47 protein-coding genes (1 of these 47 running past the window's edge) are annotated in these 57,671 nt (G+C 46.2%); 17 read left to right on the top strand and 30 right to left on the bottom strand.

Going from position 1 to position 57,671, the window contains the following annotated elements:
- The 3 genes from ACFS25_RS27090 to ACFS25_RS27080 all read left to right on the top strand — a co-directional run.
- On the top strand, positions 1-788 hold the 3' end of the coding sequence (locus ACFS25_RS27090; RefSeq protein ID WP_381507564.1) for a GMC oxidoreductase. Its footprint begins 922 nt before the window's first position; the window shows 788 of its 1,710 coding nt (coding positions 923-1,710); its start codon lies beyond the left edge, outside the window; it ends in the stop codon at positions 786-788.
- A 2-nt stretch (positions 789-790) separates the two neighbouring features.
- The gene (locus tag ACFS25_RS27085; protein WP_381507561.1) at positions 791-1,651 is read left to right on the top strand and encodes a sugar phosphate isomerase/epimerase family protein; all 861 of its coding nucleotides are present in this window, start codon (positions 791-793) and stop codon (positions 1,649-1,651) included.
- 459 nt (positions 1,652-2,110) lie between these two features.
- Positions 2,111-3,259, top strand: a complete 1,149-nt coding sequence (locus ACFS25_RS27080; RefSeq protein ID WP_381507559.1) for an esterase — start codon at positions 2,111-2,113, stop codon at positions 3,257-3,259.
- 16 nt (positions 3,260-3,275) lie between these two features.
- Here the strand turns inward: ACFS25_RS27080 and ACFS25_RS27075 are convergent, their stop codons facing one another.
- Complete coding sequence (locus ACFS25_RS27075; protein WP_381507557.1) at positions 3,276-3,413, bottom strand: hypothetical protein; 138 nt, start codon at positions 3,411-3,413, stop codon at positions 3,276-3,278.
- 166 nt (positions 3,414-3,579) lie between these two features.
- Between ACFS25_RS27075 and ACFS25_RS27070 the strand changes: the two genes are divergently transcribed.
- The 5 genes from ACFS25_RS27070 (at position 3,580) to ACFS25_RS27050 (ending at position 11,655) form a co-directional block, all read left to right on the top strand.
- On the top strand, positions 3,580-5,766 hold the full coding sequence (locus ACFS25_RS27070) for an alpha-galactosidase (RefSeq protein WP_381507555.1): 2,187 nt from the start codon (positions 3,580-3,582) through the stop codon (positions 5,764-5,766).
- Positions 5,767-5,964: 198 nt separating this feature from the next.
- The gene (locus tag ACFS25_RS27065) at positions 5,965-6,876 is read left to right on the top strand and encodes a 3-keto-disaccharide hydrolase (protein ID WP_381507554.1); all 912 of its coding nucleotides are present in this window, start codon (positions 5,965-5,967) and stop codon (positions 6,874-6,876) included.
- 373 nt (positions 6,877-7,249) lie between these two features.
- Positions 7,250-8,170: an alpha/beta fold hydrolase gene (locus ACFS25_RS27060; RefSeq protein WP_381507552.1), complete on the top strand. Its 921-nt coding sequence runs from the start codon at positions 7,250-7,252 to the stop codon at positions 8,168-8,170.
- An 85-nt stretch (positions 8,171-8,255) separates the two neighbouring features.
- Positions 8,256-9,332, top strand: a complete 1,077-nt coding sequence (locus ACFS25_RS27055) for an alpha/beta hydrolase-fold protein (RefSeq protein ID WP_381507550.1) — start codon at positions 8,256-8,258, stop codon at positions 9,330-9,332.
- Between the two features lie 100 nt (positions 9,333-9,432).
- On the top strand, positions 9,433-11,655 hold the full coding sequence (locus tag ACFS25_RS27050; RefSeq protein ID WP_381507548.1) for a GDSL-type esterase/lipase family protein: 2,223 nt from the start codon (positions 9,433-9,435) through the stop codon (positions 11,653-11,655).
- Between the two features lie 207 nt (positions 11,656-11,862).
- Here the strand turns inward: ACFS25_RS27050 and ACFS25_RS27045 are convergent, their stop codons facing one another.
- The gene (locus tag ACFS25_RS27045) at positions 11,863-12,012 is read right to left on the bottom strand and encodes a hypothetical protein (protein WP_381507546.1); all 150 of its coding nucleotides are present in this window, start codon (positions 12,010-12,012) and stop codon (positions 11,863-11,865) included.
- 184 nt (positions 12,013-12,196) lie between these two features.
- Here ACFS25_RS27045 and ACFS25_RS27040 point away from each other — a divergent pair, with 184 nt between their 5' ends.
- The 3 genes from ACFS25_RS27040 (at position 12,197) to ACFS25_RS27030 (ending at position 14,397) form a co-directional block, all read left to right on the top strand.
- Entirely contained in the window at positions 12,197-12,763 is a 567-nt protein-coding gene (locus ACFS25_RS27040) for a Crp/Fnr family transcriptional regulator (RefSeq protein WP_381507544.1), read from the top strand.
- 220 nt (positions 12,764-12,983) lie between these two features.
- Positions 12,984-13,370, top strand: coding sequence for a nuclear transport factor 2 family protein (locus ACFS25_RS27035; protein WP_381507542.1), 387 nt, complete (start codon positions 12,984-12,986; stop codon positions 13,368-13,370).
- Positions 13,371-13,461: 91 nt separating this feature from the next.
- A complete protein-coding gene (locus ACFS25_RS27030) occupies positions 13,462-14,397 on the top strand; it encodes an alkene reductase (RefSeq protein WP_381507540.1) in 936 nt (311 codons plus the stop codon).
- 706 nt (positions 14,398-15,103) lie between these two features.
- Here ACFS25_RS27030 and uxuA read toward each other — a convergent pair.
- The 20 genes from uxuA to ACFS25_RS26930 all read right to left on the bottom strand — a co-directional run bounded on the left by uxuA (position 15,104) and on the right by ACFS25_RS26930 (position 45,141).
- Positions 15,104-16,315, bottom strand: a complete 1,212-nt coding sequence (uxuA, locus tag ACFS25_RS27025; protein WP_381507539.1) for a mannonate dehydratase — start codon at positions 16,313-16,315, stop codon at positions 15,104-15,106.
- Positions 16,316-16,360: 45 nt separating this feature from the next.
- Positions 16,361-17,389 (bottom strand): FAD:protein FMN transferase, encoded by a 1,029-nt coding sequence (locus tag ACFS25_RS27020; RefSeq protein WP_381507537.1) that lies wholly within the window; start codon positions 17,387-17,389, stop codon positions 16,361-16,363.
- Between the two features lie 145 nt (positions 17,390-17,534).
- Positions 17,535-18,620, bottom strand: coding sequence for a dihydrodipicolinate synthase family protein (locus tag ACFS25_RS27015; protein ID WP_381507535.1), 1,086 nt, complete (start codon positions 18,618-18,620; stop codon positions 17,535-17,537).
- A 3-nt stretch (positions 18,621-18,623) separates the two neighbouring features.
- Complete coding sequence (locus tag ACFS25_RS27010; protein WP_381507533.1) at positions 18,624-19,640, bottom strand: NAD-dependent epimerase/dehydratase family protein; 1,017 nt, start codon at positions 19,638-19,640, stop codon at positions 18,624-18,626.
- A 22-nt stretch (positions 19,641-19,662) separates the two neighbouring features.
- The gene (locus tag ACFS25_RS27005) at positions 19,663-20,925 is read right to left on the bottom strand and encodes an Nramp family divalent metal transporter (RefSeq protein WP_381507532.1); all 1,263 of its coding nucleotides are present in this window, start codon (positions 20,923-20,925) and stop codon (positions 19,663-19,665) included.
- 21 nt (positions 20,926-20,946) lie between these two features.
- Complete coding sequence (locus ACFS25_RS27000) at positions 20,947-22,161, bottom strand: Gfo/Idh/MocA family protein (protein ID WP_381507530.1); 1,215 nt, start codon at positions 22,159-22,161, stop codon at positions 20,947-20,949.
- On the bottom strand, positions 22,151-23,740 hold the full coding sequence (locus ACFS25_RS26995) for a beta-N-acetylhexosaminidase (protein WP_381507527.1): 1,590 nt from the start codon (positions 23,738-23,740) through the stop codon (positions 22,151-22,153). Before ACFS25_RS26995 ends, ACFS25_RS27000 begins: the two co-directional genes overlap by 11 nt.
- A 19-nt stretch (positions 23,741-23,759) precedes the next feature.
- Complete coding sequence (locus tag ACFS25_RS26990) at positions 23,760-25,076, bottom strand: sugar MFS transporter (protein ID WP_381507524.1); 1,317 nt, start codon at positions 25,074-25,076, stop codon at positions 23,760-23,762.
- A 132-nt stretch (positions 25,077-25,208) separates the two neighbouring features.
- Complete coding sequence (locus tag ACFS25_RS26985; RefSeq protein ID WP_381507522.1) at positions 25,209-25,976, bottom strand: glucosamine-6-phosphate deaminase; 768 nt, start codon at positions 25,974-25,976, stop codon at positions 25,209-25,211.
- A gap of 43 nt (positions 25,977-26,019) precedes the next feature.
- Positions 26,020-27,438: a RagB/SusD family nutrient uptake outer membrane protein gene (locus tag ACFS25_RS26980; RefSeq protein WP_381507521.1), complete on the bottom strand. Its 1,419-nt coding sequence runs from the start codon at positions 27,436-27,438 to the stop codon at positions 26,020-26,022.
- Positions 27,439-27,461: 23 nt separating this feature from the next.
- Positions 27,462-30,533, bottom strand: coding sequence for a SusC/RagA family TonB-linked outer membrane protein (locus tag ACFS25_RS26975; protein ID WP_381507519.1), 3,072 nt, complete (start codon positions 30,531-30,533; stop codon positions 27,462-27,464).
- Between the two features lie 488 nt (positions 30,534-31,021).
- Entirely contained in the window at positions 31,022-32,203 is a 1,182-nt protein-coding gene (locus ACFS25_RS26970; protein WP_381507518.1) for an acyltransferase family protein, read from the bottom strand.
- A gap of 48 nt (positions 32,204-32,251) precedes the next feature.
- Positions 32,252-33,460, bottom strand: coding sequence for an N-acetylglucosamine-6-phosphate deacetylase (nagA, locus tag ACFS25_RS26965; protein ID WP_381507514.1), 1,209 nt, complete (start codon positions 33,458-33,460; stop codon positions 32,252-32,254).
- A 36-nt stretch (positions 33,461-33,496) separates the two neighbouring features.
- Positions 33,497-34,864 carry a Gfo/Idh/MocA family protein gene (locus tag ACFS25_RS26960; protein ID WP_381507511.1) on the bottom strand — a complete coding sequence of 456 codons (1,368 nt, stop codon included), beginning with the start codon at positions 34,862-34,864 and terminating at the stop codon, positions 33,497-33,499.
- Positions 34,865-34,911: 47 nt separating this feature from the next.
- Positions 34,912-36,222 (bottom strand): NHL repeat-containing protein, encoded by a 1,311-nt coding sequence (locus ACFS25_RS26955; RefSeq protein WP_381507509.1) that lies wholly within the window; start codon positions 36,220-36,222, stop codon positions 34,912-34,914.
- Between the two features lie 18 nt (positions 36,223-36,240).
- Positions 36,241-37,266: a Gfo/Idh/MocA family protein gene (locus ACFS25_RS26950; protein WP_381507506.1), complete on the bottom strand. Its 1,026-nt coding sequence runs from the start codon at positions 37,264-37,266 to the stop codon at positions 36,241-36,243.
- A gap of 322 nt (positions 37,267-37,588) precedes the next feature.
- Complete coding sequence (locus tag ACFS25_RS26945; RefSeq protein ID WP_381507504.1) at positions 37,589-38,647, bottom strand: LacI family DNA-binding transcriptional regulator; 1,059 nt, start codon at positions 38,645-38,647, stop codon at positions 37,589-37,591.
- Positions 38,648-39,396: 749 nt separating this feature from the next.
- Positions 39,397-40,562 (bottom strand): IS3 family transposase gene (locus ACFS25_RS26940; protein ID WP_381507502.1). Its coding sequence is split into 2 segments (ribosomal slippage): positions 39,397-40,268 and positions 40,268-40,562, totalling 1,167 coding nucleotides; the frame shifts between segments, so codons are not numbered across the junction.
- A 352-nt stretch (positions 40,563-40,914) separates the two neighbouring features.
- Positions 40,915-41,718: a hypothetical protein gene (locus tag ACFS25_RS26935; protein WP_381507499.1), complete on the bottom strand. Its 804-nt coding sequence runs from the start codon at positions 41,716-41,718 to the stop codon at positions 40,915-40,917.
- A 24-nt stretch (positions 41,719-41,742) separates the two neighbouring features.
- Positions 41,743-45,141 carry an RNA-binding domain-containing protein gene (locus tag ACFS25_RS26930; protein WP_381507497.1) on the bottom strand — a complete coding sequence of 1,133 codons (3,399 nt, stop codon included), beginning with the start codon at positions 45,139-45,141 and terminating at the stop codon, positions 41,743-41,745.
- Positions 45,142-46,166: 1,025 nt separating this feature from the next.
- On the opposite strand from ACFS25_RS26930, the gene ACFS25_RS26925 reads away from it, so the two are divergent.
- From ACFS25_RS26925 to ACFS25_RS26915, 3 genes are all read left to right on the top strand, one after another.
- Entirely contained in the window at positions 46,167-46,700 is a 534-nt protein-coding gene (locus ACFS25_RS26925; RefSeq protein WP_381507494.1) for a DUF998 domain-containing protein, read from the top strand.
- A 126-nt stretch (positions 46,701-46,826) separates the two neighbouring features.
- The gene (locus tag ACFS25_RS26920; protein ID WP_381507492.1) at positions 46,827-47,093 is read left to right on the top strand and encodes a GNAT family N-acetyltransferase; all 267 of its coding nucleotides are present in this window, start codon (positions 46,827-46,829) and stop codon (positions 47,091-47,093) included.
- The gene (locus ACFS25_RS26915; protein WP_381507489.1) at positions 47,050-47,358 is read left to right on the top strand and encodes a GNAT family N-acetyltransferase; all 309 of its coding nucleotides are present in this window, start codon (positions 47,050-47,052) and stop codon (positions 47,356-47,358) included. Before ACFS25_RS26920 ends, ACFS25_RS26915 begins: the two co-directional genes overlap by 44 nt.
- Positions 47,359-47,462: 104 nt before the next feature.
- On the opposite strand, the gene ACFS25_RS26910 is transcribed toward ACFS25_RS26915, so the two are convergent.
- A complete protein-coding gene (locus ACFS25_RS26910; protein WP_381507486.1) occupies positions 47,463-48,275 on the bottom strand; it encodes a DUF5694 domain-containing protein in 813 nt (270 codons plus the stop codon).
- Positions 48,276-48,513: 238 nt separating this feature from the next.
- Between ACFS25_RS26910 and ACFS25_RS26905 the strand changes: the two genes are divergently transcribed.
- A complete protein-coding gene (locus tag ACFS25_RS26905; RefSeq protein WP_381507483.1) occupies positions 48,514-49,995 on the top strand; it encodes an MBL fold metallo-hydrolase in 1,482 nt (493 codons plus the stop codon).
- A gap of 665 nt (positions 49,996-50,660) precedes the next feature.
- Positions 50,661-51,533, top strand: a complete 873-nt coding sequence (locus tag ACFS25_RS26900) for a DUF5694 domain-containing protein (protein WP_381507481.1) — start codon at positions 50,661-50,663, stop codon at positions 51,531-51,533.
- Between the two features lie 212 nt (positions 51,534-51,745).
- Here ACFS25_RS26900 and ACFS25_RS26895 read toward each other — a convergent pair whose 3' ends face one another.
- Complete coding sequence (locus tag ACFS25_RS26895) at positions 51,746-51,907, bottom strand: hypothetical protein (RefSeq protein WP_381507478.1); 162 nt, start codon at positions 51,905-51,907, stop codon at positions 51,746-51,748.
- A gap of 382 nt (positions 51,908-52,289) precedes the next feature.
- The gene (locus tag ACFS25_RS26890; protein WP_381507475.1) at positions 52,290-52,697 is read right to left on the bottom strand and encodes a fasciclin domain-containing protein; all 408 of its coding nucleotides are present in this window, start codon (positions 52,695-52,697) and stop codon (positions 52,290-52,292) included.
- A gap of 879 nt (positions 52,698-53,576) precedes the next feature.
- Here ACFS25_RS26890 and ACFS25_RS26885 point away from each other — a divergent pair.
- Positions 53,577-54,242 (top strand): ATP-binding cassette domain-containing protein, encoded by a 666-nt coding sequence (locus tag ACFS25_RS26885; RefSeq protein ID WP_381507472.1) that lies wholly within the window; start codon positions 53,577-53,579, stop codon positions 54,240-54,242.
- 134 nt (positions 54,243-54,376) lie between these two features.
- Here the strand turns inward: ACFS25_RS26885 and ACFS25_RS26880 are convergent, their stop codons facing one another.
- The 5 genes from ACFS25_RS26880 to ACFS25_RS26860 form a co-directional block, all read right to left on the bottom strand.
- Positions 54,377-54,655, bottom strand: a complete 279-nt coding sequence (locus tag ACFS25_RS26880; protein ID WP_381507469.1) for a hypothetical protein — start codon at positions 54,653-54,655, stop codon at positions 54,377-54,379.
- A gap of 115 nt (positions 54,656-54,770) precedes the next feature.
- Positions 54,771-55,202: a DUF1801 domain-containing protein gene (locus ACFS25_RS26875; RefSeq protein WP_381507466.1), complete on the bottom strand. Its 432-nt coding sequence runs from the start codon at positions 55,200-55,202 to the stop codon at positions 54,771-54,773.
- Between the two features lie 306 nt (positions 55,203-55,508).
- On the bottom strand, positions 55,509-56,015 hold the full coding sequence (locus ACFS25_RS26870; protein WP_381507463.1) for a hypothetical protein: 507 nt from the start codon (positions 56,013-56,015) through the stop codon (positions 55,509-55,511).
- 81 nt (positions 56,016-56,096) lie between these two features.
- Entirely contained in the window at positions 56,097-56,516 is a 420-nt protein-coding gene (locus ACFS25_RS26865; RefSeq protein ID WP_381507460.1) for a hypothetical protein, read from the bottom strand.
- 763 nt (positions 56,517-57,279) lie between these two features.
- Positions 57,280-57,671 (bottom strand): WG repeat-containing protein (locus tag ACFS25_RS26860; RefSeq protein WP_381507457.1); only part of this gene is annotated, 392 nt, incomplete at its 5' end.

Genomic DNA, 57,671 nt, shown 5'->3' with positions numbered 1-57,671 from the left:
GTTCGGCACTCAGTAGCAACCTCATTTTATTAAATTCTGTCTCCAGTCGTTTTCCGACTGGATTGGGTAACGATAGCGGCTTGCTGGGGAAATACATTGCCTGGCATAATTACCGGGGGCGCGTGTCAGCCCAATACGATGGTTTTCTGGATAAAACGACCGACGGACGAAATCCAAGTAATGGATACATGCCCCGTTTCCGAAATCTCCATAAGCAGGAGACCGACTTTCTACGTGGCTATGCCGCTGGTGTAGGGGGTGGTCGGGGAAGCATTCAGAATCGCGACGGCCTGGGGGCCGACTTAAAAGCAAGCCTGCTTAATCCACAGCCAGGTCCGTGGAATGTGAGTTCCTGGATGATGGGTGAAACCGTTCCGATTGAAAAGAATCACGTTCGATTGGATACATCGCAAAAAGACCCTTACGGAATTCCACTGCTGGTTACGTCGGCCGACTGGACCGAGAATGACGATAAAATGGTGAACGATTATATGGAGCAACTCTCCGAGATGTTTACCCTGGCGGGTTTTAAGAACATTAAAGCGGCTGATTCGCATTCGGCACCCGGCTCCGATATTCATGAAATGGGCGGTGTTCGAATGGGAAAAGACCCGAAAACATCGCTGCTCAATAAGTGGAATCAGCTTCACCACTGTCAAAATGTTTTCGTTACCGATGGTGCCTGCATGACCTCGACGGCTACGCAAAACCCATCGCTGACTTATATGGCTCTCACGGCCAGAGCGGCCAATTTTGCTGTAAACGAATTAAAAAAGAAAAATCTATAACCATGAAAAAAATCCTTTTCCCGTTGTGTTTAGCAACGTCATTCGTACTCGGTGGAGCCGACAGCTTTGCCCAGAAAGGCAAGCTTTATACATTCCCAATTGGCGTTGAGTCGTACACCTATCGAGCTAGCTTTCCAAAGAGCGTTATTGCTACGCTGGACACGATCAAAGCCCTGGGCATTACCGATATGGAAGGGGGAGCACCCAGAGGGATGACCGAAGCCGAATTTAAAAAATTATGCAACGAACGGAGCATTACAATTTCGGCTACTGGATCAGGGTATGAGCAGATTGTAAAAGACCCTATGGAAGCGATTAATAAAGCAAAAGCGCTAGGGGCTTCATTTGTGATGGTGGCTTGGATTCCTCATCAAAAGGCAAATTTCAACCTGGATAATGCTAAGAAAGCTGTTGCCGATTTTAATCAGGTAGGCAAGGTTTTGAAAGAGAATGGTCTCACATTCTGCTACCACAACCACGGCTACGAATTTCATCCTTACGAAGATGGCACCCTGTATGATTATATTGTCAAGAATACCAACCCTGAATACGTCTCGTTCGAAATGGATATTTTGTGGGCGCAACATGGGGGAGCTGACCCGGTAGCCTTACTAAAAAAATATGGAAGCCGTTACAAGCTAATGCACCTAAAAGACCTCAAAAAAGGCGTTAAGGGTGACTTAACGGGTGGCACCCCCCCCGAGAATGACGTGACGCTAGGGGAGGGTCAGGTGAATATTCCAGAAATTTTACGGTTGGCCAAAAAAGCGGGCGTGAAACATTATTACATTGAAGATGAGAGCAATCATGAATACGAACAAATGCCCAAAAGCATTGCGTATCTGAAAAGCCTGAAGGAGTGACCAGTAATGTCGGTTATTAATAACCGATACTACGGGTGCTACTGCTCAATCACACGTTGGCCGCTTTGTATAGAAAGTTTTGTTTAATTGCCTTAATGAAAGACGCTGGAAAGCCGCTTACCATTCCTACCGGGCCTTGTCGACCTGCGTCGATGAATCAACGAATAAACATATAGTTCATCCGACTCATAAATAAGCGAAGCAAATACCCTTAGGCTTGAGCCAATAAACCAGGCACAGGTGAGTTTCTAAAAACCGCCCAGGCAATAGTCGTCGACTAAAAGCCAGTCACTGGCCGATGGCCGTAAACTCGGTGGGCGTTTTCCCCGGGCCACTCGGTTAAAAGCGCCAACGGCTTCTTCCCGCCAGCCACATAGTAGTCAATAAAGACATTCACTTTTTCTGGTTACATGCGATCAAATTCAACTGACCTTACTCACTAACCAATTTCCGTATTACATGAAAACGTCAAGGAATATCTGCTCTTATCTACTGATAGGGGCAATGCTGATGTCAATAGGAACCGTAGCCCAACGGACGCCAACGCCCAACGATACCATCCAGTCGCCTAAGATACTCAACGACCAGCGGGTGATGATACAGATTTACGCCCCCAAAGCGGAGGAAGTAAGCGTAGGGGGTGATTTCCCCGTGGGTAACCAACCGCTTAAGCTGACGAAGAACGACCAGGGTGTCTGGTCGATACTACTCGGTCCCTTAAGACCCGATTATTACTCGTACACCTTATCCGTCGATGGCGTGCGAACCATGGACCCAAAAAATCCGATCATCAAGCAGGGTACTGGCAGTTTAGAAAACATAATGGCTTTACCGGGTCCGGAAACGGCTTTCGAGGATAATCAGGCGGTACCCCATGGCCAAGTGCGAGAAGTCTGGTACGCATCAACCACCCTGAGTATGCAGCGCCGGATGCACGTCTACACCCCTCCGGGTTACGAAAAGGGAACGGGTAACTACCCGGTCTTTTACTTGCTGCACGGTGCCGGGGATGAGGATTCAGGTTGGAACACGGTCGGTCGGGCTGGTTTTATCCTGGATAATTTACTGGCCGCCGGAAAGGCCAAACCTATGATTGTCGTCATGCCCAATGGGAGTATGCCCCGGCCTTCCCAACCGGGTATGCCTACTGCGCAACCGATGAACCGGGCGCGAGATCTGTTTGCAAGCGAACTGCTCAAAGACATCATGCCTACAGTAGAAAAAACGTACCGCACCCTGCCTACGCCCGAAAGCCGGGCCATTGCGGGTCTGTCAATGGGCGGTTTTCAAACTCTGGATGTTACGCTGAGCCATCCGGAATTATTTACCTACGTTGGCGTATTTAGCTCCGGTTTTTTTGGTGCTTCCGCCGAGGAGGCCGAAACCAAATACGCCAATGTACTGAACGATCCTTCCTTTAACAAGGGAAAAAAACTATTCTGGATTCGTATTGGTAAGGATGATTTTGTGATGGAGTCCAACAAAAAAACGCTGGCCTTACTCGATAAACACCAGATCAAGTACCAGTATAAAGAAACCACTGGAGGGCATACGTGGGTTAACTGGCGGCAATACCTCAATGAATACACCCCTCTGTTGTTCAAGTAATAACCGTTCATCACAGCTAAACGACTACGTGTACAACCTCGCCGAACCGAAGTTTATGCGTCAGGGTCAGACGTAGGGAGCTGCCACTCGCAATGGACTGCATAGGCTCGAATGGCAGGCCGAAAATGCCGGGGAAATTTGGCAGATTCGTCAAGGTTTATACCAACCTGATCAAAAGGACTCCGCCTATAGCTGATGATAGCGACCAACTAGTATTGTTACTTCGAAGTAACCATGAATTGAATAAGCACGCTTTGCCGTGTAAAGGAAGGATGCTTATTCAGTCTAACGTTAGCTCACTTAATATCACCCCTTAATTCATGAAATTGCTTTTCGTTTTTCTGCTTCTTGCATTGCCCGGCCTGCAGGCTACGGCTTTGGCCGATATCAATATTCCCATAGAAACGCAGCACACCGCTCTGGTGCTACGGGTGGATACCGCTCAAAATCTGTTGACTATCTATCTGGGGAAACGGCTCCAGAACCAGGCTGAATACGCCGGTGTACGCGGAAATCCCCGTAATGAGGAGACTTACTCCTACATGTTTCAGTCGGCTTACACACCGGCTGGTGGCCGTAACCTGCTGGAGCCAGCCATCCAGGCTTTACACGCAGATGGCAACCCGACGCTGGACTTGAAATACGTTCGGCATGAAACCAAACCGGCTGGCAGCGGCATCGAGCTAACGACGGTGTACCTGAAAGATCCGAAGTATCCGTTTGAGGTAACGCTTTTCTATAAGGCTTACGTTAATGAAGATGTGATTGAGCAGTGGTCCTCGATTCGCCATTCCGAAAAAACGGCGGTCCGCCTGCACAAGTACGCATCGGCCAACCTCTACATTCCCGCCAAAGACTACTACCTGACTCATTTCCATGGCGACTGGGCGCAGGAAATGCGCCCCGATGAAACCCCTTTAGCAGCTGGCATGACCATTCTGGATAGTAAGCTCGGTACGCGGGCTGATTTATTCCAGCCCCCTTCCTTCCTGCTGTCACTTAATAAACCGGCGGCTGAGGAAACCGGCGAAGTCATTGCTGGTACACTGGCCTGGTCGGGCAACTATCAGTTGGCCTTCGAGGTCGATCCGTTACATCATTTGCGGGTCATTGCGGGTATAAACCCGTACGCATCCGACTATTTGCTGGCACCCGGCCGTGAGTTTGTGACGCCTGCCCTATTATACACCTACTCGGGTCAGGGTAAGGGCCTGGCCAGCCGTAATATGCACAACTGGGCCAGAAAACACCGTATTCCCCAAGGCCAGGGTACGCGATTAACGTTGCTCAACAATTGGGAAGCCACGCAATTCGACTTCAATGAGGACGTTTTAACAACGTTGTTCAAAGATGCCAAGAAGCTGGGCGTTGATCTGTTTCTGCTGGATGATGGCTGGTTTGCTAACAAATACCCGCGCAATAACGACCGCGCCGGGCTGGGCGACTGGCAGGAGAACGTTAAAAAGCTGCCTCATGGCCTCGGCTACCTGGTGAAAGAAGCCGAGAAAGCGGGTGTCCGGTTTGGTATCTGGCTGGAACCGGAGATGGTGAGTCCGAAAAGTGAACTCTACGAAAAACACCCGGACTGGGTCATCAAAGCGCCTAACCGCCAGCAGTCGGTATTTCGTAATCAGCAGGTGCTCGATCTTTCCAACCCACAAGTGCAGGAGTTTGTGTATGGCGTCGTAAATGATTTGCTCACCAGGAACCCTACGCTGGCTTACATAAAATGGGACTGTAATGCAGCTATTTATAACGCCTATTCTGCCACTAGTGCCAACCAGTCCCAGTTGTACGTCGACTATGTGCAGGGTTTGTATAAAGTGCTGGCCCGGATTCGCACCAAATACCCCACTATTCCCATGATGCTTTGCTCGGGTGGGGGTGGCCGGGTTGATTACGGTGGGTTGCAGTATTTCACCGAATTCTGGCCCAGCGATAATACCGACCCGCTGGAGCGTATTTTCATGCAGTGGGATTATTCTTATTTCTACCCCGCTATCGCTACCTGCAACCACATTACCGATTGGGGTAAGCAACCGCTCAAATTCCGCACCGATGTAGCCATGATGGGTAAAATGGGCTACGATATCGTCGTGAGTAAGCTGTCCGAGAACGATTTGCAGTTTAGCCAGCAAACTCTAAAAACCTACGAACGCGTTCACGACGTCATCTGGCAGGGTGACTTGTTCCGGCTGCAATCGCCACATACGAGTGACGTAGCCTCGCTGATGTTTGTCAATCCGGCGCAGGACAAGGCCATGTGGTTTAGCTATCTGGTGGGAAATCGCTACAAAAGCGGTACGGTTGAACCCATTCGCCTGAGTGGTCTCAATCCGGCTAAACGCTACACCCTTCAGGAGGTAAACATTTATCCGGGCAGCCGCTCATTCATCAACGCCAATACAGCCACCTATTCAGGAGATTATCTGATGACTGTTGGCTTCAATCCGCAGGTTTCGGCCAACCGGGCCAGCGTTGTGCTGGAGCTGGCCGAAGCTAAATAAACGCATTCGCCGAGCTTATTAAAAAGGGAAACCAATCATAGATGCAGCCAATCATCTGATTTAACTCCTATTCCTTACTAACCAGTTTTCTTTCCTTTTTTCACCCACTACATCGTTTGATGAAGTCTATACAAGGTTAAATCCTACTAAAAAATGAAGTGCAACAGGAAGTATAACTTATCCTCATCCAGTACTGTAATGACCTATTTCCGCCACGCCCTGGTGACCTCCGCTTGTATGGTTGCAACAACTTTTTCCCTACACCTTCAGGCAGAAGTTTCCGATCCTCCCATCAGGCTGGCGACAAAAAAATGGGTAAGCTTACTGGATAAAAATTTGTCGCTATGGGATACCTATTTAAGCTTTAGCCATAAAGATAGTTATAGTGGGAAAAAACCTGTGAATGCCAAGGGAGAAGAATTGATACCCGTGGGATATAGTAAAAATGAGAAAAATGTTTTCTCCGTAGTTGAGCAGAAAGGAGAACCTGTCCTTAAAATTACGGGTGAGATTTACGGTTGTGTGTTTACCAAAAAGACCTATAAAAACTACCATCTAAAATTACAGGTAAAGTGGGGAACGCTTAAACATGAACCCAGACTCAACAAATTAAAAGATTCCGGCATACTCTACCATTCGATTGGCGAAGGCGGAGTTGACTACTGGCGGGCCTGGATGCTTTCCCAAGAGTTTCAGATCATGGAAGGCCATATTGGTGATTACTGGAATATTGGCAGTTCAGCCATCGACATTCGCGCCTACTTACCCGAAGGGAAGATGAACAGTATCGGGAGTGCAAACCAACCATTCCTGCCTTTTGGTGCCTCTCATCCAGAAGGATTTTGTCTACGAAGCGAGAATTATGAAAGCCCTGCTGATGAATGGACTTCGATCGAACTAATTTGCTTTGAGGGGAAAAGTTTACACGTCGTGAACGGGCATGTTGTGATGGTGCTGAAAGATTCACGCTACATGAAAGATGGGAAAGCAATACCCCTTACTGAAGGTAAGCTACAACTGCAAAGTGAAGGGTCTGAGGTATACTATAAAAATATACGCCTAAAAGAACTACAGGCATTGCCCCTCCAGTACGCAGCGCTTTTTAATTAATTGATTAACAGTAATAATTAAAATTAAGTAAAAAATGGCCTTTCAGTTTTTGGTCAGCTTCAGGTGGTCCCAGGGCTAGCGCTGTCTGGTTTGCCTGTGTCCATGAGTACTCCGGCGGTTTATAGTGCGCGGACCTACGGTCGTAATGGAATAGGGCAAGTGCTGGATAGCCCTACAATAAATAAATCCATGGAGGCTCTGCAAAGACGGGCGGTGTATCATTCAGCTTCTTATAACGAAAGCTGAAAGCGGTGCTGGCGATATAACTACATCAATTTGTCAATAACTTTTAATACGACTACAAATGAACTATGTAAACAAATCAATCGTGAAGACCAAAACAAAACAGTATTTATCAATCCTGATCCTTTTGATGCTTTTGCCCACACTTGTTAGCAACGCCCAGTCTGTAAAGTTTCCGGTTGGCTGGTTGGATGGTTATGCCTATGTCAATGGAATACGTTCCCATTACTATCATGCCAAGCCCGCGCCGGGTAAACCTGTAATGGTCATGGTGCATGGGTATACCGATATCGGGCTTAGCTGGACTACATTGACCTTGAAGCTACAGGACGCTTACGATATTTATATGATTGATACCCGTGGGCATGGTTTGTCCGATCCTCCTACGACATCGGATAATGGGGAAACCATGATCAAAGATGTAGTGGATTTTGTCAAATTCATGAAGTTTGAAAAACCGATCCTGATGGGGCATTCGATGGGAGCAGCCACCGTCATGCGCGTAGGGGCACAGTATCCCGACCTGGCAAAGGCGATTATCATGCTTGATCCCTCCGTAGCTAACAGAGCGCCCAGTCCGACACCACAGGCAGCTGATGCTGCACGTAAAGATCAATCAACTGCACAATCCGCTCAAACACCAGTCCGCAGACCCAATATGTTCAAAAGTCCGGATACCCTTGTTGCCCAGAATAACACGCCATTTGATGAGGTTGTAGCGAGAGGGAAGCGTCAGAATCCGCTGTGGGACGATGTGGATATATATTATTGGGCAATCTCAAAAAAGCAATACCATGGTCCTTACACGCCCGAGCAAGCTCAGGCTCTGACAGGCACGATGAGTACTGCGGATGCCCTGGCAAAAATCAAGGTGCCGTCATTGATTCTGAAAGCAGATGCAAAGCCCGAAGTACGCAAGGCCAATGAAGAAGCGGCCCTTGTCATGCAAAGGGGGAAACTGATTCACATCGATGGAGCAGGGCACAATCTGCATCACGATAAGCTGGCTAAAACCGTGGACGTATTGACTGATTTTTTGAAGACTTTATAATCATTCATAAGGTACCTGTTTGACTGATTTTGTCACACAGGTACCTTATGAAGAAAACATAAACGATACAACTAATTCAGATAAAATGAAACGAATCGGCTTATTATTACTGCTTCTGAGTAGCATTGCCAGAATCTATGCTCAACCTCCGGCAACCGCTCCAAGTGTAAATTTCGTACCCTTTGAAGTAAATGGTGACAGCAGCGCGACCTTACGCATGTATGCCCCTAATGCTAAAGAAGTTACCGTCGGTGGCGATCTCAAAGCTTTAAAATCGGAGCGGGGAGCGGACGGTGTATGGACTATTACTACTGCTCCCGGTCTAAACCCAAGTGTGTACCGCTATTTTTTTCTGGTGGATGGTAATAAAGTGAATGATCCCAAAAATCCAATGGTCGCTGATTTTCGCCCAATGGTTGACATAGTGCCCAAAAATCAAACGCTTTTCTGGCAACAGAAAGATGTGCCGCACGGTTTGCTCTCGATTGTTTACTATCAGTCCAAAACTACAAATACGACCCGTCGTATGTTTGTTTGGACACCTCCCGGATATTTTGCGGGCAATAAAAAACTTCCTGTTCTCTACTTAATGCATGGTGGTGGCGATAACGATACCAACTGGCCTGGGCAAGGTAAAGCAGGCTCGATTCTGGACAACCTATTTGCCGATGGCAAGATAGTTCCAATGATTGTGGTAATGCCTGATGGAAGTATTCCTGTCGATAAACTGGCAGACGATCTTGGCAATACCATTATTCCTTATGTGGAGGCTAATTTTAGAGCTTGGAACGATACCAAGCACCGTGCTATTGCCGGACTTTCAATGGGTGGGCTGCAAACATTGGAGACGCTGTTGAAATTTCCAGACAAGTTTACCTACGTAAATGTCATGAGTTCAGGATGGTTTGCTAACAGGCCAGAGATTTATGAAAAGTATGATGAGTTAGTCAAAGCCGCAGCTCCTCGTTTGAAGCAAACGGTAAAGTATTTTATCTTCACAACGGGTGGCCAATCCGATATTGCAGATAAAAATAATGATCTGACCAGAGCTGTGTTCGACAAGTATGGCATTAAATCCGACTTGTCAAAAATGGAAGGAGGACACAGCATGTATGTATGGCGACACAATCTATACGACTTCACTCAGAAGATTTTCAAATAAAACCGGTCTGATTAGGGAGGATAAGCATGGGATATAAGGAATTTTCTCGCAACTCTACATATATTTTTGAAGCTACTTTAATTTAAATGAGTCATAAATAATGAAATTGACTATAACACTCGGTGTTTTTTTCCTGCTGGGCGTTTTAACAGCAAACGCCCAGGTCGGCGTTAAAGATAAAAAAATGGTCCGGGCGGCTTACCTATCCCTAAATGGTCAGCCCTTAGGGGAAGCAAACCACTTGGCGGCCGATGGCAACCTGCATAATGTTGTTAAACCTTTACTGTTGCTTTTGCGGGCAAAATCTGGATCTCCCAAAGGCACCATACTGTTAATACCTGGAGGAGGATATGAAACAATCAGGATGAAGAATGAAGGCCAGAAAGCCGCTGCGTTCCTCAACCAACAAAATTTTGATGTTGCCCTACTAGAGTACCATATCGGTAAAACTACCGCTGTTCGAGACTCAGCACTCGTGGACGCTTTAAAAGCATTCAAACTGCTTAAGACAGACCGAGCATATTTTGGTTTGCGTGGCGAGCGCCTGGATATAATCGGTATATCTTCAGGAGGGCACCTTGCGGCACGAATAGTACAAAAGCTTAACGATGACGAACAACCCGACGATCTGGTGCTTATTTCACCCCAATATCTGGATGAAACATCGATAGGTACTGTGTTCCCGGCGTTAATGCCCCCCGTAAAGCCCAAAGCCAGGTTATTTGTTAGTTTTTCGTCAAATGATAATAAAGCCTGGATAAAAAGCTGCGATGAATACGCCAAAACCTGGAAGGGTTATGAAGGGCAGGAAACTTTTAAGCTGTTGCCAGATAGTGCTTATGCTTCACAAAACGATAGTAATCCTTTTGCGGCTGGCCTGCAATTACCAGGTGTACTTAAAGATTTCTTGTCATCAACTCCTTTGGTTGAAAATGCCGGGCCGAATCCTGCCGCTGTTCCGGTTGAGGGCTGGTCTAAAAAACGCCACGCTGAAAAGCTGGAGGCTGTTGCCAAAGAAAAGTTCGACCTCATCATGCTGGGCAATTCCATTACCAACAATTTCGAATATCCGAATTTCCAGCCAGTCTGGAACCAGTTTTTCGCACCTCGAAAAGCAATAAACCTCGGCTTCGGCGGCTACCGCACTGAACATATTCTATGGAATATTGAGCATGGCGAACTCGATGGACAGTCGCCCAAAGTGCTGGTGCTTGAGATAGGTACAAACAATGTCGATGGGAAACATTATCGCACACGCCATACTGCCGGGCAATTAGCTGGCGGCATAGAAGGTATTGTCAATACCATCCGAAAAAAGTTGCCCGATACGAAAATCATCATACTGCGTTGTTTCCCCGGCAGCTATGATGGGCCAAATCCAACCTCGCACCGAGCCATACTAGAGCGGGCATCCGATATCGTATCGAAGCTGGCTGATGGTAAGCACATTTTCTATAGCGATGTAAACCACGTGTTTCTCAATTTTGATGGTTCTATAAATCATGACCTAATGCCGGATTACCTGCATCCTAGCCCGGCCGCAGCAAAATTATGGGCACGTGCCATGGAACCCCTGCTGTCTGAATTGATGGGCGATAAGTCGTTAGATACCGATACGGTAAGTAACACGGCTATCCTACCTGTTTCCAAATTAGAGAATGATAGTTACAACTGGTGGGATCGTCACGCGGAAGTATTGAGAGTTAAGGATTCTATTAACCCGGAGGTAGTGCTCATCGGTAATTCCATTACGCATTTTTGGGGAGGTTTGCCGCAATTAAGGTATGCGGATGGCAAGTTGCGGGAGCCGAACGGCCAAACTTCATGGGCAAGTGTATTTGGCCCCTACCGGGTACTTAACCTGGGCTTTGGCTGGGACCGCACCCAAAACGTACTGTGGCGGCTTGATCACGGTGAGCTGGATGGACTGCACCCACGTGTGGTGGTCGTTGATATAGGGACAAATAATACCACCCCAACAAAGAATGCCCGCAAAAACACAGCTGCCGAAATTGTTGAAGGTATACGTGAGATATGCTTGCGGGTAAGGTCAAAGGTGCCCAGGGCACAGATCGTCGTAATGGCCATATTCCCGAGGGGTAAGGACCCATTAAATCCGCTCCGCACACTCATCAAGGAGATCAATAGTCAGCTTGATTCATTTGCAAAAGATAATAATGTCACCCTGGTAGATATAGGCCCAAGTATGCTTGCGGCAGACGGAACCTTCCTTCCCGATATGATGCTAGATTATGTCCACCCAACTGATAAAGGCTACCAGGTTTGGGCTGATGCTATCAGGCCGTATATAACCGCGCCATGATCGTTTCAAACTTAAGATTTAAAAGGTATGTGCTTATGTCTGGAAGTTGGTACGGATGCTCTGAGTTGTTGACTAAATGGTCAACAACAGCTATAATGAGCAAATACAAGCCAGGCTGTTGACAAGGCCTTTGAAACCTCTTTACGGGAAACCCGATCCATCTTTGCCTAGGTAATCACACAGGATGACCGGAAGCTGAACGACTTACTATTTGAGGGCATACTGGGTGTAGACATTCATATGGCCCTGCGCTGGATTGCCCAGGGTTACCAGCCTATGCTGAATGAAATAACCGAAACCGCACTTCGACTGGTAGGTGTGATTTAGGTAAAGGAATAAAGATTTAGGTGTTTCCATATCACCCAGTTTAACGATGTGTTTTCTGACTGTCTTGTCCTAATTTTATTCGGACTTTTAACTGAACGTCTAAAACTAGCTTCAAATAACAAAAAATGGCAATAGCTTTACTTTTTTCGTAAGACAGCTTGAATAGATTAGCTGCAACGAATTAAAGTGCAAACCGTGCTACTTAATAGCCTGTATGGAATCTGCTCTTCACGCACACATTAATCAAGTTGTAGCCATTACAAATGAGGAGTTTACGGAAATCAGTCCTTATTTTGCCCCGCGTACTTTTAAAAAGTACCACTATTTATTACAGGCTGGCGAACCTGCTCCTATCGAGTTTTTCGTGGTGCATGGTTTGTTAAAATCATCATATGTCGACTCATCCGGGAAGGTACATATCCTTCAGTTTGCGATGGAAGGGTGGTGGATATCCGATTTTACCGCATTCAATTTACAGACGTTGGCCACACTTAGTATTGACTGTATAGAAAAAACCGAAGTACTAACCATTAGCTTCGAAAATAAAGAAAAGCTGTGTGAGGCCTCCCAAAAGATGGCCTATTTCTTTAGAAAAAAGTATGCTGTTGGCAATGCTGCGTTACAACGTCGCCTATTATCACTACTATCCGCCAGCGCCACTGAGCGCTATCATTCCCTAGTACGTCAATACCCAGAGTTAAATAGACGTGTTCCCAAGTCACTGCTAGCGGCCTATCTAGGAGTAACTCGAGAAACGCTTAGTCGCCTGTCACGATCTTGATAAGGGATAAAAAGGGGAAGCCTGACAGTTAAAGCGATTAGGTCAATTACTTACTTCTAAATTTACGAAGCTATCTTGGACCGTCAGCGAAAGATCCATTCGTGATCTAGATCACGCAAAAATAGTGCGTTATATCACGGGCGTAAGGGCTGACGAATGGGTTACTTTGTTAACTCGAATTCGAGTAGTTCCGATAGGGAAATTTTAACGATCAAGTCTCATGTCGAAGAATATCAAAACCACCCCCACGCAAGAGTACAATGAGGTAATTGCAACCGTGCAGGCCTATGTCGATGGTCTGCATGTAGGTAGCAGCCAGGGCGTTTCACAGGCCTTTCATCCTGATGCCGTAATGTACGGGTTTACTAATGGTCAGTTGCTTGGCGGGCCTATTAGTAACCTGTACGAATTTGTGAAGGAGAACGGCGACGCGCCGGCTATTCAGACCCGCATCGATGTGCTTGCCATCACCCCAACCACCGCCGTTGTCCGTGTCGATATGGAGCAGGACGCTATTGGCGCAGACTATACCGACTTTCATACCCTACTCAAGCAGGAAGGCCGCTGGCTCGTAATCGCCAAGGTCTACCACCAGTATGGAGTATAAGAGTTCTTATACCTAGTTTATTTTCTCATTATGCAGGAGACTGGCGGTACTCAAGTTCCTTTAGCACCTGCGGTGTAAGGTACAAGCGATTATGCTTCATTCATTGAACGAGACGGACCTCTTTTATCCTGTCACACTAGGCAGTTTACATCTGGCTAATCGGATTGCCATGGCTCCGCTGACTCGGAGTCGAGTGGGGGAGAATGGTGTTCCAACTGTCCTGCACGCTACCTATTATGCGCAGCGTGCCAGTGCTGGTCTTCTGATCAGTGAAGCTACTAATATCTCGCCCCAGGCTCGCGGATATGGCTTTACGCCAGGCATCTGGTCGGAGGACCAGGTAGTTGGCTGGCAACAGGTAACGGATGCCGTGCACGCAGCCGGTGGTAAAATCGTATGTCAGCTTTGGCACGTTGGGCGCTTCTCGCACGTGTCGCTACTACCGGGTGGTCAGGCTCCTGTAGCCCCTTCAGCCGTGCGAGCGCAGGGAGAGACGTTTACAGCTACCGGCTTTGAGGAGGTTTCAATGCCCAGAGCTTTACACACGGATGAAATACCCGGCCTGTTGGGTGAATACCGGCTTGCCGCGCGAGCCGCCAAACGAGCAGGGTTTGATGGGGTAGAAGTGCACTCGGCTAACAGCTATCTACTGGATCAGTTTATTCGTGATTCTGTCAATCAGCGTGTCGATCAGTACGGCGGCAGTGTTGAGAATCGTACCCGGCTTACCTTGGAGGTGGTCGCAGCAGTCGTTGAAGAGTGGCAGGATAGTGGTCGAGTGGGCATTCGTCTATCCCCTACCACGCCCGATGCCGGGAATACCCCACCCGACAGTGATGTTATGGGCACTTACGGCTACCTGATCCAAGCGCTTAATACCTTTAATCTGGCCTATCTGCACATGGTAGAAGGGAAAACTGGTGGCTCACGCGAATTACCAGCTGGAATTGATTTGGGCGTGTTACGTCGGCAGTTTGCTGGCCCCTACATTGCCAACAACGGCTACACACTTGAGATGGCACTCTAAGCCCGGTCTTCGGGCAGCGCCGATGTCATTTCCTTTGGTCGCTCGTTTATTGCCAATCCTGATTTGGTCGAGCGCTTCCGGCAGGGCATACCACTAACTGTTGCTGATCGGAATACGTACTATGGTGGCGCCGAGCGCGGTTATACTGACTGGCCCACTGCTCAGCAAGAAACAGCTGCCGTATAAGTCGACTCGGTTGCTAGAAGGGGTTGGAGGGGTATATTCGCTAGATTAGTAGACATACATCCAGTTAAGTGTCAAGAGCGTTTGAGCAATTAATTCCAAGTAATTAATAAATTATAATCAAAGACTGAATTTAACGACGTAGACTGGTGATGCCTTGACGAAAGTGGACTACGCTGAAAAGCTTGACACGATGTCTTGTCCTGAATTTATTCGGAGGTTTTATTGGACGATTTTTAACATACATTCACTATAAAGACAACTGACTGATTCATTGTCATTTAATTAGTTCATTAAATGACAATGAATGACCTTATACTGGACAAAACTGTATTGGTAAAATATCCAAAGAATTACATTATAAAAATAATATTGGCGAGGTTGTTGAAAGTTTGGCTATTCCTTTACTGAAATAATATCTATTACTTCAGAAGGCCATCATTTTACATTCTGTCCAACTCAATCTAAAGAGGCTTCATTCTCAATTCTTGGGAAAATCAGCAGGATTTGGAGATAATTTCTGTTAACATGCGGCTTTGCGACAAGAAAGCCCACTCATTAGCCCGCGAAGCTCGGCTAATCCGCGCAGTCTGCCAATGGCCGTGTAGCCTGGATTCGTATGCTTGCCTGAAGTCAGGTCATCGAGCATTCGGTGTCCATGATCTGGTCGGAATGGCATCCGGAAATCCACAAGTCCTTCTTTCTGTCGCCGTTGCTGTTCAGCTAGCAAGCCGTCCATTACGCTGACCATTGGCACGTCGCCTTCGAGGTGGTTGGCTTCCTGAAAACTTCCGTCCAAAACGCCATCAAATCGTCGGGTGCGTTCTGTACTTCGGAGATGAATAAAGTGAATTTTGGCACCTAATCGGTTAACCATACCCACCAGGTCATTATCGGGTCGGACGCCGTAAGATCCGGTACAGAAGCAGAGCCCATTCGCTGGCGAATCAATACTGGCAAGCAACGTATGCGCATCTGCTTCGGTGCTCATAATACGTGGTAGACCAAGAATCGGGTAGGGGGGATCGTCAGGATGAATGGCCAGCCGAGCTCCTACAGATTCAGCAACCGGAACAACTTCGCGTAGGAAGGCGTACAGATGTTGACGAAGTGCCTGATCATCCACAGCCTTGTATTCATCCAGCACGCTACGAAATTGCTCGACCGTATACGTTTCTTCCGAACCGGGAAGCCCGGCAATAATGGTTCGGGTCAGGCGGTTAACCTGCTCTTTGGTCATGGAGTCTAGTTTAGTTTTCGCCTGCTGCTTTTGATCGTCCGTATACAAATGGACGGCACCCGGCCGCTGGAGTATATACAGCTCGAAAGCGGCAAATTCGGTCGCATCAAATCGCAAACCAGTCGAGCCGTCGGGCATTGGGAAATCGAGGTCCGTACGTGTCCAGTCAAGAACCGGCATAAAATTATAACAGATCGTATCGATACCTGCTTGTGCCAGGTTGACTATCGACTGCTTGTAATTGTCGATATATCGTTGAAAATCAGCCGTTCGTGTTTTGATCGCTTCGTGAACGGGCAGGCTCTCTACGACCGACCAGCTTAACTGGTGGTTCTCAATTGTCGTTTTTCGTAACTGTATTTCATCGACAGGCCAAACATCGCCGTTGGGAATGTGATGGAGAGCAGTCACGATACCAGTCGCACCCGCCTGGCGTACATCGTTAAGCGATACAGGGTCATTTGGACCGAACCAGCGCCAAGTTTGTTCAAGCATAATAGAGGTCACTAAATTGATCGGGATTCGATGCCACTACGTTGGCTACCGCATGAGTTTATAAAAACCGGCTGTGGCCGTATCGGCAACGGTTCCATTCGGTTTCTGGTAGATAAAATAAGCCTCCAAGTTTTGATGATGCTTCAGGAATGATAGCGCTTGTGGTAAGCCCATCGCCAATAAAGCGTTGTCGTATCCGTCGGCGGTGATGGCATCATGCGCCACGACGGTGACGCTAACGAGTTCATTTTTACTGGTGTATCCTGTTTTAGGGTCGATTATGTGCGAAATCCTATTGGGGCCAACCTGCCGATATTTTCGGTAATTACCCGACGTAGTAACGGCCCCCTGAGCTACTTCAATCACCTTCTGAATGGATGCTGACTCGAACTCGTTTTTGGTAGGTGTCTGAATGCCAATCGACATGGGCGTGTTTTGCGGATACTTGCGTCCTTTTACGCGTATCTCGCCACCCACTTCAACCAGATAGTTTCGAATACCTCGTTTTTTAAGGTAACTCGCCACCACATCGACGCTGTAACCCTGGGCAATTCCGTTAACATCAATTCGGGTACAAGGAACTGTTTTGCTAAGCCGATTCTGGGTTAATCGGAGTTTCCCCGAGCCCACGCAGGTCAGTAACGATTTGATCGTGGCAGAATCGGGAAGCGTCGTAATTTTCTCAATGCCAAAGCCCCACGTGTTGACCAGTGGGTAAACGGTTATATCGAATACACCAGCCGTTTCGTTGAAAATCGCCAGTGATTTCTGAACTACCTGCCGAAGGTGCGTGTCCGTTTCGACTCCGGTATCTGATTGGTTAAACTGGCTAATGAGCGACGTGGGCGAATAAATGGAAAGCGATTGATCGAGCCGACTAAAAATACTATCAATCTGAGGCTTCTGGATGATTTCACGCTGGCTGTAATACGTAATGGCGTAGGTCGTTCCCTGCGCCAATCCGGTTAGCTGAAACGGTTTCAATTCGTTTGACTTTTGAAATTGAGTGAAGCCGAAGAGTACGAACAACAAGCTACCCAAGCCCAAGAGCGTTAGTTTTTTCAGCTTTTTCAATCGTATTCGATACATTTAGGAAAGGCTTGTAACTGTCTGGAAACTGTCTGGAAATTAGTTTTCTATAGCCCTACAACCCCTAAATCCCCTGAAGGGGACTTTGTCTAAATACAAGCAAAGTCCCCTTCAGGGGATTTAGGGGTTTTTAGACAACATTTAGTTCAAGCTTCTGCTGCGTATGTAAAAACTCCGCAACAAACTGATCGTCATTCAGGTACGGATACATGGCATAGACGCGGTCAATTTCTTCCAGTTGCCTCGGCGACAATTCCTCGGTTGGGTCGAGGCACCATCGCCCTTCCAGCAATCCCTGACGACGTAGCACTTCGTGAATGCCCGGAATGCATCCGTGAAAGGCATGAGCTGGGTCGAAGAAAGCCGCATTTGAATCCGTCACGTCAACGTTGCGGGTCAATAGCTGGTCCAAACCGGCATGCCCCTGACTGAGGCAGGCTTTGATTTCGGCTAGCAACTCAACCGCTTTTTGTGTCCATACCGCCCAGTGGCCGAGTAGTCCACCGACGAATTTTTTCTCGACAGCTTGTCCATTTATAGTAAAGCGATATGTAGTGAGTAGGTCGGCAATGATGTTATCGTCATTGCCCGTGTAGAGCGCAATTACCTCCCGGCGGCTGGAATGGCAAACTGCGCGCATAACATCCAGGGTTTGATAGCGGTTAAAGGCCGCCACTTTAATCGCCTGCACATTGGGTATTTCGGCAAACTGCTGCCAAAATTCGTAGCTAAAGATTTGTCCGCCCACGGATGGTTGTAAGTAAAATCCAAAAACAGGAATGACGTCGGCTACGGCCCGAACCCGGTCCAGAATGGCCGCTTCGGTCCAGCCATGCAAGCCACCCATGCTCAGTAAACCCAGATCATAGCCGTACTGAACGGCCAGATTAGCTTCATAAAGTGCCTGATCCGTTGGGCCGCAAATACCAGCTACCTTGATAAACGGGCGATTGAGCTGGGCCGAATCAACTTCTTCAGCGGCCAGCCGAAGGACGGTTTCGTAGAGATTAATCTCCGGGTCGCGGATGGCAAACTGGGTTGTATGTACACCCACCGCGACGCCACCGGCCTCGCTGGCCATGTAATAACGCGTCAGATTTCGTTGGCGAGCCTCGTCTAACTGGCGCTGTTGATTCAGTGCAAGCGGGTGAGCCGGAATAACGGTACCGGCCTGTAACAACGAATGAATGTCGGGACGTAATGCAATTGATTTCATTGGTTAAAACTTGCCGTTTCGTTCTTGAAAATGGGTTGGTTTGCTCAATAGTTTTCCTCCGCCCTGTAGCCAGGCAACCGTTAACTCCATCATCTGGCGCAACGTAACGCGGGGATAACCAAATAAACGGTGCGCTTCAGAAGCATTGCTCAGGAGAGCTGTGGGATGGGGTTCGTTAACGAATACCGGCGTTTTGTCCAGCAAACGACCGAACTGTTCAGCTACCCACTGGATTGAGACGGTTTCCGGTCCGGTGACGTTCAGGAGTTTAGCGGGTGTACTGCAATGACGTAACGACCGAATCGCAATCTCGTTGGCGTCGCCCTGCCAGATGACGTTTACGTTGCCCATTTTTAAATCAATCGGTTTACCGGCGATAACTGATTTGGCTATTTCCAGCAATACACCGTAGCGTAAATCAATGGCGTAGTTCAGCCGGTAAATCAGTGTTGGAATGCTGTACGTCTCCGAGAAGTACTGAAATACCCGCTCACGTCCCAGACATGACTGACCATATTCGCCAATGGGTTCGGGGGATGTATTTTCGGTTGCGCCACCAGACGTTACTGACGTGAATGGATACACGTTTCCCGTTGAGAAAGCGACAATGCGTGAGTTTTTGTATTTCTCCGCTACGCGACCCGGTAGGTAGGCATTCATGGCCCACGTGAAGGCTTCTTTGCCCGTCGTGCCAAACTTGGTTCCGGCCAGATATAGTACGTTCGCTACATCGGGCAGCGCGGCTAAGTCCGCTTCGTTGAGTAAATCCGCCGAAATGGTTTCGATACCGTCGGCTTCGAGTTCGCCCTGCACTTGTTTATCCGAGAAGCGCGATACGCCAATTACACGTTTCTGAATACCCGCCTGATTGATCGCGGCCTTCGCCAGTCGTGCCAAACTCGGCCCCATTTTACCACCAACACCCAGGATGATGATGTCGCCATCAATTTCGTACAAATCGGCAATTAACGTTGCCGACGGTTTGATTAATTCCTGTTCGAGTGCTTGTAAATCAGTCATAAACATGAGGGTTTAGTTTCTTTCACTTGAAAAATAATTCGTTGACGTTGCTGATGGCCAGACCGATAATCAACAATAGTCCTAATCCACCTACTATTCTAGTCAAGATGGTGTTGCGATATTGGCCCATAATGTGTGCATCATTGGCGATGACGTACATGGCCAGGCCAATGAAGGGGACAATGAGAATCGTAACACTCTGAGCTAGAATGATTAACTCAAGGGGTAGTTTGCCGAACGACAACGCAATGGCTGCGCCAATGATCATGATCAGCGAAATCAGTCCACGAACGGTTTTGGTGTTTAGCTGGCTTCCGTAACCAAGCGCATCGCCCAGCAGCGTTCCACCCAACGTAGCATTGCCAATTAGTGCCGAGAACGAAGCACCAAATAAGCCGGCCAGAAATAAGTTGGACGACATGTGCCCGAAAAGTGGTTCCAGCGCTTTGGCCATGTCGGTTGCACTAACAACCTTGATACCCTGAGGATTCAGAATCGCAGCTCCACAGATCATGACAATGGCGCTCAGAATGCCCAGAAGCACAATTCCAATGCGGCTGGCATTGCTTTTCTGTACCAGGCCCGGATTGGCCCGTCGACGCTCCTGCACCAAATAGGACTGATACAACGCGCCGACGATGGAAAATGTAGAGGCAACGAATGCGATGGTGAGCCCCCGCGAGCCTGTTGGAAGCGACGGAACAAAGCCCATAGCCACCTTGGCGAAATCGGGTTTGGCCAGAAACAGCGTAATCACGAAGGCAAACAGCATCAGGCTAATGAGCGTAATCATGAGCTTTTCCAGCACTTTATAGAAGGTCCGGAAAAAGAGCAGCCCAATGGCAATGACGTTAAACAGAATAATCCAGGGCTTTGTCGATGTTTGCGTTGCTTCGGCCAGTGCGATACCCACGCCAATGGAGTTGCCCGCCTGAAACGACGTAGTAACCAGAAATACACCAATCCCCAACCCGATAGACGCGCCATTTCCCCACCGTTCCCGAATGGTACTCAGAAATGACTGTTGGGTAGCCAGGCCAATACGGGCGGCCATCGCCGTAAAAACCGCCATAAAGAAGATAGCCACCACAACAATCCAGAGCAGTGAATACCCGTATTCCGCACCCATTTTGGATGTTATGGTAATCTTGCTGGGACCAAAAACCAGTGCCGCTGTAATGATGCCGGGACCCAGTGAGGCCAGCCATTTCAGCAGTTTGTTGCCGGACGGTCGGTCGGTAGACGGTCTGGTTTCCATTGATTCGTTTTCGGGTTGTATTGCCATGTGCTGTCGAATGAAGAGGGTTTATACAGAATATTCCGGCTTCCAGAACTGAACGGTTTCAGTATCCGCAGCGGCATTGCCCATGTGAATGGAAATGGAGCCATCCCGGCCCGTTTCGACATTGGAGATAGGCTGCTTTTTCGTTTTGATACAGCTAAAAAAGTCCTGTAACGCGTAGGTTGTAGGTTCCAGTTTTTCTTCGCCCGGCTTGCCAAATTCCAGTTCAACACCTTTCCCCTGCGTGGTTACAGCCAGCGTTGCCCCCGTTACACCATCCACGGTGCCTTTGGCATTGTTGGTCGATTCGGCGTAAATGAAGGCTTTATCGCGCAGGATTTCAACGGTGGCTTTGTCGCCCAGAATCCGAATACTATAGCCGTTGTAGGCGTTGGACAGCACCGACGTCACGCTGGCTTTTACCCCATTTGGGTAATCGTAAACTGTTCGGATGTTGTCGAACGTATCACGGCCGTCTTTCCAGTAGTTGATGCCGCCCAGCCCGATAACTTTCGTGGGATGGGCATTCAGCATAAAATTCACGACATCGATTTCGTGCGCACACAATTCCGACAAAGGACCACCACAGTACTCCCGGTGCATACGCCAGTTGATGGCCCGTTCCAGTTTGGGATCGCTTACCGGAAAACGCCAGTTGGAGTTTCGGTTATACTGGCACTCAAAATGGGTGATTTTGCCCAGCCAGTTCTGGTTGATCACTTCCTTTACCCGATGGTACAGGCCATAGTAGCGGTACTGATAACCGACCTGAAAAACAAGATTAGATTCGCGTACTTTCTTTACCAGATCAATGGCTTGCGGAATGTCGAACGTCATGGATTTTTCCAAATAAACGTGCTTTTCGGCTTGCAATGCAGCCACCGCCATTGGGTAATGCAAATAAAGTGGAGTCGCAATGATGACGGCATCAATGCTCTTGTCTTCGAGTAGCTGGCGGTAATCCGTATACGCTTTGGCTCCTTTTACGGCCAGGCTCATGCCTTTTTGCAGGTGCTCGGGAATGGTATCGCAGCAGGCCACCAGCTCGATTCCAGGCATTTTCTGGATGAGTGTTGCCAGCCCAGCCCCTCTGGCTCCGGTTCCGATCATACCCAGTCGGATGACATCGGCTTTAGAAACAGGTTTTGCCCATGCCGACGAGCCGACAACGGCTAATCCGGTTAGGGCAGTTACACTTGTTGCGACAAAGTGACGGCGGGAAGTGGTATTATTTGCCATTGTTTTGGGGAAAATCAGTTGGCGTCAGGCTCTTCGTTTTCGCCAGACGTTCGTATAAAAGGCGCGGCTTAATGGTTCGCCAGTAGGTTTCCTGATCGAGTTCTGCCGGGTGGTAATACGCCTTGTTCAGCGATGTGAATCGGCTGCTTATTTTCTCTGAATCAGCCATCAAGGTTTTTAATCGGCTTAATGTCGCCGGGATTTGTGCGGTTCTAAAACGTTCGTCATTCACCTCACTCTCAATTAATTGGTAGGTCAGATATTCCAGCCGAATGTCGGTCATGAGCCGGTATTGCTCAAACTCGTCTTTGTTTTTGGACGGCGTTAACGCATGCAGCGTTTTAGCGGCCAATCGAGTGCTGTCCATTAATGTCTGGATTGTCATTGGCTTGGGCGAGGCTACCTGGCCCTGCTTTACTTCATAGGGGGCGGTTATCAACGCTTGCCAGAACTTCGTACCCTGATCTTTCGTAAAACCGTACGTATTTCCGGTGTATGTCTGGATAAACTGCTGAATATCTAACGGTTGCGTTGTTTTTATGCTTTCTCCATAAGCCGCCAGAAGCATGTTAAAACCCGATAGGGGGTAGACGTGCCGGATGGCGTACAAGTCAACGATATCGGAACCGGATTCAAATACGGGCGAGTACAGGCCCGAGGTTGACCAGGAAGTCATCACCAATCCCTGATAACCCAATTGTTTTGTCATCGGAATAAAGTCCCGAATGTTTTTGAAGTGCTTCTCCCACTGGGTGACAAAGTAGTTGTCGGGGCCGCTACGTAGCGCAGGTGCTCCCCAGATTTCAAAGCCCGTTTCGACCAGTTTTTTTGGGTCACCGAACCGGTTTAAGGCCCAGCCGTAATTCCAGTCGACCAGAATGGTTTCCTTCGGCAGGAGCGAGAGTGCTTCGGGATGTTTGAGTGCGATGTCGGCCCAGAGAACAGGCCGTTTCCCCAGACTGGTAACAATGTCGCACAGCATCTTGATGTGATCGACAAACAGTTTAGATTTGCCTTCTTTGGCGACTTTTGCCTGGCATTTGTGGCAGTGACCAAGTAAATAAGTTTCGTCGCCACCGATGTGAAAATAGGGCGAGCTATGCGTGGATACTAAATCAGTGAACAGCTCAGTAAACAACGCTTTGTTCAACGCGCTTTCAACGGGACATACCTGCGAAAAATCCTTTTGGTCTTCCCGTAAGGCAGTATACCGAGGGTTGCGGAGAATGTATTCGACATGCCCAAAACTCTGTTGCAGCGGAATGACATTGATGCTCAGGCTGTTGCAGTATTTAATAAAAGACGTTACCTCCGACCGGCTATAGGCGTATCGGTTGGGAATCATTAGGTGCTTTTCGAAGGGATACGTGGCTTCCCATTCCATGATCAGCGTATTGATGCCTTGCTTTTGCAATTTCTGCGCCAGTTCTTTCAATGCAGGCATAGTCATCACCTGAATGCGTAAATCGAGGTGAAAGCCTTTTACGGGGGTTTTTGGGACAGGCTGACTCGTCTGTTGACTCAAGGCCGGATTAAGTGCCAGAGCCATAAACAGTAACCCCAATAAGAGATTTCTCATAATTCGTTTCGATAAAAAGTTATCGCCAGCTTTTCAGTTTGTGTCCATACACGGCATAAAACAGCAGGTAGAGATAACAGGGGAGGAGTATCCAGTAGGCTTGCCGAAGGGAAAAACTATCGGCAAAATAGCCATAGGCCAGCGGCATAATCGCGTTCCCGCAGAGGCCCATAATCATCAGTGAACCACCTGCTTTAGTGAAACGGCCCAGCCGGGCTAGTGCCAGCGGCCAGATACCCGCCCACACCAGCGAATTGGGCAAACCTAAACTCACCAGAAACCAGAATGAAACCGGCATGTGGTGGCCAAACAAGGAAAAGTTTCCCGGCGCAAACAGAATACAAAGGCTAAATAGCACACCAAGTACCGTACAGATACGTAATGCGTTGACTTGCTTTATAAAACGGGGGATGGTGATAATGCCAATGATATAGCCACAGATGGTCGCAAACAGAATGTACGACGGAAATCCTTTGGCTTCCAGCAGCGAAACACCCATGGAACTGGCATAACCAATGACGGTGTCAATTGCGATAACCTGCGACCCGACGTGAAAAAAAATCGCCAGCGCACCCAGTACCAAATGAGGGAATTGCAGCACACTCGTTTTATCCGAATTGGCGGCAAAAATTTCCTCGCTTTCGTGTTCAGTGTCAATCTCGGGCAGGGATGAAAAACGGATGAACAAACCTAGCCCAAACAACACAGCACTTACGCAGGCATATGGCACTATAACCCGCCGGATCAGCTCGTCCAGGGCCACGCTGCGGTCGCCGGGTGCCAAGAGTGGCAGTTGCTTGAATAGTTCGGCATCGGAGGCTCTCAGGATCACGGCAGCAAACAGCAGGGGGGCAACAATACCCGCCGTTTTATTACAGATGCCCATGATACTGATCCGCTGGGCCGCCCGCTCAATCGGACCCAAAATGGTCACGTAAGGATTCGATGCCGTCTGGAGAACAGCCAGCCCTGTGCCGATGGTGAACAGGCCCAGTAAAAACAGACCGTACGTTCGGGTGTAAGCCGCCGGGACAAAGAGCAGCGCGCCGAATGACATAATGAAAAAGCCGACCATCATCCCTCGTTTGAAACCCACTTTTTTCAGCAGTATAGACGCGGGCATCGACATCACCAGATAGGAAATGTAGAATGCAAAGGCGACCAGATACGACTGAAAATGAGTTAGTTCACACGCTATTTTAAAGTAGGGAATTAGGATCGAGTTGATCCAGGTAACAAAGCCAAACACAAAAAACATGACGCCAATAATAAGGATTGGGCCAATTGTGCTTTGCCTTGCGGCAGCGGTATTGTCTAGTGTGTCTGATGTAACCATAGTCGATGCGAGAAAGACAAATTTGTCTGTTCAATCCTGCGAGTTTAGTTGTATCCACGGACTCCAGCCCGTGTTTTACTTCATCTCAAACACGGGCTGAAGTCCGTGGATACAATCTAAGCTATCCAGCTTTTATTCATCCCACTGTCCGTAAGAATCAGTGTCCACGTACAAGGTACAATCTGGATGCTGACGCAGGATGGAGGCCGGACAAGCCGTTGTAATCGGCCCGTTCAGCATCGCTTGTACAGCCTGATACTTCGTCTTGCCGGGAACCACACAAAATAGATGATTACCAGAAAGCAACGTAGGAATTGTCAGCGTCAGGGCTTCTTTGGGGACGTCGTCGAACGTAGCAAAACAGCCGTCATTCACTTGTTGTTGCCGGCAAATGTCGTCAAGTTGTACGCGCTTTATGAGTTCCGGGTCATTGAAATCAGCAACGGGAGGGTCGTTGAACGCCAGGTGGCCGTTTTCACCAATGCCCAAACAAACGATGTCGATAGGTCCTTGCTCAAGCAACTGTTTGTATCGCAGGCAAGCGACATCCGCACCCTCCGAATCGTCGATTAAATTGATTGTACGGGGTGAGATTTTTGCAAATAATTTCTTGGTCAGAAAATAAGCAAACCGCTCGGTGGCATCTGCGGGTAAGCCCACGTATTCGTCCATGTGAAACACGTCGATTCGAGACCAGTCGATGCCTTCGGCGCTGGCCAGAAAATCCAGCATTTCATTCTGGGAAGGGGCTGCCGCAAATACGATCCGAAGACTCACCTTTTCGGCTAATAACTCCTTTATTTTAGCCGTTACATCCTTTCCCGCGGCAACGCCCATCGCCTGACGGGTCTCAAAAACGCACACGTGCAGGGCATCCACCTGCTCAATTGTTGACTTCATTCTAGTGTGTTCTAAGTAAAAAATGGGTCTGGTTTACTAAAGCTTAAAAGTTAGGATTTTGCACCAGATTACCATTCAGCGTTATTTCTGTTTGTGGAATCGGATAGAGCAGGAATTTATCGTCAATTGTCCGATTATACACTCGTTTCTGCACCTCTTTATACCGACCCAGTCGAATCAGGTCAAATCGCCGAAGTCCTTCCGCGCTAAATTCCCAACCCCGCTCGTTCACCAACGCGGTAATAAAATCGTCCTTGGTAACTGTCGTTGTCAGACTTAGTTTGCTAATTCCAGCGCGTGTCCGCACGGCATTGATACCGTCGAATTTAGTTATGTCGCTCGCGTTCAATTGATTCAGTGCTTCGGATTGCATCAACAGTACGTCGGCATACCGCAGAATCAGGGTATTGTTCCGCGCGCTGTTGCCCTGGCGCAACGGGTCGCGAAACTTGACGTAATAGGCATTGGCCAGTGTCTGCGTCCCTGCCTTCTTGGTCATCGTCCAGTTTTTCCGGATCGTGTCGGCGGGGGCAAAGGAGTTGTAAAACCATTCTTCCACGTAAAACGCCTGATTACCATCCAGGGACGTTGGCAAATGCATTCGTGGCGTAATATTGCCCCCATTCGGCGGCAGGTCGAACTGAACCGAAAAGATATGTTCCGCACCATTTTCGGTGGCTACATCGAACACATTGGCGTAAGGCACCAACGAGTACACCTTTGAGATGATAACCCGATTGGTGGCGTCCAGCGCTGACTTGTAATCCGTCGTTTCAACGGCCGATGACGCGGCTCGGGTTAGATATACCTTTGCCAATAGGGAAGCCGCTGCTCCGCTGGATACGCGACCTTTTTCACCCGCCGTAATCTTCGTTTCAGGAAAACAGTTGGCTTCCGCGAATGTCAAATCGTCGATGATCTGTTTGTAAACATCTTTAATGGGTGTGCGAGCCGGTTTTGTATTGCCATCGGCCCCGGTTGGTTTCGTCAATAAGGGAACGTCGCCATAACTACGAACGAGGTCGAAATAAGCCAGTGCACGCAAAAAACGGGCATTGCCTTCGATATTAGCGCGACGGGCAGCGTCCATGTTGATGGCTGGTACGTTGGCAATAACATCGTTAGCGCGGTTAATCATCAGGTACGAATAAGTCCACCAGTTGCTGATCTCCGCATTCGTCGAGGTGTAACTTATTTCATCCAGCTCTGGCCGACCAGCCTGCGGATTGCCGACCTTCATCAAATCGCCGGTTAGCTCTGATAAAATCCAGAAGGTACGGGCATAATAAAGCCCGTTTTGCATAAGACTGAAAACCCCATTCAGGGCCGTCGTTGCGTCGGCTTCGCTGCTGTAAAAGTTATCGGTGGTAACAAAATCGTAGGGTTCCTCCTTCAGAAAATCTTTGCAGGAAACTATTGCCAGGGAGATTATTCCCAGTAAGATCAGAATACCTTTTTTCATGGTTTTCTTGGTTAGTATGTGGGTTAAAGGCCAATCCGGATACCGGCCGTAAAGGTTCGTACGTTCGGATAAGCGTTTAAATCAGTGTTCAGACTTAGGTTGGACGCCCCAAACGAATTGACTTCCGGATCGTAGCCTGAGTAGTTCGTGAACGTGAACAGGTTCTGCGCCGTCACGTAAATATTGGCTGTTTTCACTACGTTGCTAATGGCCGCAATTTTCGGGACCGTGTATGAAAGGGAGACCGTTTTTACCCGTAAAAAGCTACCATCTTCGACAATATCGCTGGTTATACCTGTGCCACGTCGTAAGGTGCTGTTGGCTTTGGCAATGGTGTTGCTAGTGCCGGGACCCGTCCAGCGTTGCGTCTGGGACTGGAGCTTGTTGCCATTAATGTAGCCGCCTGTTTCGAGGTAGTAGCGGTTCATGTTCAGTACGTTATCGCCTTGAACGCCTTGGAGGAAAACGTTCAGGTTGAAGTTGCCCAGGGTGAGATTGTTGGTCAGCCCGTAGATGAATTTGGGTTGTGCCTGCCCGATTATCGTGCGGTCCTTGGCATCGATTAGCCCGTCGCCGTTCAAATCGGCATAACGTGGATCGCCCGGACGAACACCAGTACGCTTGCTGGCGCTGATTTCATCCTGTGTTTGCCAGATTCCGTCAAACACGTACCCATAAAAAGCACCGATTGGCTCACCTACGCGTAATAAACTGGTGGCGCCGTTGCTGGCGCTGGGGAAAATGCTACTGCTTGATGTACCCACAAAGCGTTCATATTCACCGTTCAAATCGGTTACTTTATTCCGGTTGGCCGAGATGTTGGCCGCCGTCGTCCACTTGAAGCGACCTGAATTGATGTTGACGCTATTGATGCCCAATTCAAACCCTTTATTCTCAACACCACCCGCATTTAACAGAACTGTGCTGTAGCCTGACGAAACAGGAACAGATACGTTGAGCAGCAGATCCTTGGTTCGTTTGTAATAGTAATCGGCGGTAAGCGTAATCCGGTTGCTCAGAGCGCTTAGGTCGATGCCAAAGTCAAGCGAAGACGTGGATTCCCAGCTAATATCCGGGTTTGGAATGTTGTTCGGCGAGAGACCAATCACCCGCGTAGCACCGCCCAGCGTATAGGCATTGCTGGTATAGCGGGCAAAGGATGAATAGGAGGCAATTTCCTGATTGCCCGTAACACCGTAGCTGGCTCTTAGTTTCAAATCCGAAATGACCGGAACCGATTTCATGAACGATTCATCAATGACGCGCCACGCGAAGGCTCCCGATGGAAAATAACCCCATTTGTTGTTAGGACCGAAGCGTGAGGAACCGTCAGCACGCATTGTGAACGTGAACAGGTATTTGTCCATGAACCGGTAGTTGGCGCGGCCAAAATACGACATCAGGTTGTTTTTGCTCCGGCTCGAACTTGGCGGCAACACATTGGCACCAATGCCGATATTATCGGATTCCAGCAGATTGGTGAAAAAGTTACTGTTCGACGTAGCGAAGTCGGTGAAATTGAATTCCTGAAAGGTAAGACCGCCTAACAGCGTCAGCGCGTGCGATTTGTTGAACTCCCGGTCGTAGGTCAGCGTATTTTCGTTCACCCAGCTATACCGACTTCCCGATGTGCGGGTTGCCGTTCCTTTGCTGTTCGAGCCACCATAAATATCGGAGGGTAGGTAATAATCCAGGCTGGAATAGTTGAAGTCTGTTCCGGCCGAGGTTCTTAGTTTTAATCCCTTCACAATCTCATACTCGCCGAAGAAATTCAGTAGACCCCGAAAATTACTGTACTGGTTTTTGACTTTGTTGGCGTAAGCCACTGGATTCCCAACCAGTTCCACATAACCTGATGGCCCATTGAGGTACGTATAGGCGCCGGTCTGGTCGTAAACGGGCAATGCCGGATTAAAGCGCATCGCGTCCAGAATGACACCACCGGCTTCGGAAGAACCCGCCGTGTTGACCAGCGCCCGATTTTCAACCGAGCGGGTCAGTTGCGACGTGAAACCAACGTTGATTTTGTTGCTTATCTTTTTGTCCAGATTCAGCCGGATCGATCCACGTTGAAAGCCGGAGTTAATAACGATACCCTGCTGGTTAAAATAATTCATGCTCAGGTTATAGCGCGTATCGGTATTACCCCCAAGAAAACTAAGCTGGTAGTTACTGATTGGAGCCGACCGAAGCACTTGCTTCTGCCAATTTGTACCTTCGCCCAGCCCGGCAATCTGATCCTGGGTGTAGGGCAATGCTTTGGACGAAGCGGGTGTTTCCCGGTTGGTAAGCGTTTGAACGTCATTCAAATACGTAGCAAACTCTTTGGCGTTCATCATCTCGTACATCTTGCTCACGGTCTGCAAACCATGATACGCTTCGAAATTGACGGACGATTGCTTGCTCGACCCTTTTTTAGTGGTCACAATCACGACGCCATTGGCACCTCTACTTCCGTAAATAGCCGTAGCTGAGGCATCTTTCAGTACTTCCATCGACTCGATATCGCTTGGGTTAATGGAGTTGAGATCGCCCGCACCCGGAAAGCCGTCAATAACAAAGAGCGGTTCGTTGCCCGAATTGATCGAGTTGGTCCCCCGAATACGGATACTGATGTTTCCACCCGGCTCGGCATTGGTCTGGGTCACCTGAACACCGCTGATACGACCCTGTAAAATCTGATCAGCCCGGGCAATAGGCAGGTTTTTTACGTCGGCCTGCGAAATGGAAGCAATCGCGCCGGTCAGGTCCCTTTTTCGTTGCGTGCCGTAGCCGATGACCACGACATCACTCAGCATCTGTGGCGACTCATCCAGCGTAATATTCAGGGATGTTGCCCGCCCAACGGACACTTCTTTTGCCAGATAGCCAGTGTACGAAACAACCAGCACAGCATTGGCCGGAGCGCTGATCGAGAACTCCCCATTGGCATCGGTGGCGGTTCCAACGGTAGTTCCTTTTACTAGAACTGACGCGCCGGGTAAGCCTGTGTTTTGTGGATCCAGCACCTTACCGGATAACTTCCTGGTTTGGGCCTCCGCCATCAGGCATGTGAGGCAGAGCAAACCCATGATGAGTAGTCTTATTCGATTCATAGATACTTTAGTTAGTGAGCCAATTGGTTAATGAGTAAGCGTACAGTAGTTGTGAATTCAGCGTCATTTTTGATTTACGGGTACGTACCCGTAAATCGGGCAAAAAAATAGAAAAATCATTATTCGATCCAATTTTCCACAAAAGTGATCTAAATAAAGTAGGCTTCTATCAAAAGAGGAGTCATTAAAAAGGGGGATCAGTTATTGACAACGGGTACGTACCCGAAAATTAGGAAAAAAATAATGATTGACAAAAAGTATGAGAAAATTATTTTGTTTTATATGACTTTTGGAGAATTAGAAGCTAAGTTTTGGTGTCTATGTCTCGGTAAAATTCTGTTTTTCGGGTCAATGGCGAATAATTTCTTTTTGTTAGAACCTGTCTGAAAACCCCTAAATCCATTGAAGGGGACTTTGCTCACACTCGAAAAAAGTCCCCCTTCAGTGGATTTAGGGGTTTTGATTGCCAAATAATTGATTTTTAGTCCTCACAATTTTAGGAATAGCTTCTGCTTATACAGGAAATACATAAATCCCCACAGCACCGCAATGGTTGCTACAACCGATCCTAGTGCCTGTATAGGTTCAGGGAAGAAACTCAGGAGACCACCGAATAAGGCATTAGTCGTGTATTGGAAATCAATGAATTTGCCAATCATGTAAATGACAATCGAATTCATGCCAATGACAATAAAAAAGAAGGTCCAGCGTCGCCAGTTGAGCACATCGATTATTGTGTAAAAGAGAGCGAGTAGTAACAGGCTAAACCCACCCGTCAGCAGTACGAATGAACTTGACCAGAGTATTTTGTTAATGGGAAAAACAAGGTTCCAGAGAAGCGCTACGCCTAAACAGACAAGGCCGCTGAGGGCAAGCCAAACCGCCTTTCTGGATTTCGGCATCGTCTGTTCATTGGCCCGAAGGAGGTTCCCAGCAAAAATACCCAGCAAGCCTGTCGAGATGGCTGGTAGTGTCGACAAAATTCCGACGGGGTCATAGACCGTGTTGTACATCCGTCCGGGCAGCAGCGTTTTATCCAGATAGGTTGCCGGGTTGCACTCTGGTGTAATCAAGCCAGCACCGCAGCCGGGTACGGGTACAAATTGGATGATCAGCCAATAACCAATGAGTAGACCGCCAAACCAGATGTACTGAGTTCTTCGGGAGAAATACAGGTAGATAATCTGCGCGAACATCCCTGCCAGTCCAATCCGACCCAACACACTTGGATAACGCATACTTGCCCATTCGGTTTTGAACAGACCGTTGTTGTATAGAATGCCCAGCAAAACGAGAATAATGCCCCGTTGGATGACTTTCCGGATTAACTGGTTTGGGTTTACGCCTTTTTCAAGTCGGCTTCCTAACGAAAAAGGTGTAGAAACACCCGCCAAGAATAGGAAAAGCGGAAATATTAGATCGTAGGCATGAAAGCCGTTCCAATAAACATGCGTAAACTGTTCAGCAAGTGCAAGCGACCAACCCCAGCCCGTTACGTCAGCCAGTACGTGCATCAATTTGTCTCCACCAGAAATCCAGAACATATCAAAACCCCGCAACGTATCAAGTGACAGCAACCGGGGAGAACTGGATATTGCCATTGACGGACTATTTCGCTCAGAGTCGTGTTGATTTTTGATTGCGTTTTCTGGTAGAGTTCGAGTTGGCATGGCCTTAATTTTCAGATTATTGACATAGAAAAAACGTTGATTCTGAGATCAAATAGCCTGTAAGGTATTTACAATCTGTTTCTTATCATAAATGATCTGGCCGTTGACAATCGTCGTCTCGATGTTAATATTTTCGTCGAAAATCACCAGATCAGCATCCTTTCCGGCAACCAACGAACCTTTCCGAGCGCCCACGCCCATGATTCGGGCGGGCGTTGTGCTGGCCATCCGCACCGCATCCAGGAGCGATACGTCGGCCAGTTGGACCATGTTTCGAATGAGCTGGTTGGTGGTGGCGACACTGCCAGCAAACGAACTGCGGTCCAGCAGTTTAGCAACGCCATCTTCGACCAGAACCGGCAAACCATTCGTCCGGGAGCCTAAAATGCTTTCCCCTTCGGGCATACCGGCTGCCCGCATCGCATCCGTAATCAGTGCTGTCCGGTCAGCGCCTTTAATTTTATAGACCAGTTTGAGCAACGGCGGGGGTAGGTGAATACCATCCGTAATCAGCTCGACATCCATATCCAGCAGTAAGGCGCTCTCAATGGCTCCGGCATACCGAAACGCATTTCGGCGGGTCACGCCTGACATGGCCGAATACAGGTGAGTGGCTAGGGTATATCCGTTCTCATAAGCTTCGAGAACGTCGGCATAGACCGCATCCGTGTGGGCAATAGCTGCCAGAATTCCTTTTTCGCGCAATCGTTGACCGAATTTTATGGCACCGGTTAGCTCCGGAGCAGCGCTCCAGCGAACAATAGACGACGAATAGGCCAGTATTTCTTCGTACTCGGCTGGGTCAGGATTGCGGATGTAGCGAGGGTCCTGTGCCCCCCGCTGGCTTAGGGCAAAGTAGGGGCCTTCCAGATGGATACCCAGAAAAGCTGCACCCCGGTTATTTTTCAGTTTGGCCCGTTCGTAGACATCCAGCGTATGAAGCAGGTCTTCTTTTTCGGCCGTTAAGGTAGTCGGGACCAGCGATGTAGTGCCATATTGGGCGTGTAATTCGGCAATTTTTAGAAATGCTTCCTCAGTGCCATCCATAAAGTCGTAGCCGCCACCGCCGTGCACGTGAATGTCAACAAATCCGGGCGCTACGAACTTGCCCTGTGCATCTAGAACAGTTGCTCCCGGAACGTCGATATCCCGTTCATGAACGCCCTGAATAATCCCATCCTGAATGACGATGGTGCCGCCCCTAATGTAGCGAAAAGGCGTAATGAGCGTTCCGTTTGTTACTTTTAAAAATCCCATTTTTATAGCTGATGATCAGGTAAAGCGTAGTTCAGATCAGACCGTCGGTTCCCAGCCCGCTTGATACGTCCGTCGCCAAAGCTTTTCCGCTTCCTTATTATTTTTGATGTGTCCGTTCGTCGGGTCGATGGTGAGCGTTGCGCCCGTACGTTGAGCAATATTTCCCAACTGACAAAGCAGTGTACTTTGGTGACCGCCAATAATATCGGAGGCAAGAGCTGTTCCTTTTTTGATGCTATCAAAAAAGTTCTGAATGTGAATCGCATCCAGCGTCTGTGATGGATTCATCCGATTGCGAGGATCAATCTGAAGATCGTTTTTCACCTCTTTCACGAGTTTATTCTCCAGATCATAGATTTTATACGAATTGCCTGATTCAATCAGCAGCGAACCGGTTTCGCCGTAAAACATAACCCCGGCACTGTTGCCTTCGATGGTACGTCCGTTGCAGCTTCTGCCTTCCCAGGTCATGGCGGTATTATTAGCAAACTCCAGGTTGATTACCTGCGTGTCGGGCGTTTCCCAATCATCTTTATACCGGTATCTTCCGCCGGAAGAAGTCACTTTCGTAGGAAATTCGACGCCCAGACCCCAACGCATCAGGTCGAGCATGTGGGTGCCGTTGTTGCAGGATTCGGCCGTGCCCCAATGCCAGAACCAGTGCCAGTTGTAGTGAATGAGGTTGTCTTTGAAGGCTCGCCGGGGAGCAGGGCCCTGCCACAACTCATAATCAAGCCAGGTGGGTACGGCTGTTTCTTTGCCGATACCGATAGACGCCCGGTTGTTGGTATACCAGCCTTTTGCGAAATAAGGTCGACCGATAACACCGGCTTTTACCTCCTGAATAGCCAGCGCTACGTTGGGCCACGATCGACGCTGGTTACCCATCTGAATCACATTTTTGTACTTTTTAACAGCCGAAACCAGTAGTTCACCTTCGTATGGATTGTGGCTGCATGGCTTTTCGAGGTAGACGTGTTTCCCAGCTTTAGAGGCCAGTAGCGCAGCGGTCGCGTGCCAATGATCGGGCGCGGCTACAACCAGCGCATCCATATCTTTATCTTCCAGCGCTTTCCGGAAATCGGGCTGATTTTTAGGCGTTGATTTTTGATTGGCTTCAACTGTAGCAATGCACTTTTCGGCGGCTCGCGTATCGACATCCGAAATGGAGATCACTTCGCAGTTCGGCTGGAGCGAGAAATTACCTGCCAGTGCCAGCCCACGACTATTGACGCCCATGATGCCGACCCGTACTTTTTCGTTGGCCCCCAGAATACGCGCGTAACTCGCGGCACTGAAACCCGGTAAAACCCCGCCTACTGATAAAGCAGTAGTGCCCGCAATGGTTTTCCGGATAAAGTCTCTTCGTGAATCGTCGGCGGAAGCATTGGTCAGTTTTTTCACCTTGATCGAGATGTTAAAGGTTGAGGACTATAAGCTGTCAGAGCGGATTATGGACTGGAAAAGATAGTAGGGATTTTTATCAAATCCTGAATCAAGTGGCCTTCGTGGTAAAATCTGGCCAACGCATAAATCGTCCCATCGGCACCGATAGCGATGGAGTTGACATGTGATGGTCGCGTGCCGTCGGCGTAATAAATAGGGCCGTGATCCTGGTATTGGCAAGTCGGTAAATGGTACGTAACCAGATGAAGATTTTCCGGTAGGCTTCCTGACTCATTTATCGTTGACTCTTCGCCTTCTTGTTGTTTCTCATCAACGGGAATGGGCCCGCCGGTCAGGTAATAAATCGTGTTATCGTCCGGTCCGAGTTGAAACCCCAGATACCCGTACCGAAATTGATCGAACATACCACTCCGCCTGGATGGCTCAGAGGTAATTCGTTCTAGTAACGTAAGTGTCGATTGGCCAGGATCGAATCGAAAGAGATAGCCCGAATTGCCGTGAACACCATACGCCACTTCTTCGGACGCTGACCAACTTATTTTCCGCCAGTTGTAGGCCATGCTTCCCGGACGTGTAGGATCATACCGACCCAAATAATCAAGGCGCAAATGCGGGCCGTCTACTTTAGTAATAGTTTTGGTGTCTGGGCAATACGTGAGAATATCGCCCTCAGCCGTTGACAGATATAGCTTTCCATCGCTGGGAGCGGCAAACATGGATCGGCATATCACCCGGTAATCGTCACCAACTGTACCCGCTTCACCCCGACCACAGGTTAATCCTATATGTTGCAGGTTGCGAGTGGCTATTGTGTACTGGAGCAAATTGCCCAGCGGCCAGGTAAGGGCATACAGATAACCCCGGACGCGGTCGATCGTCAAGGTCAGAACGCCTTCGCCATTGGGCGCAATTGCTACGTCCTGAAATTTGCCGGTAGCCAAGTCATACGACAAAATATGTCCGCCTGGATAGGTCGTGAAGCCATCTGGTACGTGTTGAGGCAAGCCCGGTATTCCATCAATTGTTTCATAGATGTTACAATGAGTAGCGAAGTAGAGCTTTCCCTCAAATTCATAGAATCGAACGTGACTTTTACCTTGTGGAATCGCTTTCTTATCCGCTTCCCCACACACTCCAGTGAGATCGGCTATAAACTGGGTTTCGTCGTTTTTTGGGTCATAGACGTACATTTGTCCGCCCTGCTCATACGATTCTGACGATAGGACGTAATATATTTTTCCATCACTGGCCGCAGCGATCGCATTATAGGCATCACTGGCTAAAGCAAAGCCAGAATAATATCGCTTTGCTGTGAGATTATGCGTTTTGGGGGAGTTACTGCTTGCGGCCTGCATAAAACGAGTTGGTCCTGATTACTTGGCAGCTCCTTTCTTTTTTGCTTTTTCCATAACACTTTGCAACGTCACGGCGGCTCCGTTCCGGCGCTTGCTTTCATCGGCGGCTTCCATAAATGCAAAAATTTCGATGGTTTCCTCCGGCGTTACTGGCGATTTTCCCGTCTCGAAATACGTAATAATCTCTTTCAACAGCGGCTCGTAGCCCCCATAGGGGCCAAGCTTCGTATTCCCGGCCTGCGTATAGACGGTTCCACCATATTCGTGTTTGCCCGTACGTGTACCCCGGAACGTACCAACCCGGCCGTCGGCCCAATTCCCAACAACAATATCGGTTCCGTCTGTATGCACCCGTACAACCTGCCGACAACCGGTTCCCATGGCCGTATACAGCGTTTCAACCCCGTGAACACCATACCAAAACAGATCAGGATGCGTTTTTTCCAGAACGGCCGGGCTAAACGTATCGGCGCCTAGAACCTGCTCTTTGTCGATCCCTTCCATGCCTTTAATGTAGCGTAGGGAGGACGCGGAGAAAATAGGAACGTTGTATTTTTGGGAAAGATCGAAAATAGCCAGTACATCGGCGAGGGACGCGGCAATTGGCTTGTCGATAAATACGCGCTTGCCCGCTTTAAGTACCTGCGATATCTGCTCAAGATGGAGCCGCCCGTCATTCGTTTCCAGCAAAACTACATCGACTTTTTTGAGTAGTTCATCGATTGTATCAACTACGTCCACATTCAGTTTTTTGACTTCGCTGGTGTAGTCCGGGATTCGTTTCGCGCTACTTTCAATGGTTTTACTACCGTAAGGATAAGCGGCCACAACCTTATATCCGGCATAGTTGGCGCTGGCATCAATAGCATTAAGCGCTTTGGTGAACGCTACGCTGTGGGACGTATCTAAACCAATCATACCCACTCGTTTTCCGGGCTCCACTGTGTTACCCAAAGGCCAGGTAAATGGTGTAATACCCAGTGCAATGCCACCCAATGTAGCCTTTTGTAGAAAAATTCGCCGGTTGTGAGTCAAGCTGGTCATAGAGAAGAGGGGGCTGAAAAATAGCAACCCGCCTAATTTACGGGTACGTACCCGTAAATATACAAACAATCTGAAGTCCGAAAGAAATTTAAGAAAAAAGTTGATTAAAATTCTGTGATCGTACGGTCTGTAGGTATGATCTATTGTCTAAAGTCAAAATGAAGCCTTTTAAAATTTCGGCTTAACGCGTTTAATCAGCCTAACCCCTAAATCCCCTGAAGGGGACTTTTTTCGAGTGTGAGCAAAGTCCCCTTCAGGGGATTTAGGGGTAAAATGGGCCAGAAAATTTAATCCTAAAAACGCATTCAACAACCTACCAGAATCAATTTCGGTAAAATGCTTGATTCTCTTGAGTGACAATGTCGATTGGCATATAATATTCTTTGGCGATAGGAGCTAATAGAACCAGATGCTGATACAATGCCATAATGCTTCGATAACCTTGGTCTTTGGGTTGGTGGCAGATCAGAAAATCGATGGTTCCATTGGCCAAATAGCGTATGTTTTCGTTTACAAAATCATAGCCAATTAGGAGAGGCTTTTGAAATGACTGTCGACTATTCAGAAAGCGAGCGACAGAGAAAACCCGGGAGTTGCTGACAAAAACCGCATCAATGTCGGTGTTCGCATCGAATAACTCTTGAAGGTAGTGCGCAATAGATGCAAAATCCGTTTGTTGAATATCGGCCCGCAGAATTGGGTACTTCAGTTTATGATCCGTAAAATAGGTTCTAAAACCTTCCTCGATCTGCTTATAGGTAAAGCTATCCAGCGACGTAGCAATATTGACAACCAGCAATTTGCTAGCTTCCCGAAGTTTGTAGGTGCTTAGCTTTCCAGCCAAATAACCACTTTGAAACAAAGGAGGCCCAATATAGGACAGGCTTTCTTGACCAGGAATATCAGCATCTATAAAAACAAATGGGATACCTTTTTGCTGACAGGTAGTGGTGAACTCCTGGGCTTCATCGACAAATGAGGGGGCCAGAACTATGCCATCGACAGTGGAATCCAGAATTTTATTAGCCTGCGTAATAAAGGAGTTAGGATTATTAAGCTCAAAAAAAAACAGGTTTATGTTGATTCCATACGATCTAATTTCGGCTTCGGCTTGCTGGATGCCCTGCAAAGGAGCCTCCCAGAAATCTGTCTCCTCCGTGACGGAAGGAATCAAAACGGCGATTGAAATAATCTTACCGGATGCTAATTGGCGGGCTAATAAGTTTGGTTGGTAGTTAAGCTCGGCAATGATTTTGTTGATTTTTTCCCGTGTTTTCGCCGAAACGCCCGTCCGGTTATGAATCACCCGGTCAACGGTGGCAATCGCTACGTTAGCACGGCGGGCAATTTCCTTTACACCCTGTAATTCCTTTTTTTTCATCAGTTGGGTAAGCAATCAGGGATAAGTGGTCAAATGGGTTCGCCATTCGTAAAGTTTTGCAATAATAAATATTGTTTTGGTCTGATAAGAATCGGACGTTTAAATGAACGCCAACAGGGTAGGAGGGAAGAGGCGTTTTTAGCCTCTTTTTGCGTTCAATAAATCCGTTCAATTTAATAGTTCAGAGATTTAAGCTCTTTTTAGGTTTTTCTGAACGATTGCTATTATTCCTAGTCATGTACAATTTGGCAAAAGAATTTCCTCGCTTTGTTTAATAAAGCGACTGCTACATACCTTGGGCTGACAACGAACAATAATTAGTGTTGTACAAGTGACATGTTTTGTACAAACTGCAAAGACACCTACTCGTCCCAACTATCAAAGAGGAAGAGCAGTGGGAAAGCTTTCTTCAAGTTTAATAAATTGAAGTAAATCTAAATAATCATTCTTTATTAAAGTTTAATGTTTGATAAATCTCTTGTATTAGCTCTTTGAAACTTTGGCTATTTCTATTTATGAATGAATGACTCATGGCTAATTTGCACTCTTTGCTACTAAATTCTAATGAAATTTCTGTTGTTTGCCCAGAAATAGATTTATACTCTGAGTACTCAAATAACCGTTGTGCAAAGTCATCTTGATAGTTATTTACATATTTCAGATTAGCCTTAATATAGTCGGTAGTTAGCATCCTGCCTTCTGAAGGTCGAGGGATTACAGTGCTCCCCAAATCTTGGACAGCTTTTGAACTAGCTTAAGATGATATCGCTTGGCGACGATGTTGTATTTTTCTTCCCTCTTATATACCATTCTGCCGGAGTTTGATAATCCAACGATTGGTGTTTACGCTGATAATTGTAAAAATGAAAGTACTCTGTCAAGCCTCGATTTAAAGCCAAACCATCGGAGTAAGAGTGTAAATATACGTGCTCGTATTTCACGGTCCGCCATAGTCGTTCAACAAAAATATTATCTAAGGCTCGCCCTTTTCCATCCATACTGATCTGTATATCAGCCTTGTCCAAGATAGTTAAAAAGCGTGGACTGGTAAACTGACTGCCTTGATCCGTATTGAAAATACGAGGCTTACCCCATCGGCCTAGTGCCTGTTGTAAAGTATCCAGGCAAAAATCAATTAGCAACGTGTTCGATACCTGCCAACTCAATACAAAGCGGCTATACCAATCCATAACGGCACACAGATAAAGAAATCCGCTCTTCATGGGAATGTACGTGATATCAGTCGACCAGACATGATCGGCACATTCGATGGTTACTCCTCGCAACAGATAGGGGTAGATTTTATGTTCGTGGTTGGGTTTGGATAAATTGGGTTTGGGATAAACAGCTTCTAATCCCATTAAGCGCATCAAGCGACGTATCCGCTTAAGATTTAAAGGACTGTCAGGAGCAGTCAACTCTTGGTGCATACGTCGAACGCCCAACTCTGGTCGAGCCGTAAAGAGCTTATCAATCTGTAACATCAAGGCCAAATTTTCAGCCGACTCACCAATGGACTGGTAATAGTAAGTTGAGCGGGATATCCCTAGCAACTCACATTGTTGAGTAAGGCTTAACTGAGGATGAGTCGGATCAATCAAATACCGCCGATCCTTGGTTAACTCGTCCGTAATTTTTTTTTGAGATAATCGTTCTCGACCTTGAGTTGTCCAATCTGCTGAAATAAAGGGGCTTCGATTTCTTCCCGATCCTGAGGGGAGAGGCTTGAGTTCGACTGGCCGCTGAACAGGGTGGGTAAGCCCTGGAGGGCTTGCTGCTTCCAACTGGTTATTTGAGTGGCATGAATGCCATAGTCGCTGCTGAGTTGTGCCAGCGTTTTGTGCCCTTTGAGAGCTTCCAAAACCACTTTGGTCTTGAATTGAGCGTCGTGGACGCGTCGGATTGATTTGGCCATAATTGGACATTTCGTAGGTCTAAGTTAGTTGATTTACACTTATCGCTACTGTCCAGTTTTGGGGGAGCACTATAGTCCTTATCAGTCATAATTAACATAAGTCAGCTCTACAGAAAAGAATGAGGAAGAGGTCAGATGCTATAATTTTTTGCCTTATTGAATGCAAATGAACTACTCTCCGAAGTAGTATTGCATTGCTATAAATTAAGCTGATAGCTACTTTTAGATTAATGCATCTACAACTTAAAACCCCAACAAGTGATCGGCTACTTAATTTCGCCGAGTCACTCAGGCACTAGCCACCCCCGTGTTAGGCATACTATAAAAGTGGAGAGTAAGGGGAATCGCCTCTTTATGGCTTCAACTCATTCGGCTGACGTTGAGCACCACTTAATATCTTCATTGTTAGACCATTAAACCTCTCAAATAGTTCATTTCTCCATTCAATGTTATTAATAAATTCATTTGCTTCTACCTCTTTCCCTAAAAAATATCTTTTATTTTCATAAATCACACCGAAATTCTTCCCATTAAACTTGTTATACAGTCCAACTAATTGGGGCGGTCCACCACATTGTAAATCTTTTATTTTTAAAAGCGTATGACAAAGACATTGAAATAGCGCTCTACTTGTTTTTCCATTTAAGCCATTATAATATTCTAAATATCTTTCATAAAACTCTTTATGACCACTACCAAGTATAATAACTTTATCTGAACTATCAGGAATTTTTTGTTCAATAATTTCCCATCCATTTTTTTTAGTCCATTTATATACGTTGCAAATGAAATTAGTCTCTTCATCTCTTGAAACGTGAATTATTTCAAGAGAATTTCTCATAATTACATTCGATGGATAATCTACAAATTTATTAATGATTTCTTTATACAATATTTTACTTCTCTCTACATTTGTAGATTGTTTAGGGAAAAGAATTTCATTTCTATCCATTTCTAAAATTTGATTTAGAATTAACGTTGGATAAGCAACATCGCCACAGTAACCTAATATATCTGGGGAGTTTTGTAAAGCGAATACTTTTCGACCGTAGTCATATTTTAGAGGGTAATCCCATGAATATCTACTATCGCTTGCTATATAAAAACTTGAAATCTTACGCGAATCTCTTCCGACCCAACTTAACAACAATGTCATTGTGAATAATACTTACAGTGAGAGTTATATAAACCAAGGCGTTTTCTCTAAGACGGGGTGTAATGTAAACTTACCTCTACGTTGAATAAATTTTTCTGTTAAGTAAGCAATATCATGAGCATACTTAATAGTAATAGGCTCACCGCATAATGCTTGTGTAGAGGCCCAATTTAGTTTAGTTAATGATAGTATTTGTTTTGCATAAAGTCGGTAATCAATTAAGCCTGATTCAGTTTTTCCGACTTCTTTTACATTAATCTCAAGCATTCTTGGTGTGCCTAATGATTTCTTATAAATATTATTGCCTGTTGTAGATAGATAGAACTGATTTCGTGAAGTAATCATATATGAACCACGGCTAAGGCTACCATTTGTTTGTGCCAATGAATCGTATAACCTAATTATATGAGAATCATTGATCCATATAAATGAAAATCGCCCTAGGGGTTTAATTTCACGCGCAGTTTCTAATATAACATTAATATCTTCTCTCGAAAATTTTGCTGAATAATGAAAATGTAGAGATGGGGTTTCATTAAGTGACAGATCACTTAATGTTTCTTGGATTAATTCTCTAAAGTATTTGTGTCTCTGATCAAAATCGAATGCTTTAGTATTACCCTTATAAAATTGCCATTTACCAAATGGATCAAACACATTAGCGAATCCCATATATTTTTCACTATTTTTTGATTGAGAGTTTGATGTGTATGAAAGTCCAATAAAGAAGTCTGCATCGGCTAATCTTTCAGGTAATACCCAAGGTTTACGACCACATTTTGCAGTAATATTTAAACACAGATTTAAATCTTTAAAATCAGGATTACTCAAAGTTGGCGCATCGATCATTTGACAGGGAATACCTTTTTCGAATAAAAATTCTTTTATTGAGTAATATGGAGAATTGATATCGTCTGTACTGAATATTTTTTCTGGTAATGAAACTAAAAATATTCTTGGTAAAGTTTCATCTATATTATGATCTCCTTGCCAACTTACATTATTATTTACAAGTCGTTTACATTCATCTAACAATTCTGAGTAATTATCAACAGTATGTACTGCTGAGTAAGTTAACTTTACGCCAAAAGTTCTTTCAATGCCAGGAAACTTATACTTACCAGAAACTAAACGTTCGATCAATTTTTGCATTAAGCTTCTTTCTGTTGTTAAACACACTGGAATTATCTCTATAATTTGCTCTTGGTGGTTGTAGGCTCCGAAGCGGGTAAGACCGTTTAGTATATCAGCATCTTTATGTTGCAAATTGAATTCAACTAGGGGCTCTATTATGTCTTGAAATACTGTTAGCGGCTTAGTTACATCATTTGCTGATCTAAGATTTGGTTGTAATAAATATGTAGGTGAGCCAATTATAGTAAACGAAAAGTTCTTGTACTTAACCGGCATTATATCCCTTAAAAGAGTCGTTGCTGCATATATTGTTTTATCTGCACGAACTTTAATAGAGTTCATTTGAGACGCTAATGCAAACTCTTTTAATCTAGTATCTAGATCATAAGTTATATTTTGATTTTTTAAAATTAAACTGATTTCAGATTTTGAAAGATTGGGAATAATTTTATCATTATTTACTTCAAATACTTGCTCATAATCATAAATATAAACATTACTTTGAGACCTATTTATAACACTAGTAACTTTTCCACCTACCCACTTGCCTTTATAGTTAACAATACTATTCCTCTCTTTTAAAGTAATAACTTTACTTACTTCTGTGAGATTTAATACATTTTTCAGCTCTGCTTTATAATCTATAACAAGGTATAAGCTATCACCATAATCTTTAAATTGTAATACAAAAGCCTGAAAAATTTTACATATTTTATCAACTTTTAGTGTTGTTTCATATGAATATCCTCTTTGATGCACGGTCATTCTGCTATGAGAAAACTTATCAATGTACCATCCTTGAGCAGATAAGGCATCTCTTAAAGTTTTTAATAATTCACTTTTTATAGCTCTGTTATTAAAACCGAGGGCGGTAATATTTTTATCAAAAGTAACCTTGAAAAAATTTCCAAATTCACTGGAAGGTTGCTCTTCTATTAATTTAAAACGCTCTTCGCGTTCAAGCGCATTATTATAAAGAATAACGTTTGTTCTACTTTCTGTTTTGTAAATAGGTGATGGTAACCCTAATTTTTGCATCTCCTCGTTCATCGTTTTCGTGCCCTCGCTCAGTGCTCTGACAAACGGAGAACCGTCATTATCTTTAAGCAGCCTTAACCATTCTACAATTTTAGGATTTCTTGGGTAATGCTCTAATTCATTTTCATTTAATGAAAATTGATTAGGCATACGATGAGCATCTTGTAAAACTCTTCCTGAATTTTGAACTACAAATGCATCTTTGTAGGCAATACATCTTATAGGGACATTTGATGCATATTCTCTATGAACAACGGCGTTTACTATAGCTTCATCTATAGTTATTGTAGGATATTCGGGCTCTTCAATAAAACCTCCATCAGGCTTTCTATAACTATATACGTTAAAAAAGGCAGACTCTTTAATAAAAGCTCTAATTTTTTTTATTAACTCTGGCAATGCACCATCAATGTCTCTATCAAACGTCGCTGTCCCAGGGTTTACGTAGTTTTCATAACTATTATTATATTTTAATAATCTTATGAATGCACTGCTTATTACTCTTCTTGGATTAGCCGCAAAAAATAAATAACCAGCATTTGTGAAATATAATGTGCCTGCTACATCCTTACTTAAAGCGCCAGCGGCTAGCAATATTTCTTTTGTTGAATAGTCACGCCTAGAATCTCTATTTTCTAGAAAAGCACGTTTAAATTCTTCAACTACATCTTGATCTAAATATTCTTCATGGAAAACCTCACATAGTTGACTCTCAAAGTTTATAATTTTTTTATCACGTTTTAGTTGATCTTTATCTGTATCAGTTAATTGAATACATTTCGGCCCTTGACGTTTATATCCTTTCGGATTTGCTTCTTCTGTTTCGCAAATTCCGGTGTAAGAATATGGTGTATAAAGTAGTAATATAGTTACTTGAGTTCCGTCTTTTTTTGTGGCACTTACTTCCCTTGATACAGTAGCGTGATGCTTTAATTTTTCCAATGCACCTAGCAGTTTAGTATTTCTCTGATCTTCTGTTAAGTGATCGATTCCCTCTATTATACCACTATCGGAAATACCGATTGCTATTAATCCACCGTCAACATTGTAGTTAGCAAAGCCAGATACACATTCTATTATTCCGTTGGCTACGTTCTTTATTGCGTTTTCTCCTTCCTTTTTTACTTCTTTCCTATCAAAGTATTGACCTTCAAAGGTTGGGCTTTTAAGAAAATCAATAAACTGTTCAGGATTATCAAAAACGGCCTTAGGGTTATGGATCATATTAGCCAATTGTATTAGTGGATTCACGAATTTAATTGTATTTTTCCTTTAAATCAATTGTATCATTACCCTTCGGGTTTAGATCACTCTGTCCTTTACCTGAATCTGGTCTCACAAGTCCCTGCTTATTTATTCAACAAAAATTTCCACTTTTTCAGATTGTACGGGGATTACACTACACGTGCAAAAACATGTCTCTGGTATTTGATTTGCAAACAGTTTGGTCATATTAGTAAACAGTAAACTTAGCGCCTTGTCAGTTTTATGACTTGTCTGGGAATCATTCAATGGTGCTTGCACAATCGGATGATTCCCGGACGGGTCAAATACCATATCGTTCATTTAAAGCTTGAGTGTAATTATTAAATGAACTTCTAAGATACTAATAATCAGAACCTTGTATATATATTCTGTGCTTAGTGAAAACGTTCACGAAAACCCTTCGATGAATGAACGGTAATTCATAGTCTCCTAACCAGCTCGCTCGATAGATTTTGAACCTAAAAGCGTTCACGAAAAGGTCGCCTTTTCTGAACGATTACTGTGAAAAGTACAATTTATTGACATGCATAATGTCTAATTTACTCAAATTTAGTTAATGCTATAATACTATTTTGGAAATTGCTCTCAGCCTCATGAAACACCCGTAACATCCCGCAACAGCGTGCCGATAGCAGTAGCTGCTACGCCATTACGGCCCCACATTGGTCATATAGAAAACAGGCACATGAGTGGTCCTGCCGATCAGACTGGGAATGCTTTTTGGGGCTCTAATTTTTAGAAAACTAAGTGAGCCTGCACGTTTCAACTTTTGATACTACGGACAGCTGGTTAGCCCTAGATGGCGAGAAACTGCCCCCAATTATCCGCCCTTTATGCCTTTTGTCCTTTTCAACAACTCCAGGCTGATCAAATGACTAGTTTTAGCCGTAAAGTAATCAAGTGCCCCAGGGGTTCTTTCTTTCCATCTGCATAGTTGATCAATCAGCTTTTCCGGATTGAGTAGCACGACTGGTGTCCTGAACCCAATTGATCGCATCGTATCTGGTTGAATGACGTTTGGTTTAGCTCTTTTTAGTGCGTTACTTCTGCTAACAGGCATTAGTTACTTTGGCTGGCGTAAGCCCGCCTACTCCCATTGGCATGATACCATTAGTGAGGTAGGCGAAGTAGGTAGTCCGCTAGCGCGCGCTGTCAGTTATGGGTTGTTTTTACCCGTTGGCTTACTGCTAGGGCTGGTCGCAGCGCTCGCTGATACAACCGCCCTAGCCGGGTTAGCCGGGTGTATCGGGACTGGCTACGTCGTAGCGGCCTTCTTCCCCTGTGATGTGGGCTCTCCCGTGTCAGGTAGCGGTCGACAACAAATTCATAACATCGGAGGAGCCGTTGAGTACATAGGTAGTGCTTATTGGCTTACTCAACTCAGTCCTCAACGCATGGTGATGGGCTACAATCTGTATTCTATTGCGGCCGGTAGCTTGATCGTTGGTAGTATTCTGTTGTCGATTCCGGGCTTGGGGATTCGAGGCCTTATTCAGCGTATAATGGAAGGGATTCTGTTCGGCTCTTTACTGCTAGCAAGCTGATGAGTATATATCTGGGTGAACAGAATACCCGACCCGATACAGCTCATTGCATTGGTTGACCCATATTAGTGTACTTTATGACAGACCTGGTTCGGTGGACACGCTGACTAAACTCGTTTCTTTTTCATGACTATTAATTGCTCAAGCTTTGCAATCCGGTCCTGGCAGGAAAGCGATGCGTTGCCCTTAGCTCATCACGCCAATGACAAAGACATCTGGTTAAACCTTCGGGATCGCTTTCCCTATCCCTATACACTCCGTGACGCCCAAGAATGGATACAGTTTGTGACCAGGCTTCAGCCCGAAACCAATTTCGCCCTCGCCGTCAATGGGCAGGCAGTCGGTGGCATTGGAATCATACTGGGGGGACGATATCGGGCGTTGCTCGGCTGAAGTAGGTTATTGGTTAATCCGAGCCTACTGGGGACAAGGTATCGTTAGTGAAGCATTGCAACACGTCACAGCCTACACACTAGTCCGTTTTGGTCTCTCCCGACTCTTTGCGGTTCCCTTTGCGCATAACCAGGCCTCCATCCGGGTATTGGAAAAGGCCGGCTACGAATGCGAAGGGATTATGCGGAAAAGCGCGATCAAGAACGGAGAACTGCTGGATCAAGCTCTGTACGCTTTTGTTCACGACTCAAACCCGTTTGGTTAACCTCCTTCAACCCTAGCAGATAGCTAGTTCGTCTCAGGAAGGAGGGTTCTATGGGACGACTACTTTAGAATAACTGTCAACTCCGGTTCATCGCATTCGATTACTTATTGCCTAAGTACGTCAGCTACGTCAACCACGTCAAACTCAGGGTTTGACTCGAAGAGGTGTTTTAGAATGGTAATATGGCCATAGCCGAACAAAACCATGATTGACTTGTCAGTAGGACGAATGGCTCGCAAGATGTTGGTGTAAATATGCAGATTGGTGCTGTACCAGTTTGCTACTAGATCAGTACCTGGATAGGCGGACCCCTGGCCAATCCGCGTGGCATACGCCGTGTATATGGCTGCGTTTTTAGTCAACTCGTCTTTCGAGTTGATAAACCGGAAGAGGTCAGTAATCGACTTTTCTTGCTGGGCTGCTACCACACCAGCTGCTGTGCTACCAGCGAATCGATCCAAGGCCGCCAGTTGGGCTGTTTGGTTATTCTCCTTGGCATATTTAGTAACCGCATCCAAGTCGAACGAACCCCGGTAGTTGACACAGGTTACAATGGGTAAATGGAGGCGTTTGGCTAATGGGTAGGCAATCTGATCGATTTCGTCCGTACCGAGCTTGTATTGACCCTTTAGGTATTGCTGGTAGGCACTATCAATGTTGCTTTGTCTTTGGGTCGGTACTTCGACGCAGATTTGATTGGGGGAGAACTGACTCAACTGGGCTACCATCTGCTCGAGTTGCGCTTGGGCTTGCCTATCGGTAAGGTTAATCTGCTTATTTTGATAGACGTCCTGTGTGGAGGGAGTGAAGTGGACACTGCCTAACAGCAATATTTTAATTTTAGGCGAAGTAGGTTGTTGGGCAACTACATGAAGGGAAACGAACAACAAAAAAACGCCAGATAGATACTTGTACATAGGGTATGAAGCGGGTAGTTGTAGGAGTAGCAAAGGTATTATTTCTCTTCTCTCTTCTGGTCTATACTATCAACTAACTCTGTTCGACTCCTCTCAATAAGATCCACATTTGAGACGAAGCCAATTAATAGTCCGATTATTTTGACAAGACAGCGAGTTGCTCCGTCAAACTCAGGTTAAGCTTGATACTTGGATACGGTAGAATACGTAGATTTGGCAGCTAATGACCCGTCTACCTATGCCATTGCTTTTGTATCTACTTCTACTGAATCTACTTACCTCCAGGCTGACCAGTGCTTCCTGGCCATCAGGGCCGATGAGCCAAAAGGTCATGGCTCGCTGCTGGGCCAAGCAAGTTGAGCCCCTCGGTCCGCAGTATCTACAAGTCAGCTATCAGGAACAGCGGTCGGAGTTGGAGCATAACGCCGAACCCTGGCAACAAACGCCTTATCAGGCGAGGGGCACGTTATGGATCAATGCCACTCACTTCCGCCAAGTCGACACACTCTATAGCCCCACCCGTAAAAAGATTTATTACGCCAAAACGCAGGCCGACCCCCAGACACTCCTGTTGCTTGAGCCGGGAGAAGATAAGTTGGCGACGGTCAGCCCCCAACGGCTGGCCGCCCAGCGACTAACGGCTGCTCGCTATTCACCAATCTGGCTGCTTGACTATGCCCATCGGTATCCGCCTGCGCTTGACCCTGAGCGTAGCTCAACCCAGCGGGCCTGTTACCAGCTCCAACTTAATCAAACCCGGGTTCGTTTGTTTATTCGGCACTCGGACGGGCTATTGGACCAGGTTACGCTGCTGGAAGCTGACCCGATGCTGGGCGACTTACTAACGACCATTACCTACCAGGAATACCGCCAGCTAGGCCATAGCTGGCAGCCGACCCGTATCACCATGGATAAGGTTAACGGACGGCTACACGATCAGGTCCTACTCGCTCAGGCCAAACTGACCCCGCAGGCCCCTGTTTTACTTCAGCGACCGGCCGACTACGCCTTGACTCCGGTAGAGAAAGTGACCCCTACGCTGCAATCGGAAAAGTACAGCGATCACATTTACTTCATCACCCTGCCCCACACCGATGACCGGGTGATGCTGGTTGAGTTTACCGATTTTTTGTTGGTAGCGGAGGCGCCACTCAGCAGTCAGAATGGGGAGCTTATTATTCAACAGGTCCGTCAGTTGGTACCCACTAAGCCCATCCGCTACTTTGTGGCGGGCCACCATCATCCCCATTACCTGGGTGGTGTTCGTCCCTTTGTTCACCGGGGGGCTACTATTTTGAGCAGCCCTGGCAATGAAGCCTATATTCACGATGTGACGGCAGCCACCCATCAGCTAAGTCCCGATAGTCTGGCGCTGGCTCCCAAACCGCTGAAACTTGAATCGGTGGGTGCTCACAAAACCATCACTGATGGCCAGTTTAGGATGGAGATCTATCACATGGGTCCTCAGTCGGCTCATACCAATGATTACTTAATCTACTATTTCCCGGATCAGCAGCTGTTGTTTGAAGACGACCTGGTGTGGTTACCCAAAACGGGTAAACCGGCCCGGGTCAGCGAGCGGCAGGTGGGTTTGTACCGCTTCATCAAGCAACTAGGTATCCCCGTGCGCATGATTGTTCAATCCTGGCCCGTACGGGACATGGGGGTTAAGACAGAGATTCCCTTTGCCGATTTGGCCGCTTCGGTCGAGCCGAAATAAAGCGCTAAGTGGAAAGCCAATGCGGCTAGAACAGGGCGTGATTGTTTAGCCTGAGTCGCCAAAGGTCAATCGCCACGATTGTATGCATCGACAAAGTGGCCTTAATATTGTCACGACTTAGCTGTCGCTATACAACCCCAGCTCGGTTAACATCCAATCAACTGTAGAACGATCATACCATCTGGTTGAAAGAGCGTTTAATGAAACGAGAGGTAGTGGCTGAACTGGGTTGATAATAATTATTTACGGACGAAAGCATAGAAAACCTTAAGGCGTAAGTATGCCATAATCAATAGTTTATGAATTGTCCAGCCAATCGTTACGTTTGTTGATCAACCCAGTTCAGCCACTATTACCTATTCTAATAAACGCTATCCAAAATGTCCTGTGCCTTTTCTGACTTTATTCCCCTTACATAAATTCAGTTATACATCAGCTCTCGATATAGGGCGATACCTGACTGGGATCTGGTGATAGCAAGAATTGCACTTTTCCGAATTGTCATCCTATATTGCTTCCCAAAACCGCCCAACGCGCTGCTCTGGTACGACAATCAGTAGGCAAGAGGCTCACTTTCAATCCACAACGAGAAGTGTGTACTGTGGTAGCAAGTGAGTCAATCAAGGAGTTGCGTATACGTAATCTCATCAACTACATATAACTAAATGAAACTTAGACTTACGTCTCTCGTAGTACCATTTGCCTTATTTTTGAACTGCTCAGTACAAGCTCAAAAGACGGATATTATGATGTTGGGTTCTGACCATTTCAACCAAACCTATAAAAAAGACAACCCTAACACAGACATTCTACTACCTAATCAACAAAGTGATCTTAACGCATTTACAAAACTGATTACTCCTTACCAGCCTGACATCATCATGGTGGAGGTGTTACCCGAAAAACAGAAAGAGATTGACAGCTTATACGCGCTTTACATTCACAATAACCTAAACCTTGAAGCATTAGAAGATGGCAGAAGCGAAGTGTATCAATTAGCATTTAAGATGGCTAAACAGCTTGGACTGCCTAAGATATATTGCGTCAACGCACCCGGTGGCACGTCTCAAAGCATTCTGGATAACGGTGAGAATATCAATCTGTATAAAGAAGATGGATTGGCTCTACGAGCAATGGCTACTGAAAAAATGAAAGCCTTACAAGAAAAAAAAATATCATTTAAAGACTATTTGATTTTTCTGAATCAGCCTGACACGTATAATAAAGTTTACCGGTTGAGATACATTACACCGGCAAGGGTCATAAATGGAACATTTAAAAAACCAGATGCCATGGTTGACACGGCCTTTGTCAATCCTAAATATATTGGCGCGGAACTTACGTCTGTTTTTAAAAATAGGGACTACAAAATATACTCGAATATTGTCACTAATCAATTGAAAACAAAAGCCAAAAGAGTACTATTGATTATTGGCACTGCTCATATTGGTTCACTCCGAAGTATTTTCCGTGATGACGAGGAGTATAATCTAGTAGAGACAAACAAGTACATACCAGCGATCCAACGATCCAGATAAGAATACTAGTTGGTCAGCTCCGCTAAATTTGATGGGCTGCTGCCCAATCCTGCTTTCAATCCGGCCCGGCTCTTAATCGGTGTGCTCGCTTAGCGGCGGGCCGTCCCAACTCTATCAGCTACCCCATAAACCTTTCCGCAGCTCAAACAGGCGGGTGCTGGCCGGTGGGCAAACGCACACTGATCACATCAAACAATTCGATCATCTTTCGGCTAGCCCTGCAGCGACCATTGCCGATCATCGTCTGGCAAGTCGTGATAATTGAAATTCCCGCTGTGGTCGAAAATCAGCACCTGAAAATCCTTTTTGCGTAAGACCCGGCCCCATTTCTGCATTTGCAGGCGCAGCGATTTCGTCGGGCGCAGGTCGCTCATGCCCTCAACCGTCCATCCATGCCGGCCGCTGATGTCAGGCCAAACCCCGGCCATTTAAGAAGCAGATACATGAACACTACTTCGTCTCATGTAGGAGGGTTTTATAAGACACTAATTTTTAATATCTGTCAACGACTATCAGTCGCATACAGATGATGTTGCAACGAATTAAACTAACACCCAAAATATAATTCCCCAACACTCTATAGGCCCTTTTATTGTTGTGTCTGCCAAATTAATACGTTCCTTTAACTTTAGGATCCGTTAACGAGAACCGGCTTTTCCAATGGACTCTTTTAAGGTAACAAACGATTCTGTGATCTGAAAACAAAAAAGCCCAACCCTAGAGGATTGAGCTTTCTTTAGGCATGCATCCGGCCAATTAGGCGGGCATCAGCACCGCATTGATGGCGTGAACAACGCCATTGTCGGTATCCACATCGGCAATAATCACTTCCGCACCATTGACCATCACTTTACCATCTATCAGGTGGATGGTTAGCGGCTGACCGTTGACCGTAGTGGCTGTCATGCCATCCGTCAAATCGGACGACATCACCTTACCCGCTACCACGTGGTAGGTCAGGATACCCGTCAGCGTCGCTTTGCTTTCGGGCAGCACCAGCGTATCAACCGTACCGGCGGGCAACGCAGCAAATGCGGCATCGACGGGGGCAAACACCGTAAATGGACCCGTGCCACTCAGCGTTTCGACCAGACCAGCGGCCTTTACGGCGGCAACAAGCGTATTAAATGATCCGTTTGAAACGGCAGTTTCGACAATATTCATGGGAAGTGATTTGGTTATACACAAGCAGGACATTGCGTTCAAGACCTTTGTTCTCCGTATAGTAAGGCTTCACTATTTGTTCACAGTGGCCCACTTTAGTAGTGGCAACCTGGGGAGAAACGGCGGCCTGTATTGCGCGGGCCGCCCCTGGGTCAGGTAATCCGCCTACTAGTGTACATACTGAGAACGCATGGTTAGCTCGAAGCCTGCGACCGATACAGCCCCGATCTCGATCGCTATAAGCCAGCTCGGGGCTATTTTGTGATTGTCTATGATTGTCATCGCCGAGAATCCATACAAACCGTATGCTACGAATAGTGTTGGACAGGTATTAAAGAAAATGCGTCCACTGAAGGGCCCTATTTTAGAAGCAGATATATGAACGCTCATTCGTCTCACATTGGAGCATTTTTTGAGATTATTTCTAGCCAGAGGCATTAGCTCTTTTAACATTTTGAAAAAGCCAATTCATTCTATTAGTATATAAGTTGAGGTTATATAATCCATGGTTGAATCATAAATTATCTTAAAGAACTTGCAGCCAAAGTCTTTCTAAATGGATTGGTTGTAGATTAGAATGCCCAACAAAGCATAAGCAATCAACTATGACCAGAGCCTTTTGGAAATATTACATGGACCTGACCAAGTTTAATCTGGGTCTATCTCTGTTAGTTACTTTCGTCAAAAGCCCGGCCGAGGGCATTCTGTTGTTTTTAACGGGGGGCATGCTTTTAAGTCTTGTTGCCTATGAATATTTTCATAGCCATGAATACTACCTCTATTATAATTTGGGCTTGACCAGAACGCGTCTAATGCTTAAGGCATGGCTCATGAATTTGGGTATATCAGCATTTTTAGGGACGTTGCTGTTTAGCTGATATGCACTTAGCTATCGACAAGCTCGAGAAAAATTTCGGCAAACGAGCTATCCTCAAACTGAAGAATCTCGATCTAACGACAGGGGAAACCGTTGGCATTTATGGCCGAAATGGATCAGGCAAATCTACCTTCATGAAAATCCTGTTTGGAACCATGAGGGCAACCGCCAGTTCACTCTATCTGGATACTGTGCCATTCGACCCAGCCACCACGATTGCCAGGAAACTGATTGCTTATCTGCCTCAGCATAGCTTTTTACCGGGTGGTCTCAAAGTCAGGGATATTATTCCCTTAGTGATTGCTGATGGAGAAGCCCAAAATCGGGTCTTTTATTCGCCGGATATAGCCTCCTTTGACAATCAGCGAATTAGCTCTCTCTCCATGGGTCAACTAAAATACTTGGAGTTTCTTTTAGTTGCCTATCTGGACCACCCTTTCTTGATGCTGGATGAACCTTTTTCCATGATTGACCCCCTTTACCACCAAATCATCAAAGAGGTTATTGGTTCATTAAAAGCTAGAAAAGGTATTCTTGTAACCGACCATTATTACGAAAACGTTTGGGAGGTAACGAATCGGAACTATATCTTGGTTGATGGGTTACTATTTCCCATTGAGACAAAAGAAGAATTGACTAAACATGGTTATTTGCCTAGTCGAAGATGATTCAACGGTTACCTATCAAATCGCAGCAGGTACGACCTTTTGAGAACAAATGTTAAATCACTCCTTCGTCTCAGCTTGGAGGAATTCTTGAGACCTAAAAGGTAACCCCCATTCTTCCCAAAATAGAGGTTTATCTATTTGACTTCCCGCTTATGGACCTCCTCAAAATCGCCGATCACCCATTTCGGCTTGAGCGTATTGAATGGATCGAGGATGAAGCGCCCTGTTTTGGTGTCTAGGATGATCGTCTGTTTATCACTGGCAACCACCTGAAACCGGCGGGTATCCAGAACCGCCGGGTCGGGCTGGCCGTCATGGTCGGGTTTGAAGTTGATTAGCGTTATCAGGCCGCCTAGCGTCAGCGCGCCCATCAAAAACGAGCGGAGGTCAATAGCAATGTTGATGGTTTTCATACTCGATGAGACTTGAGGTTTTCTAAAAAATTGGCTTACTAATCCTAATATACAAATTGTCGCATGGAATTTATCGTCTCATGTGGGAGCCTTGTTTGAGATTGAGAGTTGACATTTAATTTTCACTTGTCTTCTCAATTCCATATCGAATAGCCGCTTCAAGTGTATCCAGGTGTATGTCATTCAGCGTTTTGAACTTAATACAATAACCGCTCACGCTCGCCTTGCCAATCTTCTCTCCAAACGTCTGCGCTAAGTACGTCTTATCGTCGAGGCCAAGGACGTACACGGAGATTCCAGTTGTGTTCGCACTAATGCCAATTTGATAAAACTCCTTGGTTTTGCCATCCGCATAGGTTATGGTGCGAACCCCATAGCCTATACTAGGATTTGTAACCGGTTTATTTTCGCTGTTTTTACCATCTAAGAACCATACCTTACAGGCTGGCATGAGTTGCTGAATGAGGTGGTGCAACGCTTGCATGTCACTGCGTTTTGGTTCAGCTTGGCTAGTGATATAGGTTTGAATTTGTTCTTGCAGGTTCATCGGGAATCGTTTATAGTAAGTTACTGCTTTAGCTCAAAAGGTTTCGGTTTATTTTTAGGAAGGCCGTTAGATGGCTAACTAGACGGGTTAAAGTCTAAATATAATGGAGTCGGCCTCTCAATTCATGGAAGCCATCCTAGCTAATGCTGACGACAAAATTAACTGCATTAGCCTTGTCCTTAGGGGGTAAATATGACAAAATAAGGGCATCTTTGAGTTAAATCCACAATCATAAGCAATGGCGATTAAACTATATTTGTGGTGGGCTTTTTGATGAAACTGTTCCACGACGGCTTCAATCCGCCACTAGTTGATATAGTCATTGAAGTTTAACTGATAGCCCTCATTAATGACCTTCGACAGCAGCTGTGGAGTGGTTTTTAATTGCTTTGCTACCAATGGTAAGCTTACCTCCGTCTCCAGGTAGAGTTGCTGACGACTCATCAGTTCGTGTACCTGTTGTTTCCATTCATGCAGATCCGGTAAAACTTTTTGATTGGAATCTTGTCGGGGCGTAGTGACCTCAAATTGAAGGTTGTTAAATGCCGCCGGGCTATGAGTAAACCCATTAATGGCGACATAATAGATCCCGATTCCTAACAGCAAATACGGGTACCAGTTGAGTTGATAAGCAGGCCCGCGCATCCAATAGTTACTTAGGTAAAAGACAAATAGGATCAGACTAACCCCAACCATAAATTGCAGTAATCGCTGTAGCCAAGTCAACTCAATGGGCTCGAGATCAGCGAAATTGTTTACTAAATAAGTCCGGTAGTGTTTGAAGCGGTGTAAACTCAGACCTACATACCCCAACAGCGAGCTGTAGGAAAGCCAGTAAACTCCCTCCGTTTTGTCCCACTCGGCGAAAGGTCCCCGTGTGCCGTACTGGTAAGATTAGGTTAGGGGAAAGGGGTAATAGTAGAGAAAGTCAATCATGAATTTGGTGAGTCCTAAAAGCAGTAGCGAAATGGGTAGGATGAGGTGAGGCCAATGCCGTTTAGTGAGCACAAAATTTCGATTCGTCAGACTCAGGAAATAGAAATACAGACAGGGACCAATAAAAGCCAGGGTGTTGAAAGGAAAGTAAAACATGAAGGTGGCAAACCCGTTATGGCGATCATACCAGCCGGCAAAGCCGAGCATCCAGAAACTCAGGCGGATGGACAGCACGACTAAAAGGCCCGCTAAAAACAAATCGTAGAGCCTTTTTTGGCGGCTAAATCGGAGTAACGAGAGAAGGGTGAATAAGAGCCCCTGGATAAAGGCCGGTAGCAGTAAGGAACTATAGAGATTGAATTCGAAGGGAATATCCATCACCGAATGCGATTAATAGATGCCTGCTTTTGGCTTTGGTTGTTATTCATATGCTTACTGGAAAGGTACTTAGTTGTCTTTTCTTTATGTCGTTCTAGCAATGGCAGCGCCCATCGACATGCTACAATCATGGTTCATTTATTTGTCACCCTATAAACGCTGGTTAGCCAGCACTAAATCAGGGGCCATGCGTAGTGAGCTGCCAACATGGAATTGAGCACATAAAGATGTACCAAGCTAGCCAAGTTTATTCCAAGCTCAAAGGAATCATACAATTAGATATTGTACTAAATAACTCGAATATGTATGCCCATTATCTATAAAAAGTGCAAAAATAATTTTTTGAGCTTTCGTTCAGAAAATCCCTTGGCTAACTGGACGCTATTTGTTGAATAGAGAAATAGTCTGACTCTTGCTACTAGTGCCTGAAAGCGTTCACGAAAAGGTAACCTTTTCTGAACGCTTTCTATGAAAAGTACAAAATTCTGAAAAGGAAAACTGATAGTATCCTTGTTTTTTCTTTAGCGGTAAAATACCATTTTATGGCTAATTTGAACTGTTTAGTAGCATGTAGACAACAACTCTGTTCACTAGTTGACGGACCTTTAATGCGTACAAAATCAGATAAACAAAATGCCCTTTCGGGCATTCAATAAGCGCCAAACGATAGGAGCAATTACTGAGACGTTGTTAGTTGGAATTAGGTGAATACTTCAGCGCGGGCTGTCCCATCAAGATCGTCAACATACTTACAGTCGAATGGCTAATGCCTGGGCACTTTCGCCCTAAACTTGCTACTTAACTCGTTTACTAGACTGCTGAGCCAAATAAAAATAAGCAGGCCAGCAATAATAAACAGCGCTTTCAGCTTAAAGGAGAAGCCCACGAATTGTGCCTGACCGTCCAGTGAGAGTTCATACCGAAGCCAGTAGCGCTCAACAATCGTCGTTACACGGTCGAAAGGGAATGCTTCGTCGTAGATGAGTGGAATAATCAACCGGTTACTCGTATCGATAAAGCCATATTTGTCCTTCATACGAACCATCGAGAGGCCATGCTGATAATACGAAGCAAAATCATAAGTCAACGGCGTACGCACCTGGCCCGACTTGTCGATATGGCCGAACTTACTATGAATGGCCACGGCTGACCGAT

The sequence above is a fragment of the Spirosoma flavum genome (assembly GCF_042686045.1).
GTDB classification, from domain to species: Bacteria; Bacteroidota; Bacteroidia; order Cytophagales; family Spirosomataceae; genus Spirosoma; species Spirosoma flavum.
Note: the sequence above shows the minus strand (reverse complement) of the source record. Positions and strands in the feature narration are given on the sequence as shown.

Bases quoted from the DNA above. Each gene is read 5' to 3' on its own strand.
- ACFS25_RS27085 (WP_381507561.1), top strand. From the start codon at position 791: ATGAAAAAAATCCTTTTCCCGTTGTGTTTAGCAACGTCATTCGTACTC.
- ACFS25_RS27080 (WP_381507559.1), top strand. From the start codon at position 2,111: ATGAAAACGTCAAGGAATATCTGCTCTTATCTACTGATAGGGGCAATG.
- ACFS25_RS27070 (WP_381507555.1), top strand. From the start codon at position 3,580: ATGAAATTGCTTTTCGTTTTTCTGCTTCTTGCATTGCCCGGCCTGCAG.
- ACFS25_RS27065 (WP_381507554.1), top strand. From the start codon at position 5,965: ATGACCTATTTCCGCCACGCCCTGGTGACCTCCGCTTGTATGGTTGCA.
- ACFS25_RS27060 (WP_381507552.1), top strand. From the start codon at position 7,250: ATGCTTTTGCCCACACTTGTTAGCAACGCCCAGTCTGTAAAGTTTCCG.
- ACFS25_RS27055 (WP_381507550.1), top strand. From the start codon at position 8,256: ATGAAACGAATCGGCTTATTATTACTGCTTCTGAGTAGCATTGCCAGA.
- ACFS25_RS27050 (WP_381507548.1), top strand. From the start codon at position 9,433: ATGAAATTGACTATAACACTCGGTGTTTTTTTCCTGCTGGGCGTTTTA.
- ACFS25_RS27045 (WP_381507546.1), bottom strand. From the start codon at position 12,012: ATGGAAACACCTAAATCTTTATTCCTTTACCTAAATCACACCTACCAG.
- ACFS25_RS27040 (WP_381507544.1), top strand. From the start codon at position 12,197: ATGGAATCTGCTCTTCACGCACACATTAATCAAGTTGTAGCCATTACA.
- ACFS25_RS27035 (WP_381507542.1), top strand. From the start codon at position 12,984: ATGTCGAAGAATATCAAAACCACCCCCACGCAAGAGTACAATGAGGTA.
- ACFS25_RS27030 (WP_381507540.1), top strand. From the start codon at position 13,462: ATGCTTCATTCATTGAACGAGACGGACCTCTTTTATCCTGTCACACTA.
- uxuA (WP_381507539.1), bottom strand. From the start codon at position 16,315: ATGCTTGAACAAACTTGGCGCTGGTTCGGTCCAAATGACCCTGTATCG.
- ACFS25_RS27015 (WP_381507535.1), bottom strand. From the start codon at position 18,620: ATGAAATCAATTGCATTACGTCCCGACATTCATTCGTTGTTACAGGCC.
- ACFS25_RS27010 (WP_381507533.1), bottom strand. From the start codon at position 19,640: ATGACTGATTTACAAGCACTCGAACAGGAATTAATCAAACCGTCGGCA.
- ACFS25_RS27005 (WP_381507532.1), bottom strand. From the start codon at position 20,925: ATGGCAATACAACCCGAAAACGAATCAATGGAAACCAGACCGTCTACC.
- ACFS25_RS27000 (WP_381507530.1), bottom strand. From the start codon at position 22,161: ATGGCAAATAATACCACTTCCCGCCGTCACTTTGTCGCAACAAGTGTA.
- ACFS25_RS26995 (WP_381507527.1), bottom strand. From the start codon at position 23,740: ATGAGAAATCTCTTATTGGGGTTACTGTTTATGGCTCTGGCACTTAAT.
- ACFS25_RS26990 (WP_381507524.1), bottom strand. From the start codon at position 25,076: ATGGTTACATCAGACACACTAGACAATACCGCTGCCGCAAGGCAAAGC.
- ACFS25_RS26985 (WP_381507522.1), bottom strand. From the start codon at position 25,976: ATGAAGTCAACAATTGAGCAGGTGGATGCCCTGCACGTGTGCGTTTTT.
- ACFS25_RS26980 (WP_381507521.1), bottom strand. From the start codon at position 27,438: ATGAAAAAAGGTATTCTGATCTTACTGGGAATAATCTCCCTGGCAATA.
- ACFS25_RS26975 (WP_381507519.1), bottom strand. From the start codon at position 30,533: ATGAATCGAATAAGACTACTCATCATGGGTTTGCTCTGCCTCACATGC.
- ACFS25_RS26970 (WP_381507518.1), bottom strand. From the start codon at position 32,203: ATGCCAACTCGAACTCTACCAGAAAACGCAATCAAAAATCAACACGAC.
- nagA (WP_381507514.1), bottom strand. From the start codon at position 33,460: ATGGGATTTTTAAAAGTAACAAACGGAACGCTCATTACGCCTTTTCGC.
- ACFS25_RS26955 (WP_381507509.1), bottom strand. From the start codon at position 36,222: ATGCAGGCCGCAAGCAGTAACTCCCCCAAAACGCATAATCTCACAGCA.
- ACFS25_RS26950 (WP_381507506.1), bottom strand. From the start codon at position 37,266: ATGACCAGCTTGACTCACAACCGGCGAATTTTTCTACAAAAGGCTACA.
- ACFS25_RS26945 (WP_381507504.1), bottom strand. From the start codon at position 38,647: ATGAAAAAAAAGGAATTACAGGGTGTAAAGGAAATTGCCCGCCGTGCT.
- ACFS25_RS26935 (WP_381507499.1), bottom strand. From the start codon at position 41,718: ATGACATTGTTGTTAAGTTGGGTCGGAAGAGATTCGCGTAAGATTTCA.
- ACFS25_RS26925 (WP_381507494.1), top strand. From the start codon at position 46,167: ATGACGTTTGGTTTAGCTCTTTTTAGTGCGTTACTTCTGCTAACAGGC.
- ACFS25_RS26920 (WP_381507492.1), top strand. From the start codon at position 46,827: ATGACTATTAATTGCTCAAGCTTTGCAATCCGGTCCTGGCAGGAAAGC.
- ACFS25_RS26910 (WP_381507486.1), bottom strand. From the start codon at position 48,275: ATGTACAAGTATCTATCTGGCGTTTTTTTGTTGTTCGTTTCCCTTCAT.
- ACFS25_RS26905 (WP_381507483.1), top strand. From the start codon at position 48,514: ATGCCATTGCTTTTGTATCTACTTCTACTGAATCTACTTACCTCCAGG.
- ACFS25_RS26900 (WP_381507481.1), top strand. From the start codon at position 50,661: ATGAAACTTAGACTTACGTCTCTCGTAGTACCATTTGCCTTATTTTTG.
- ACFS25_RS26895 (WP_381507478.1), bottom strand. From the start codon at position 51,907: ATGAGCGACCTGCGCCCGACGAAATCGCTGCGCCTGCAAATGCAGAAA.
- ACFS25_RS26890 (WP_381507475.1), bottom strand. From the start codon at position 52,697: ATGAATATTGTCGAAACTGCCGTTTCAAACGGATCATTTAATACGCTT.
- ACFS25_RS26885 (WP_381507472.1), top strand. From the start codon at position 53,577: ATGCACTTAGCTATCGACAAGCTCGAGAAAAATTTCGGCAAACGAGCT.
- ACFS25_RS26880 (WP_381507469.1), bottom strand. From the start codon at position 54,655: ATGAAAACCATCAACATTGCTATTGACCTCCGCTCGTTTTTGATGGGC.
- ACFS25_RS26875 (WP_381507466.1), bottom strand. From the start codon at position 55,202: ATGAACCTGCAAGAACAAATTCAAACCTATATCACTAGCCAAGCTGAA.
- ACFS25_RS26865 (WP_381507460.1), bottom strand. From the start codon at position 56,516: ATGGATATTCCCTTCGAATTCAATCTCTATAGTTCCTTACTGCTACCG.